The following is a 56,110-nucleotide window of genomic DNA, read 5'->3' as shown; positions in this document are numbered from 1 at the left end:
TCCGCGCACGAGTCGCGCATAGAACGGCCACCACACGATCGACACCGCGAACAGGGTGTGCAGGAACCCGGGCCCCAACGCGGCGACGACAGCGATCGCGAGCACCGGCGCGGGGATGGACAGGAACGCATCGGTGATGCGCATCAGCACGGTGTCCACCCAGCCACCCGCGGTCCCCGCGACGAGCCCGACGAAACCGCCGATCGCAACGCCGATCGCGACGACGGCCAGGGCGGCGAACCAGCTCGATCGTGCTCCGTAGAGCACGCGCGAGAGGATGTCGCGGCCGATGCTGTCGGTGCCGAGCAGGAAACCGTCGGTGCCCGGTGGTTGCAGCGGCATCCCAGCGGGGGTGAGCGGGTCGTACGGCGCGAGCACAGGAACCGCGACGCAGACCAGAGTCACGACGATCACCAGCGAGAAACCGACCCAGTTGATCACCGTCGAGCGCGACTGCGGCAGCGCCAACAGGCGGCGTTCGCGGCCGCGGACGGCCGGAGCGGCAGGAAGGGCGACAGCCATCAGACCGCCTTCCGCTCGATGCAGGCGACCTGATGCGGGTGGCCGGGGAAGCCCTCGAGCCGGACGTCGAGTTCGATTCCACTGCAGGCGTCGACGGAGATCGGGCACCTCGGATGGAAGGCGCATCCGTCGGGCGGCGACAGCGGGCTTGCGGGTTCGCCTGCCAGAACGTGGGATTCGCGACCGAGGTCGGGGATGGAGTCGACCAGCGCACGGGTGTACGGGTGGGTCGGGTCACCGATCACCTGGTCGGCCGGGCCGAGCTCGACGATGCGCCCGAGGTACATGACGGCGATGCGGTCGGCGATCACCCGCGCCACCGAGAGGTCGTGGGTGACGAAAACGACCGACATGTCCAGGGTTCGGCGCAGGTCACTGATCAGGTTCAGCACCGACGCCGCCAGTGACACGTCGAGCGCGCTGGTCGGTTCGTCGCACAGCAGCACCGACGGCGGTACGACGGTCGCCCTCGCGAGCGCCACCCGCTGTCGCTGCCCGCCTGAGAGCTGACCCGCACGCGATTTCGCGACCTCGCCGGACAAGCCCACGCGTTCCAGCACGGCTGCGACGGCGTCGGCCCGCGCGACGCGGGACATCCCGCTGCCCCGTAGGCGTTCGCCGATCAGCTCTCCGACGGACAGCCACGGCGTCAGTGACGCGCCCGCATCCTGAAACACCATCTGCGGCCGCGTGTCACCCGCGAGGGCGACCTCCCCCGAGGTCGCCTTCTCAAGCCCCGCGATGACCCGCAACAGCGTGGACTTGCCGGATCCGCTCTCGCCGACGAGCGCGACGGACTCGCCATGTTCGACGCGCAGCGAGACGCCGCGCAACGCGTGCAGCTTGCCGTGGTTGTCGGCGGAGCGGTCGAGCCAGCGCCGCGACACCGAGAACGTCTTCATCACGTCCCGCAGTTCCACCGACGGCGGATGCGCCGCGTCGTCACCGCACGGCTGGGACGGGACGGGCTCGTCGGTGGTGGTCGACGCAGCTCCCAACCGTGCGGTGACCTGCGCCATCGGCAGCACACATGCGCTGACCCGATCGGCGCCGACCGCAATCGGGTCCGGCGGAGCCTTGGTGCATTCGTCAGTGGCCAGCTCGCACCGAGGTTCGAACGCACATCCCGGTAGCGGCGTCACCGGACTCGGTACCGACCCCGGTAGCGCGGCAAGGCGACGGTCACGGGCGGTCTCCAGCGTCAGCCTGGATCGCAGCAGCCCGTGGGTGTACGGGTGCGCCGGATGTCCGAGAAGCTCTGCAGTCGGCCCGATTTCAGCGATGCGGCCGGCATAGAGCACCGCGATCCGATCCGCGATCTTTGCCGCGACACCGAGGTCGTGAGTGATCAGCACGATGCTGCAGCCGATTTCGTCCCGCAGGCGTTGCAGGAGGCGCAGCACCTGCGCCTGCACGGTGACGTCGAGTGCGGTGGTCGGTTCGTCGGCGACGATCAGTTCGGGATCGCCGGCGATGGCGATGGCGATCATGACACGCTGCCTCAGCCCGCCGGAGAGCTCGTGAGGGTAGGACCGCATCCGCCGCTCGGGGTCGGGAATCCCGACGGCGCCGAGCAGGCGAAGCGCTTCCTCTTCGCTGCCCGTGACCTCGGCAACCTGCCTGCCGATCCGCATCGTCGGGTTCAACGACGTCATCGGGTCCTGGAACACAGCGCCGAGATCCAGTCGACGCACTTTGCGCAGGGTCTTCGCCTCGAACTCGGGCATCCCCTTCAGCATGTCGGATCCGGCCACCCGCACACTGCCGTCAGTACGGGCCTGCTCGGGCAGCAACCCCAGCATGCTGAAGCCCAAAACGCTTTTACCGGAACCTGATTCGCCGACCAGACCCAGGATCTCCGAAGGCGCGATGGACAGCGAGACGCCTCGCAACGCGTGAATGTCGCGCCCGCTTCTGGAAAACGTGACGTGGAGGTCGCCGACCGTCGCCACCGGAGCGGTCGTCGGCATCCCAGGAGTCACCGCGCGCGGGTCGACCGCGGATACCGTGATTCCCATCAGAGCACTCCAGGGGGTAGAAGACACTCGTGCGACCCGCCACTGCGTCGCCTGCCTGTCGGTTGACAGTTTTGCCGAGAGGCGACACCGGTGGGTGTCGCTGGCGTAACCAATTGACGCCCGGGGTAACCGGCGCGTATCCGACGTTTCTATCGCGTGACAGATATCTGGGAGCCTGCCGTTGATCGATTCCGTGGGCGACGATGGGACCATGCCTCTCGCCCGCGCCGGCCGGCCGCGTCTGCACGCGCAACGCCGTCCGGGCACCACTGCGCGAGACGAAATCCTCGATGCCGCGGGCGAACTGTTCACCACCCTCGGGTACGCGGCGACCTCCACCCGCACCATCGCCGAATCCGTGGGCATCCGGCAGGCGTCGCTCTATCACTATTTCAAGACCAAAGACGACATCCTCTGCGCGCTCCTGAGCCAGACGGTCACACCCACGCTCGCGTTCCTCCCAACGCTTCGCGATGCTCGGCCGGCGCTCACCGAAGCCCAGCAATTGCATGCACTGGCGGCGTTCGACGGGCAGCAACTGCTCAGCGGTCGCTGGAACCTCGGCGCGCTGTACCTTCTACCGGAGCTTCGCGACGCGCGGCTGGAGCCGTTCTTCTCCGAGCGTGAGCGGCTCCGCCTTCACTACCTGCAGTTGAGCCTCACGATCGTGGGGCATACCGGTGTCGACGAGGCGGCCGCCGACCTGCCGTTCCGGCTGGTCGAGTCGCTGGTCAACATGTGGTCGACGGCCGACGGCGTCCAGCGCTCACAGCTTCCGGTGCACGTCGCGGACGCCTGCCTCCGTGTCCTGGGCTTCTCTGACATCGCGTCGGCGTGACGTTCGCAACTATCTTCGGCCTACAGGATCGGAATGAACCTGGACACTCTGTACGTTTTTTCGGATGAGACCGCAACGGCGCGGAACGTTTTGTCGCGCCTCGTAACGGGGTAGGCGAATACCACTGAAGATGACCGAAAGATTGAGATGAGCACCGTTACCGCTTATGCAGCCCCCTCGGCGACCGAGCCGCTGAGCAAAACCACGATCACCCGCCGCGACGTCGGCCCTCACGACGTCTCACTCGACATCCACTTCGCCGGCGTATGCCACTCGGACATCCACACGGTGCGCGGCGAATGGGGCGGCGTCGAGTACCCCATGGTTCCTGGCCATGAGATCGCGGGGATCGTCACCGAAGTCGGATCGGACGTGACCAAGTTCAAGGTCGGCGACCGCGTCGGTGTCGGATGCTTCGTCGACTCCTGTCGCGAGTGTGAGTACTGCCTCGCCGGCGAAGAGCAGTACTGCAACAACCCCGGCATGATCGGCACCTACAACGGCACCGGACGCGACGGCCAGCCGACGCAGGGTGGCTACAGCGGCGCGATCGTCGTCGACGAGAACTACGTCCTCAACATCCCGGACTCCATCCCGTTGGACAAGGCCGCTCCCCTGCTGTGCGCCGGCATCACCACGTATTCACCTCTGCGGCACTGGAATGCGGGCCCAGGCACCAAGGTGGCCGTCATCGGCCTCGGCGGTCTCGGGCACCTCGGCGTCAAGCTCGCCGCTGCGATGGGTGCTCACGTCACGGTTCTCAGCCAGTCGCTGAAGAAGATGGAAGACGGCCTGCGACTCGGCGCCTCCGAGTACTACGCGACCAGTGACCGGGACACGTTCAAGAGCCTGAAGGGTTCCTTCGACCTCATCCTGAACACGGTGTCGGCGAACCTCGACCTGCAGGACTACCTCGGCCTGCTCAAGCTCGACGGCACGTTGGTGGAGCTCGGCATGCCCGAACATCCGATGGAAGTGCCTGCGGCAGCGCTGATCTTCGGCCGCCGCCGGCTATCCGGGTCGCTGATCGGCGGCATCGCCGAAACCCAGGAGATGCTCGACTTCTGCGCCGAACACGACGTGACTCCCGAGATCGAAATCATCGCACCCGATTACGTCAACGAGGCGTACGAGCGCGTGCTGGCCAGCGACGTGCGCTACCGGTTCGTGATCGACACCGAATCCCTGCGCTGACGCAGCACGCGGCCCGCGCCACCTCCGCGTGGTGCGGGCCGAGCTGTGTTCTGTTGGCGTCAGCCCTCTTTCGAGGATGTGTCGGTGTCGACACCGGCGAGCGGCCAGCCCGCCGCCGCGAGCCGTGACGCGACCCGCGCAACGTTCTCCGGCCCCGCGTCGTGGTGTGTGACGTCTTTGATGAAGGCGGCGATCTCATCGGTGTCGATGGGGCCGTCCGCAGTGGCCGCCGGGCCACCGCCCGTCAGATTTCCGATGACCTCTTTGACCTGCTCTTCGGTCAGTGGGGTGGCGCGCAACAGCGACAACAGCGGTACCCGGTCCGGGCCCGGAACGCCCTCCGGGTAGCCGGCGCGGAGCCAGTTCAGAATCGACTGCAGCAAGGACATGGCGCTCACGCAACCAGTGTCGCCTCCTGTCTTCGTGAGCGCCATGAGCGCGGCGCAACACCAATCTGAAAGGTCGCTGGGAACTCTGTTAAGAGTGAGTGACCACGGTTGTTGCATGGTCTATACAGTGCAAGGCTCTCTTCGGTCTGCAGCGCGGCAGGCGCTCGATTCACCGCAATTCGAAGCAGGAGACCTAGATGGCGACTGATTCCGCAGCCGTCGAGCCCGCCGCACCGGCGGGCTTGAAGAAAGGCGCGATCGGCATGGTGGCGGTCATCTTCATGGCCGTCGCGAACGCGGCGCCCATCACCGCGATGACCGGCAACACACCGATCGCGGTGGGCTACGGCAACGGGCTCGGCGCGCCCGCCGGGTTCCTCTTCGCGACGATCATCCTGACGCTGTTCGCTCTCGGCTACGTCGCGATGGCCAAACACATCACCACCACGGGAGCCTTCTACGGCTTCATCTCCCACGGCCTCGGTCAGGTGTGGGGCATGGCCAGCGGCTTCCTCGCCACCTTCGCCTACGTGGTCTTCGAGGGATCGCTCATCGGCGGGTGTGCCTACTTCGCCAACGACGCGCTCAACACGATTGTCGGAGTGGACATTCCGTGGCTCGTCTTCGCTGTCGGAGCGATCCTGATCATCGCCGCGCTGTGCTACTTCCACATCAGTTTCACCGCCGCCATCCTCGGCGTGACGCTCGTGGCCGAGGTGCTGATCCTGTTCGCCTTGGCGTTCTCCGTGATCTTCTCCGGCGGTGGTCCCGACGGGTTCATGCTCGACAAGACCGTGCTGCTGAACAGGGCGTTTGAAGGCCTGCCCGGCGGCGCGTTTGGAACGGCCGCGGCGGCCGGATCGATGGCGATCGGCCTGTTCTTCGCCTTCTGGTCCTGGGTGGGGTTCGAGACCACCGCGGTGTACGGCGAGGAGTCGCGCAACCCGAAGAAGATCATCCCGCGGGCCACGCTGATCGCGGTGATCGGACTCGGACTGTTCTACACGTTCATCTCGGCGATGGTGTTGGCGGGCAACGGCGCCAAGGCGTCGGTGGAGGCGTCGATCAGCGCCTCACCGCTCGACCTGTTCTTCGGACTGGTGGAGACCAACCTGGGCGGGTTCCTGCTGGACGTCTACAAGATCCTGCTCGTCATCGGCTCATTCGCCTGCGCGCTGGCCTTCCACAACGCGGCGTCGCGCTACCTGTTCGCTCTCGGGCGCGAAATCCCTTCTCTCACAGCGCAGAAGACTATCGGCGCCGCGCACCCCAAGCACGGATCGCCGTACATCGCGTCCACGCTGCAGAGCGTCATCACGTTGGTGATCGTGTTGTTGTTCGCCGGCTTCACCGCGGTGCAGGTCCCCGACGCCGACGGCATCCCCGTGGACACTCCGGCGCTGGTCCCGTATGTGAACATCTACGGCCTGCTCGCGCTGATCGGCACCGCCGCGATCCTGCTCGTACAGGCGATCTGCTCAGCCGCCGTGATCTCGTACTTCTGGGCCCGCAAGACGCACTCCGGCAACGTCATCACCACGCTGATCTGCCCCGCGATCGGCGGTGTGGCGATGCTGTATGTCGTGTGGCTGTTGTGGGACAACCGCGCTTTCGCCGCCGGGCTTGCCGCGAACTCGCAGGTGTTCAAAGTCGGCCCGTACATGATCCTCGCGGTGTTCGTCGTCGGTCTGGTCTACGCGCTGTGGCTTCGGTATTCGCGTCCGCAGGCGTACGCCGAGATCGGGCGAACCGTCATGGAGGACAGCCACGAGCGCGCCTAGACTTCCGCGGCCCGGGTCAGTGCACGCACCACACTGTTCTTCGCCAGTGTGACCTTGAAACCGTTCTGGCTCAACGGTGTTGCCCCGGCGAGGGCCGCCTCGGCGACCGCCAGAAAGGTCTCTCGCCGCGGCGGCTTGCCGATCACCACGGATTCGGCCGCAGGCACTCGCCACGGCATTGCGGCGACGCCACCGAGAGCCACCGCCGCTGATCGGATCTCGCCGCCGTCGATGTGCAGCGCGGCGGCGACGGACACCAGCGCGAACGCATAGCTGTGCCGGTCGCGAACCTTCAGATACCAGGTTCTCGGTCCGAACGGAGACGGTGGCAATTCCACGGACAGGATCATCTCGCCTGTGCGGAGACCGTTGTCCCGATGAGGTTCGGCGCCTGGTGTCAGGAAGAACTCGCCGATCGGAAGTGCTCGTGCCCCGTCCGGCCCGGACACGTGGAGCACGGCGTCCAGCGCAGTGAGGGCCACGGCCATGTCCGAGGGGTGGACTGCGACGCACGGCGACTCGGTGCCGAAAAGGGCATGTTCGCGGTTGAATCCGTCGCGGGCACCGCAACCCGACCCGGGCGTCCGTTTGTTGCATTGCGCGAATGAAGGGTTCATGAAGTACGGGCATCGGGTGCGCTGCATGAGATTTCCGCCGATGGTCGCCATGTTGCGGATCTGTGTGGTGGCGCCCGACAGAATGGCCTGCGAGAGCATCGGATACCGGGTGCGCACCAGTGTGTGGTTCGCGACAGCGCTGTTCGTGGCGCCCGCGCCGAGCAGGACGCCACCGGTAGGGGTTTCGGCGATCGTGTCGAGGCCGAGTCGGCGGACGTCGACGAGCACGTCGGGATTCTCGACGCCCGACTTCATCAGATCGAGCAGGTTCGTCCCGCCGGCGTAGTAGCGGGCGCCGGGCACCGATCCGCTCGCGATCGCCTCGGACAGCGTCTGTGGGCGCCGGTAGTCGAAGACCTTCATGATGGAAGGCACACCGAGGCGATCGCGGCGACGATGTTGGCGTAGGCACCGCAACGGCAGATGTTGCCTGCCATCCGTTCCCGAATCTCATTCTCCGACAGGGCTTCGGGACCGCTGACGACGTCACTGGACGGGCCGTCGAAGGACGCCGCGGACAGGTCGCCGCGCGCGTGTTCCCGTAGCATCGCGCGCGCCGAACAGAGCTGACCAGGCGTGCAGTAACCGCACTGGAAACCGTCGTGCTCGATGAACGCCTCCTGCAGCGGGTCGAGACGGTCGCCGGCGAGACCTTCGACGGTACCGACGTCCGCACCGTCGATCGACACCGCCAGCGTCAGGCAGCTCAGCACCCGCTCGCCGTCCACCTCCACGGTGCACGCACCACAGAGACCGTGATCGCAGCCCTTCTTCGTGCCCGTGTGAGCCAGTCGCTCCCGCAGCAGATCGAGCAATGTGGACCTGACATCGACATCGGCTTCTCTGCCGACCCCGTTGACGGTCAGCCGGACATGGCGGGACGGTGTCACAACCACTGCTCCTCGAATGGTTCCAATAGGGCTTCCAGGGTTATCGGCAGTTCCCGCAACCTCTTTCCGGTTGCGTGGTGAATCGCGTTGGCGATCGCTGCGGGTACGCCGCAGGCCCCGATCTCCCCGATCCCGCGCACGCCGATCGGATCGAGCCCGTAGTCCGCGCCGTCGACGAACGTGATGTCGAACGCCGGCCGGTCGGCATGCGTGGGGACGTAGTACTCGCCGATCATCTGCCCGGTGGCGGGATCGGAGGGCAGCCGCTCCAACAGCGCCATTCCCACGCCGAACGTGATGCCGCCCATGATCTGGTTGGTGGCCAGCTTCGGGTTGAGCACGCGCCCACAGTCCATCACCGCGACCCAGCGGGTGACCGTGGCCCGACCGATGTGTTCGTCGACCTCGATTTCGCAGAAGTGGGCGCCGAACGACTGCGACACCACGCGGTCGTCGGGCACATCGTCGGTGTGATGTGTAAAGCTCAGCAGCGCAGCCAGTTCGGGGCCTCCTCGGGAAATCGCCGCTGCCAGGTCTGGTCCGCTGACCGGACTGTGCGCCCCGGGACGGGAGGCCGCCAGCCACTTCTCGAATCGCCGCCGCCACTCCTGAGCAGCGCCGTGGACGGCCGTGCCGACGGTCGCGGTGGTTTGGGAGGCGCCGCTGTACGGGGCGTCCGGGAACGCTGAGTCGCCCGAGTCGAACGTCACGTGGGACAACGGCAGACCGGTGCCGTCGGCGGCCAACTGAGCCATCACAGTCCGCACGCCCGTGCCGATCTCATGCGTCGCGGCACTGAACCGGATCCGCCCGTCGTCGCCAGTCTCGACACGGCAGCCGGCCGGCATCCTGCGGCCCGGGTAGGTGGCGGTCGCCATCCCCCAGCCCACACGAACACCGTTGCGCTGCATGGCCCTCGCTTCGGCGGGACGCCCGGCCCAGCCGAATCGCTCCGCCCCGGCCGTGTAGCACTCGGCCAGGTGCGCGGCAGACCACGGACGGCCGTTGGTCTGATCGCGATCGGCCAGGTTCGCCAGACGAAGCGCCACGGGATCCCGTCCGGTCGCAAACGCCAATTCGTCCATCGCGACTTCCAACGCGAACAGGCCGGGTGCTTCCCCCGGTCCCCGCATGAAACACGGTGTGGGCGCGTTGATCCGCGCGACCGTATGCGTCACCTGCAGCCGCGGCGAGTGGTATAGGAATCGTGACGAGAGCCCGGCCGGCTCGCAGAAGTGCGCGACGGTCGATGTTTCGGTCACCGTGTGATGCTCGGTGCTCGCGATCGATCCGTCGGTGCCGCAGACGAGCGCGACGCGCTGCTCGGTCCGCGGCCGGTGTCCGGTCGAGGTGAACATCTGGTCGCGGGTCAGCACCAGCTTGACCGGGCGATCCACCGCGCGGGCGGCCACCGCGCACAGCACCACATGCATCCACAGGAAGCTCTTCGAACCGAATGCCCCTCCGACCAACGGCGACAGCACCCGGATGTGGTCTTCGCGCATGCCGAGATAGGCGGCCAGGACGCGACGCTCGCCGGCGATCCACCGTGTGGTGTCGTGAATTGTCAGGTGGTCGCCGTCCCAGTGCGCGATCGTCGCCGACAGTTCGATCGGATAGTGCGCATTGAGGGGCGTCCGGTACGTCGCCTCGACGGTGGTCCCGGCAGGCGCGGCGTCCGGCCCGCGGCGATCCTGCAGTTTCTCCTCGACGAGCTTGACGAAATGGTCTGGGCGATAGGCGCCGTGGCGGATCATCGCACCTGGCGTGTCATCCGCCGGCGGCCCGGCCCACACGTCGGCAGCACTCAACTGGGCGGGTGATTCGACGTAATCGAAGGCCATCGTGGCTGCGGCCTCGGTCGCGTTCTCCGGTGAATCCGCGACCACAAGCGCCATGTGCTGGCCGGCGTACTGCACGGTCAGGTCGGACAGCGGCGGCCGGCGCTCGAGAGGAAAATCCCACGTCAGCGCCTCCGGAAGTGCCTGCAGCCGTGGACAATTCAGCGGCGTCAGCACATGCTGCACCCCAGCCCGGGCGGCGGTCCGTCGCTCCGCCTCAGACACGGACTCGGCAGTGACGCGACCGTGCGCGATCGGGGACTGCACCAGCGCCGCGTAGAGCACCCCGTCGATTCGGGTGTCGGCGGTGTAGCGCGCGGCGCCGGTGACCTTGTCGACTCCGTCGACGCGGTTGACGGATCGCCCGACGGAATGTGCCATGGCTCCAGCTTCGCGGATGAGCAGCCTCCGCGTCGTCACTACTGCCGGGACTCTGTGGTTACCGCTAGCCCCCATTCCGCGCGGTAGCACTGCCGTTTCGGCTCGCGGTGCGAGAATGTGGCGCTATGGGTGCCCTGAAAGTGGTCGTCGCCGACGATGATGTGCTGCTGCGCGAGGGGCTGGCCAGCCTGCTGGATCGTTCCGGATTCGAGATCACCGGGCAGGCGGGCGACGGCGAGGCGCTGCTGGCCGCGGTCCGCGCGCAGAAACCGGATGTCGTGATCACCGATATCCGCATGCCACCGACGCACACGAACGAGGGGCTCGACGCCGCGCGGGTGATCCGCGAGGAGTCTCCTGAGATCGGCATCGTCGTGCTGTCGGCCCACGTCGAGGTGGACCACGCGATGGAGCTTCTGGCCGGCGGGCACGCGATCGGCTATCTGCTGAAGACCCGGGTCACCGACGTCACCGATTTCGTCGAGACGTTGCAGCGGATCGCCAACGGTGCATCCGTGATCGACCCGGCCCTGGTGGCGGAGCTGGTGTCCGCGCGCAAGCGCGACGATCCGCTGGCGGCGCTGTCGACGCGCGAGCACGAGGTGCTGACGCTGATGGCGGAGGGCTTGTCGAATGCCGGGATCGGCCGTCGGCTGTGGGTGACCGAGGGCACCGTGGAAAAGCACGTGCGCAGCATCCTGACCAAACTGAATCTGCCCGAGACGGGTGACAATCACCGCCGCGTGCGCGCCGTGATCATGTATCTGGAATCGCGCTAGGGCTGCTTGTCGAGCAGTTCCCGCACGGCCCCGGGCGACAGCGCAAATTTCGGCAGGAAACCCAGCGCCGGGCTTGCCGCGATCAGGTCGGCGAAGTCTTGTTCGTCGTGGGTCGAGGTCAGGATCACCGCGACGTCCTTCAGGCGCGCGGCGACGTCGAAGCCGCTCTCGGCGCCCAGGTCGACGTCGACGAGGGCCACGTCGGGCCGCAGTTCTTCGGCCTGCAGCATCGCCTCGGCACCGTCGCAGGCCATGCCGACCACCTCGATTCCGCCGCGTTCGAGCATGGCGCGGGCGGCATCGCGGAAGGCGGCACTGTCATCGACGATCAGGCAGCGCGGACTCATGCTTCGAGCTTGTCAGCCGCAAGCGCCGATGGCATTCCCGTTAACGGGAATCTTCTCCGATTACCATCTGTCGGTGACCTGGCAATCAAAGCCGGCCCGCTTCCTCGAGCAGGTCGTGCGCTCCCCGGCTCGGCCTCTGGGCCTCGGCATCGCCGTCGCGATGGTCCTACTCACCGCCGAGGTGCTCACGGTCTTCGCGCTCAAGAAGATCGCCCCCGAGAACGCGTTCGGCGCCCTGCTGCTGCTCGGCGTGCTGGTGGTGTCTGCCGGGTGGGGCATCGGGTTGTCGATCGCCACCTCGCTGGCCAGCGCCGCGGTCTATGCGTATCTGCATCTGGAGGGGCAGGACAGCCTCGCCCCCGCCCTGGCGATCTTTCTCACGCTGGCGTTCCTCACCAATGGGCTTGTCGGCCAGGCTCGATTACGTGCCGCGGAGGCCGAGCAGCGGCGCCGCGAGGCCGACCTCTCTGCCGACCTGGCCCGGGTCATGTTGCGAGCGCCCGCGTTGGGCCCGGCGCTCGACGACGCAGGCCGGCGTCTGGCCGACGTGCTCGGAATTCCGTACGCGCAGTTGTCCGTCGGGTCCGCCGAACCGGGCGCTGACCAGATCGTCATCGAGCTCCGTGACGAAACAGAGCTCACCGGAACACTTCTCGTCCCGAAAGGTCTGCGCCCGGCCTCGGTGCGGCGGGTGCACCGCATGGTGCCGGCATTGCAGGCGCTTCTGGCTGCCGCGTGCGACCGCGAGGGAATGACCGCGGAGCTGGAAGTCAGCCGCCGCGAGTTGGAGCGCTTCTTCGCGGTCGCGACGGATCTGCTGTTTCTCGGTGTCTCGCCTGCCGGAACCGAAGCCGAGGACGGCGCCGCGCGGCTCACCCGCGTCAATCCGGCATTCGAGCGGACGCTGGGGTATTCGGCGGCTGAACTCGTCGCCCGTCCGCTCGTCGATTTCATCCACCCCGACGATCGGGACACCACACGCGTCGCGCTGGCGACGGTGCCCGGGGCAGACGGCGCCATCCAGTTCGAGAATCGGTGCCGGCAACGCGACGGAACCGTGCGCTGGCTGGAATGGAATGTCGTCTTCGATCACGGTGTGCTGCTGGGCGGGGCGCGCGATGTGACGGAGCGCAGGCAGGAACAGGACCGCCTTCGGGCGACGCGGGCTCAGCAGGCGGCTCTGCGGCGGGTCGCCACGCTGGTGGCCCGGGGTGCCGCGTTGGAGGATGTCTACGAGGTCGCCGTGGCGGAGCTGGCGGACAGCCTCGGGGTCGAGCACGTCACGCTGGCCGCCTTCGAACCCGACGATGTCGGCGTCGTCCTGGCCGGCCTGAATCGTGGTGGCGAGTCGGGATGGGATGTCGGAGAGCGTTTCTCGATCGAGGACGGCACCGTCAGCGATCAGGTCCGCCGCACCGGAAACCCGGCTCGCATCGACGACTATGACACGACGTCGGCTCGGATCGCGCCCCGGCTGCGGGGGTTCGGGGTGCGCGCGGGCGCAGGGGCCCCGCTGATCGTGGACGGCCGAACCCGCGGCGTGTTGCTCGTCGGATCGTATGTCCCGCACGGCATTCCCGATACCGCCGAGGCACACATCCGCGACTTCGCCGATCTCATCTCGACGGCCATCACCAATGCCGAGACGCGGGCGGAGCTCACCGCATCCCGAGCACGCATCGTGGCGGCGGCTGACGAGGCCCGGCGTGGGTTCGAACGCGATCTCCACGACGGCGCCCAGCAGCGCATCGTGTCGCTGAGCCTGCAGCTGCGCGCTGCCGAAGCGGCGGCCGAAGGCGACGAGGAGTTGCGGTCGCAGCTGTCCACGGTGGTCGACGGTCTTGCCGGGCTGCATTCCGATCTGCAGGAGTTGTCACGGGGTCTGCACCCTGCGGTGCTGTCACGCGGTGGGTTGCGGCCGGCGATGCGGAATCTGGCGCGCCGGTCGCCGGTGCCCGTCGACCTCGATGTCGACGTCGAGCAACGCCTGCCCGAACCCGTCGAGGTGGCGGCGTATTACGTTGCCGCAGAAGCATTGACGAATGCGGCCAAGCATGCGAATGCCGAGTCGGTCACCGTCCGGGTCGAGCTCACAGAGGATTCCGACGGCGGCAGTCTGCTGCACCTCTCGGTCTCCGACGACGGGGCGGGCGGCGCTTCCGCCGGCGGCGGGTCGGGATTGGTCGGTTTGCGCGACCGGGTGGAGGCGTTGTCGGGAGAGCTGACGGTGACGAGCCGTCCCGGCGACGGCACCCAGATCAGCGCGATCATCCCGGTGAACGGATCAGCCTGACGGCGCCAACCCGTTCATCAACAGCTCGACGACGCCGTCGGCGACCGTTTTCTCGGACGTTTCGGAGTCGATGACGTTGTGCAGCATGGCCGTCAGGATCACGGCCCCGAAGATGCTGACGGCGTCACTTCCCGGATCCCGCACGGCCCGCAGCGAACCGTCTTCGGCACCGGCCCGAAGCACTCTGGTGATGGGGTCGTAGAAAACTTCCTGGACCGCTGTCGCGAGTTCGGGCAGCCGGATCGCGCGGCCGAGGTCGCCGACGAGCGCCCGGCTGGAGCCGGGCCTGCGCATGGTGTGCTGGACGTGCACGCGGATCACCGCCGCGAGGCGGTCCCGGCCCGAGCCCGCGGAGTCGGCGGCGTCGGCCACTTCTGCTGCCATCACTGCCAGCGAGTCTTTGAGCAGGAAGGCGAGGATCTCGTCCTTTCCGGCGAAGTGGTAGTACAGCGTGGCCTTGGGCACTCCGGACGCCTTGGCGATGTCCTCGATCTTCGTGTTCTCGAGCCCCTTGGCCGCGATGACGTCGGACGCGGCGTACAGCTTCGTCGCGACCGAGGCCGGAACCTGCCGCCGGGATTGCTCGCTCACACACGCAGTGTACGAGGCGCTAGACTCCGACTTTGTACTTTGAGTACAAACTAGGAGTTTAGGAATTGGGTATGGACGCTTTTCACGCTGATGTCGTGGTGGTCGGATACGGCGCGGCCGGGGTATGCGCCGCCTTGGAGGCCAGGTCGCGCGGTGCCGATGTACTCGCCGTGGACCGGTTCGACGGCGGTGGCACAACCCAGGTGTCCGGGGGCATCATCTACGCCGGCGGCGGGACGTGGGTGCAACATGACGCGGGAATCTCCGACAGCCCCGAGGCGATGTATGCCTACCTGGAAGCCGAGATCGGCGACGCGGTCCGACCCGAGACTCTGCGCCGGTTCGTGGACTCCAGCCCGGCGATGATCGATTGGCTCAGCGGGCACGGCGTGCCGTTCGAGGCGTCTCTGTGCCCGTACAAGACGTCCTACCCGAACAACAAGTACTACCTGTACTTTTCGGGTAGCGAGAACTCCGGCCGGTTCCGCGCCGTCACCCCACCGGTCCAGCGGGGCCACCGCGCCAGAGGGGCGGGTGCGTCGGGCAAGAAGATCTACCAGCCACTCGCCGCATCAGCGCAGCGCCTCGGTGTCCGCACGCAGTTCCATACTCGCGCAACATCTTTGCTCACCGATGCGGACGGGCGGGTGGTGGGAGTCCGCGTCCGAACCCTCGTCGAAGCTCCGCGCGGCGTCCGGTCCCGATACCGTCGCTACGCCGCGCTGGCGATCAAGCCGGGCATCTACTACCCGCCGCTGCGGGCTGCGATGGACAGGCTCATGCACGGGCTGGAGCGAAAGTATGGGCGCGAGGTCGTCATCCACGCCCGTCAAGCGGTGATCCTCTCGACCGGCGGATACATCGCCAATCGGGAGTTGATCGCCGAGCACGCGCCCGAGTATCTCGACGGACTGCAGCTCGGCACCTCCGCCGACGACGGAGCGGGAATGCGCTTGGCGACCGACATCGGCGCGGCCGTCGACCGTCTCGATAACGTCTCGGCGTGGCGCTTCATCACTCCCCCGAGCGCCTTCCTCGGTGCACTCATCGTCGATGAGCAGGGACAGCGATTCATCGACGAAACCCGATACGGCGCCGCGGTCGGACACGCGATGATCCAGGAACACGGTGGCCGCGGCTGGATCCTGGCAGATGACGAACTCCTGCGGCGGGCGCGCAAAGACCTTGCCCGTCAGGCGATCTGGTTTCAGCGTCTTCAGATGGAAGCCATGCTGCGCGTCGACCGCGTCGAAGCCGACACTCTCGCCGAGGTCGCACGCAAAGCCGGCGTCGACCCCGAGGGTCTGCGTCGAACGGTGGACGCGCACAACGTCGCGGCCACCATGGGCGACCCGGACCCGATGGGCAAACCCGCCGAGTTCGTCCGCCCCGTGGGTCGCGGACCGTTCTCGCTGATCTCGATTTCGGTGAAACCGAGCCTGATCAACCCGTGCCCGATGTTCACCCTCGGTGGTCTCGTCGTCGACGAAGACACCGGCGCGGTGAAAACACCGTCGGGAGAACCCATCCCGGGCTTGTTCGCCGCAGGCCGCACCGCGGTCGGCATCTGCGCCAACTCGTATGTCAGCGGACTGTCGTTGTCCGACTGCGTATTCTCCGGGCGCAGGGCCGCCGAGCACGCGCTCCGGTAGCGCTACTTCTTGCGCTGACTCTCGGCGTATTCCTCAGGCCGGTTCTTCTTCATCCACGCCCGCATCGGCCAGAACAGCACCCACAGCACCGGATACACCGTGATGTAGAACAGACCGTAGACCGCCAGGCAGCCGAGGATTCCGAGTACCCAGCCGGGGTAGACGACGATCAGGCAGAACTGGACAAACTGTTTGAGCACCACGGGTTGGCCATCGGCCATGTGCCACACCGTCTTCGGGCTCAGCGCGCTGACGAGCACCCGCCAGGTGGATGGCTTCGGCTCGGGGGCAGGTTCCTCCACCGCGTCGCTCACAGGCTCGGTCATCGCCAGCTCCCCCAGGCCACGAAGCCGCCGACGGCAGCACCGATCATGGGTGCTTGTCTAGCACACAGATTGGACGCCAGCCAGCAGAAGCGCCTCACCGCCCGGGCAACCCTTAGAAGTCCCAGTCCTCGTCTTCGGTGTTGACGGCCTTGCCGATCACGTACGACGAGCCCGACCCGGAGAAGAAGTCGTGGTTCTCGTCGGCGTTCGGCGACAGCGCCGACAGGATCGCCGGGTTGACGTCGGTCTCGTCGCGCGGGAACAGCGCCTCGTAGCCGAGGTTCATCAACGCCTTGTTCGCGTTGTAGCGCAGGAACTTCTTGACGTCCTCGGTCAGCCCGACCTCGTCGTACAGATCCTGCGTGTACTCGACCTCGTTGTCGTAGAGCTCGAAGAGCAGCTCGTAGGTGTAATCCTTGAGTTCCTGGCGGGTGGACTCGTCGGCCAGCGCCAACCCCTTCTGGAACTTGTAGCCGATGTAGTAGCCATGCACGGCCTCGTCGCGGATGATCAGCCGGATCATGTCGGCGGTGTTGGTCAGCTTGGCCCGGCTGCTCCAGTACATCGGCAGGTAGAAGCCGGAGTAGAACAGGAAGCTCTCCAGCAGGGTCGAAGCCACCTTGCGCTTGAGCGGCTCGTCGCCCTTGTAGTACTGCATGACGATCTCGGCCTTGCGCTGCAGGTTGGGGTTCTCCTCGGACCAGCGGAACGCGTCGTCGATCTCGTTCGTCGAGCACAGCGTCGAGAAGATGTTGGAGTAGCTGCGCGCGTGCACCGACTCCATGAACGCGATGTTGGTGTACACCGCCTCTTCGTGCGGGGTCAGCGCGTCGGGGATCAGGCTCACGGCGCCGACGGTGCCCTGGATGGTGTCCAGGAGCGTCAGGCCGGTGAAGACCCGCATCGTCAGCTGCTTCTCGTGCGCGGTCAGCGTGTTCCAGGACGGGATGTCGTTGGACACCGGCACCTTCTCGGGGAGCCAGAAGTTACCCGTGAGGCGATCCCAGACTTCAGCGTCTTTGTCGTCCTGCAGGCGGTTCCAGTTGATGGCCGAGACACGGTCGATCAGTTTCATGCCATCGCTCACAAGAACCCCATTTCACCTGCGAAAAGTAGTCGTGCCCGTCTGATCCGACCGGCTCCGTTGACACTACCCCTGGTGCCTGACGTCGCGCGGCAACACGAGATGTTGTGCCTGGCGTGTCGCGCCGGTCGCGCCGAACGCCAGGTCAGCGGAAGGTGTACTCAGCCTTCTTGAACCGTCGGGTCGCCAGCCAGTACTGCCACGTCATGCCGCTCCACAGCGTCCGGTTGACGCCGTGGTCGTCCAAGTACCAGCTGCGGCAGCCGCCGGTGTTCCACACGGTGCCCGTCAGGTCGTCCTGCAACTCGTCGTTGTAGTCGTTCTGGGCGGCACGGGTCGGTGCCAGCACCTGGGCGCCCGCTTTCTCGACCGCGGCGATGGCCTTACCCGCATAGCGGATCTGCGACTCGATCATGAACACCACCGAGTTGTGGCCCAGCGCGGTGTTCGGCCCGAGCAGGAAGAACAGGTTCGGCATGTCGGCGACGGTGATGCCCCGTAGCGCCGAGATGCCCTCACGGTTCCAGCGGTCGACGAGGTCCTCGCCCTTGAGGCCCTTGATGTCGACGTAGGTGTAGGAGTCGGTGACGTGGAACCCGGTCGCGAAGACCACCACATCGACCTCGCGCTCCACCCCGTCGGACGTCACGATGCCCCGAGGCGTGAACCGGGCGATCCCTTCGGTGACGACCTCGGTCTTCGGGTCGGCGATGCCTCGATAGTAGGTGTCGGAGTTGAGGATTCGCTTGCAGCCGGCACGGTAGTCGGGGGTCAGCTTGCGCCGCAGCTCGCGGTCTTTGACCGAGCGGCGGATGTTCCACTTGCCTGCCATCTCACCGAGCTTGAGCAACCGGGGCTGCTTGGTCATCGCGAAGCCGACGACCTCGTGCAACCAGTAGATGCCTGCGCGCATCGCCGCCCGGGTGCCGGGCACGTTGGTGAACGCACGCTGCATCGCGTCCGGAATCGGATTGTTCGGTCGCGGCATCACCCAGGCCGGGGTGCGCTGGTAGAGCTGGAGTTCGCCGACGTCGTTGACGATCTCAGGGACGATCTGGATGGCGCTGGCGCCGGTGCCGATGACGGCGACCTTCTTGCCGGCGATGTCGACCCCGTGATCCCACTGCGCGGAGTGGAAGGCCGACCCTCCCGCGGCGAGGTATTCGTCGAGGCCGTCGAAGTCGGGCACCAGCGGGATGTGGAGGCCGCCGGCGCCGGAGATCAGGAACTGTGCGATGAATTCGCGACCGTCCTTGGTGAAGACGTGCCAGCGCAGCTCGTCGTCGTCCCAGATCGCCCGGTCGACCTCGGCCCCGAACTCGATGGAGCGTCGCAGCCCGTACTTGGCGGTGACGCCGAGCAGGTACTCCTGGATCTCGGGCTGGAACGACCACATGTGCGTCCAGTCCGGTTTGGGCTCGAACGAGAACGAGTACATGTGCGACGGGATGTCGCAGGCGCAGCCGGGGTAGGTGTTGTCCCGCCACGTGCCGCCGATCTCGCCGGCCTTCTCCAGGATCAGGAAGTCGACGCCACGCTTCTGCAGTTCGATGGCCATGCCGAGGCCGGAGAACCCGGAGCCGATGATCAGCGCGCGGGTACGCACCGGCGTGGTCTCGGTCGTCGCGTCAGCGTGTTCCGCCAAGGTCATGACGGCGATGGTACCTGGGAACGCCGGTACCGGATACGTGCGTCATGCGCCGAAATTGCATTCCGGCAGATCTGTTCTCGCACTTTTGCTGCGTGGACGCAGTCTCGGCGATGAAAGTCAGGCGACCTGTTCGCGGCGCTTGACACCCTCGTGGAGCGGCACATCGGGGTCGACCTTGATACCGAGTACCTCGCAAGTGCCGTTGATCGACCCCATCATGATCGTCGTCAGGTACTCCACGAATTTCTCCGACGGCAGCCGGCGTGGGCTGTCCCGGTCTGACCCGAGCCACCAGTCGGTGGCCGACGCGGCGGCACCGAACGTCGCGAACCCGGCGAGTTCGAATGCGGCGTAATCCAATTCCATCTCGGCCAGTTCTTTGTTGAACATGTCGGCCATCGCCAGCGTGATGTGGCGACCCTCGTTGAGCGCGCGCATCGCCGACTCGCTCTGCTGGGCGAACCGGCCCTGCATCAGGAACCGCACCACATTGGGGTGCTCGTCGACGAGCCGCACGTACTGCTCGACGGCGCGCAGGATCACGGTGCGCGCCGGATCTTTGGCGATGTCGATCGTGGGGAAGATGGCCGACCACAACATGTCGCGCATCCGCTGCCCGATTGCCTGGAACAGATCCGACTTGTCGGTGAAGTGGCGGTAGATCTTGGGCTTGGCGGTGCCGGCCTCCTCGGCGATCTCTCGCAGCGACACCTCGGGACCCAACTGGTCGATGGCGCGAAAGGCGGCGTCGACGATTTCGGAGCGCACCTTCTTGCGGTGCTCGCGCCAGCGCTCGCTGCGGGCGTCCACTTTGACACCCGGTTCCTCGCCAACGCGCGCTCTCGACCCTCGTCGCACGCGCTCACTGTACCCGCTCGGTGCCGCTGACCAGCCCAGACCTCGCCGTGCACGTTCAGTCTCGGCGGGTACTATCTCCTGCGACAGCCGCTCAACGAGAGAGATCTATGACGCAGCGATACGACCTGGTCATCGCAGGTGGTGGACCGTCCGGCGCCGCCGCAGCGTGGCAGGCCGCGCAGTCAGGCGCCAATGTGCTGGTCTGCGACAAGGCACAGTTCCCCCGGTCCAAGCCCTGCGGCGACGGCCTGACGGCCCGCGCGGTCAGCTACCTCCAGAAGATGGGCCTGGCCGATGAGGTGGCCACCTACCACCGGGTGAACCGGGTGACGGTGTTCAGCCCGAGCCGTTGGGAGCTGTCGTTCCCGAAGCGCCCCGGCATGCCCGATCATGGGCACACGGTCAGCCGCGAACACCTCGACACCGTGCTGCTCAAGCACGCCGAGTCCGCCGGCGCCCAGATCCGCCAGGGCGCTGAGGTGTCCGGCCCGGAGTTCGACGCCAACGGCCGCGTCATCGGAGTCGTGCTCAAGGGCGGCGAGAAGGTGTACGGCGATGCGGTGATCGCCGCCGACGGCGCGTACTCCCCCATCAAGCGCGCGCTGAAGATCGACTCCGAGTACAACGGCTACTCCGCGATCGCGATCCGCTCGGAGATGCCCGCCAACCGGGCCGATTCCGATTCGCTCGACATTTATCTCAAGCTGATGTTCGAAGGCGATCAGCTGCCCGGCTACGGCTGGGTGTTCCCGATGGGCGACGGCATCTTCAACATCGGGCTGGGCTATGTGAACAGCTACAAGAACTGGCAGTCGATCAATGCGACCCAGTTCCTCGGCGACTTCCTGCGCACCCTGCCGCGCGAATGGGAGCTGCCGCCGATCGAAGAGCTGAAGAAGAACAAGAGCGTGCGCGCGTGGCGACTGCCGATGGGCTTCACGGCGTGGCCGCCGTGGCGACCTGGCGTGCTGTTCACCGGCGACTCGCTGGGTGCAGGCAAGCCGGCTTCGGGTGCGGGTATCTCCAAGGCGCTCGAATCTGGTTTGGCCGCAGGTGAATGCGCGGTGGCCGCGCTGACCAACGGCGGGCCGGACGACTTCACGAACTACGCGCAGCGGATGGAAGCGGCGTGGGGCCGGGAGTACAAGCGTGGCCGCTACATGCACAAGCTGATCGGGCAGCCGAAGCTGGCGAACGCCGGCGTGAAGCTGATCGACAACGCCGCGTTCCGCGATCGCATGCTCAAGGCGCTGTACAAAAAGGCCCAGGGCCCGCAGCACAGCTTCTGATCGGCGATGGTCGAGCCTGGGCTGACCGACGACGAGATCGCACGTATCGAGGACACGTTCGGCTTCGAGTTCGCCGACGACCACCGGGCGTTCCTGGCTGCGGGGCTGCCTGTCGGTGCCGCATGGCCGCATTGGCGTGACGAGGGACGCAGGAGCCTGGCCAAGCGGATGCAGCTGCCGGTCGAAGGCGTTCTGTTCGCGGTCGAATGGAGTCGGTTCTGGCACGAACCGTGGGGGCCGCGACCTGCGCAGATGAAGCACGCGCTGCGTACCGCGAAATATGAATTGGAGCGCGCCCCGCAACTCGTTCCGGTGCACGCCCACCACTACCTGCCGGCGGGTCGGGGTTCAACCGGTCATCCGGTGTTGTCGGTGGTCCGCACCGAGGTTGTCGTGTCGGCGGCCACCCTGGCCGACTACGTCGACGGGCCGACGGCAACGACGGCGACGCCGACCGTCGGATTCTGGTCGGACCTGGTCAGCCGCTGAACAGCCGCTCAGGCGCTGCGGTAAGACAGAGGGCATGACTTCGGTGCACCTGTCGGCGTTCGTCTGCTATCGCGACCCTGATGCGGCGGTGCGCTGGATCACCGACGTGCTGGGGTTCGAGCTGGTCCGCGAGTTCCGCCACGAAGGCGCGCTCAGCCACGCCGAATTGAAGCGGGATGACGCCGTAGTGTGCGTGCAACGCGACGACCGCGGGTACGACGTCCCAGCTCCCCGGGGTGACTGTGTCGGCTCAGGTCTGTATGTCGTTGTCGACCGTGCGGGCATCGTCGAGATTCACGACCGCGCCGTCGCCTACGGGTCGACGGTGCTCATCGCACCCGAAACCACGGCGTGGGGCAATTTCCGCACCGAGCTGCTCGACCCCGAAGGTCGCCAGTGGTCGATCGGCGCCTATCGGCCGGGCCAGCCGGGAGACTGGTGACCATGGAGCAGCGGATCAGTTTGATCACCCTCGGTGTCGACGACCTCGCGCGGGCGCGTCGCTTCTACGAGGAGGGCCTGGGCTGGGTTCCGAAGGCGGCGCCCGACGGCGTCGTGTTCTATCAGCTGCCGGGCGTCGCGTTGGCCTTGTTCGGCCGCGATGATCTGGCCGAGGACGCCCATCACCCTGTCGATGGCCGGTTCAGCGGCATCACCATCGCGATCAATCAGCGCTCCGAGACCGACGTCGACGCGGTGCTGGCGCAGGCCGAAGCCGCAGGCGCGATGATCCTGAAGCCGGCCGAAAGGGTGTTCTGGGGCGGGTATTCGGGATATTTCGCCGACCTCGACGGCCACGTGTGGGAGGTCGCACTGAACCCGGAGTGGACCATCAACGATGACGGCACGCTGACCATCTGACTCCCCCAGACGGAAACCACGCAGCGAAAGTGCGAGAAGACCCCTGCACAGGTTCAGTTTCGACGGCGCCCCGGCTTGCGGGCGACCTTGCCGGCAGCGGCACGGGCAGCCTGCTTGGCCAGGGTCTTCTCCCGCGCGGTCCGTTTGGGCGCGGGCTGGCTCTGCGCCCGCGACGACCCGGCCTTGCGGCCCCGCACGATGCCGATGAACTCTTCGACCAACGGCGCCTGCGGCCCTTCCGGGACGGCAAGCGCGACCGCGCAGGTGGGCGCGCCGACGATCGGCCGGTACGTCAGGTCCTTGCGGTGATACAGCCGCGCGAGTGACTGTGGGACGACCAGCGTGCCCATCCCGGCGGCCACGAGTTCTGTTGCGCCCTCGGTGGTTTCGGGCCGGTGATCGACGGGATCCCCCGGAAGATCGGCCCAGTCGACTACGTCGTCGAGGGGCAGCAGAATCGGCTCACCGGCCAGGTCAGCAGCGGTGATCTCGTCGGCGGCAGCGAGAAGGTGATCGGTCGGCACGACGGCCACCGTCGTCTCCTCGTACAGCGGGATGACCGCGAGCCCCGTGGTGTCTGCAGGCAGGCGGAGCAGCGCCACGTCGACGGCGCCGGTACGGACCTCTGCGGCTGCGTCCGCCGCGGTCACCGCGCACAACTGCAACCGCACGTCGGGCTGACGCTCGGCCCAGATCCTGGCCCACTTCGCCGGCGTCCCGCCGGGGACGTACCCGACGGTCAGCGACGGCCGCGAGGATGAAGCCACGGCATCAGGCTACCGATACGCTGATCCCATGAGCAGGCCGAACGCGCAGTCCATGAAGCCGGCCACGGCGGCCAAGAAGCTCGACGTGTATCTGCCGGCGACACCCGCGGAGTTCCAGGAGAACGCGATCACCCGCGATGAACTGGCCGCGCTGCAGGCGGACCCGCCGGAATGGCTCAAGGACCTTCGCAGGAACGGGCCGCACCCGAAGAACTTGGTCGCCGCGAAGTTAGGGGTCTCGATCGCAGGCCTCGGGCGCGGCGGCGTCGTGGACGCGTTGACGACCGAGCAGATCGATGCCCTGCTCGAGGACAAGCCGGATTGGCTGGTCGCCGAACGCGAGAGCTATCAGAACGTTCTTCGCGAGGAGCGACGTCTCAAGGCGCTGCGGGCCGACGAGGCTCGCGGCTAATCCTGACGCCCGCGGCCTGAAATTGGCGTCAAGGGGTGCACGCCGGCGGCTCTACGGTGGGATATGCCCGGCATCGGGTGAATCACCACGAGAAAGCGAGACCGGCATGACTTCGAAGAGGATCGGTTTCCTGACCACCGCGGCTGCGGCACTGGCCGCTGGGGCGGCGCTGACCGTGAGTATCGCCCCGGCATCGGCGTGGCCGATGCCTTTCACCGCTGAACAGCAGCGGTTCATCGACCAGTCCCGAGCCGCAGGCTTCCCCGGCAACGACGACGCGATCATGACGGCTGGGCTGCAGGCATGCCGGTTGCTCTATACCGGCCAAGGACATGACGCTGCGGTGGCCGCGGTGACCGCTCCGTACGGCGCGAGCCCCCAGCAGGCCAGCGCTCTGGTGGGCGCCGCGCGCGGCACCATGTGCACGCAGGCCCCTGGCTGATCTCGCAGAGGAGCCGCGAGCTCTGAGCCAAACGCGCAGCGCCGCCGGGGAAATCACCGGCGGCGCTGGACATTTCAGCTCACAACATGCAGGAGACGCAACCCTCCACCTCAGTGCCCTCGAGAGCCATCTGACGTAGGCGGATGTAGTAGAGCGTCTTGATTCCCTTGCGCCAGGCGTAGATCTGCGCCTTGTTCACGTCACGCGTGGTGGCGGTGTCCTTGAAGAACAGCGTCAGGCTCAGGCCCTGGTCCACGTGCTGGGTGGCCGCGGCATAGGTGTCGATGACCTTCTCGTAGCCGATCTCGTAGGCGTCCTGGTAGTACTCCAGGTTGTCGTTGGTCATATAGGGCGCCGGGTAGTAGACGCGACCGATCTTGCCTTCCTTGCGAATCTCCACCTTCGAGGCGATCGGGTGGATCGAGCTCGTCGAGTGGTTGATGTAGGAGATCGACCCGGTCGGCGGAACCGCCTGCAGGTTTTGGTTGTAGATGCCGTGCTGTTGCACCGACTCCTTCAACCGCTTCCAGTCGTCCTGGTTGGGGATCCGAATGCCGGCGTCGGCAAACAGCCCACGCACCTTGTCGGTCTTGGGCTCCCACACCTGATCGGTGTACTTGTCGAAGAACTCACCCGACTTGTACTTCGACTTCTCGAACCCGCCGAACGCCGTACCCCGTTCGATCGCAATGCGATTCGAGGCGCGCAGCGCGTGGTAGAGCACGCAGTAGAAGTAGATGTTGGTGAAGTCCACACCCTCTTCGGAGCCGTAGTAGATCTGCTCACGGGCCAGGTAGCCGTGCAGGTTCATCTGCCCGAGACCGATGGCGTGAGAGCTGTTGTTGCCCTGCTCGATCGAGGGCACCGACCAGATGTGGGTCTGGTCGCTCACCGCGGTCAGCGCACGGATCGACACCTCGATGGTCTGCGCGAAGTCCGGCGAATCCATCGCCTTGGCGATGTTGAGCGAGCCGAGGTTGCACGAGATGTCCTTGCCGACTTTCGCATACGACAGATCCTCGTTGAACACGGACGGCGTCGACACCTGCAGGATCTCCGAGCACAGGTTCGAGTGGGTGATCTTGCCCTCGACCGGGTTGGCCCGGTTCACCGTGTCCTCGTACATGATGTACGGGTAGCCGGACTCGAACTGCAGCTCGGCCAGCGTCTGGAAGAACTCGCGCGCCTTGATCTTCGTCTTGCGGATCCTCGCGTCGTCGACCATCTCGTAGTACTTCTCGGTGACCGAGATGTCGGCGAACGGGACGCCGTAGACCCGCTCGACGTCATACGGCGAGAACAGGTACATGTCCTCGTTGTTCTTCGCCAACTCGAACGTGATGTCCGGGATCACGACACCCAGGCTCAGGGTCTTGATGCGGATCTTCTCGTCGGCGTTCTCCCGCTTGGTGTCGAGGAAGCGGTAGATGTCGGGATGGTGCGCGTGCAGGTAGACCGCCCCCGCACCTTGGCGGGCACCGAGCTGATTGGCGTAGGAGAACGAGTCCTCCAGCAGCTTCATGATCGGGATGACACCGGAGCTCTGGTTCTCGATGTTCTTGATCGGCGCACCGTGCTCACGAATGTTGGAGAGCAGCAACGCAACTCCGCCACCGCGCTTCGACAGCTGCAGTGCCGAGTTGATGGAGCGCCCGATGGACTCCATGTTGTCCTCGATGCGCAGCAGGAAGCAGGACACCGGCTCGCCGCGCTGCTTCTTACCCGAGTTGAGGAATGTCGGGGTGGCCGGCTGGAACCGGCCGTCCATGATCTCGTCGACCAGCTGCTCGGCCAGCGTGGTGTCACCCGAGGCCAGCGTCAGCGCCACCATGACAACGCGGTCCTCGAAGCGCTCCAGGTAGCGCTTACCGTCGAACGTCTTCAACGTGTAGGACGTGTAGTACTTGAACGCGCCGACGAACGTCGGGAAGCGGAACTTCTTGGCGTACGCACGATCCAGCAGCGTCTTGACGAAGTTGCGCGAGTACTGGTCGAGCACCTCGCGCTCGTAGTAGTTCTTCTGCACCAGGTAGTCGAGCTTCTCGTCCTGGTTGTGGAAGAACACCGTGTTTTGGTTGACATGCTGCAAGAAGTATTCGCGGGCGGCCTGCACGTCGCGCTCGAACTGAATCTTGCCGTCTGCGTCATACAGATTGAGCATCGCGTTGAGCGCGTGGTAGTCCATCTCGCCCGGAAGCGCGTGCGCGCCGGTGGTTAACGGTTCTGCAGCTGTGACGGTTGGTGGCACGTCTGGTCCTTCCAGAAGTCGGCGAGTCCGGCGCGGACGGCGAAGACGTCGTCGGTCGTTCCCATGAGTTCGAATCGGTAGAGAAACGGGACGCCGCACTTGCGGGAGACGACGACCCCCGCGTAGCCGAATTCGGCGCCGAAGTTGGTGTTGCCCGCGGCGATGACGCCGCGGATCAACGACCGGTTGTGTTCGTTGTTGAGGAAGGCGATCACCTGCTTGGGGACGTAGCCCCCGCGATCGGGATCGGGACCGTTGGCGTGCCCGCCGCCGTAGGTGGGCAATACCAGAACGTAGGGCTCGTCAACCTGAATCCGTTCCTTCAGCGGGATCCGGATGGCAGGTATCTCGAGCTTCTCGACAAAGCGGTGGGTGTTCTCCGAGACGCTGGAGAAGTAGACGAGATTGCTCACGATCACCTCTCCGATTGCCCTGTCGACGTAGTGCTACTTCAGTGAGGACGGCCTGAGAGCCGTCCGAGCTACGCGGATGCGACGGCCGCGCCGGCCAGCGCCTTGATGCGGTCCGGACGGAAGCCCGACCAGTGATCGTTGCCGACCACCACGACGGGCGCCTGCAGGTAGCCGAGTGCCATGACGTAGTCGCGGGCCTCGGTATCGACGCTGATGTCGACGATGTCGTACGCGATGCCCGCCTTGTCGAGGGCCTTGTAGGTGGCATTGCACTGAACGCAGGCCGGCTTGGTGTACACGGTGACGGTTGCGGGCTGAGTCATCTGCGGTACGGCTCCTATCGAGAAGGCTGGCAACTGCTGAGGTGGTGTCTCTCGCTCTATTTCAGCGGCCCGGAGACCCCCAAAATTCCAGGCTGCCCCGGCGGCGAGGCGAGGGATGGAAAACCCGACTCTGCTGGAACTTCTGGCTCCGGCTGACCCCTAGATCTTGGGGGTCCGTCGGTGTTCGAAACACTACACCTAGTGTCCGACAATCCGTAGAGATACAAGATGTTCTGAATAACATTTTTGAAATTCCCAGGTCGTAACCACTTCAGAGCATTTCAAACCGGCGTGTCGCGCGTCACATCGGCGTGTCGCCTCGGCACGGCGTCGGACCGCGTCCGGTCTACCAGAACCCACCGACAAAACACGCCGTCGACCCCGCAGGCGCCCGGGCGGTCAGCAAACACAGCACGCCCACCGCAGCGATGCCAGCAAAGCGCCCTCCGCAGACTGACCGGCCAGCCTTGATCCGGGGAGGCGGATCCGCAAACATCGGGCGCACGAAAAGGCCGGCGCGGCAAGTGCCGCGCCGGCCGTCGTGGTCGGGGAATCAGCTGATCTCGGCGGCCAGCTTGCCGACGATGTTGCGCAGCCGGGCCGCGATCTCCGCGTTCTCCCGTGGGTGCTTGTCGCCGAGCGTCTTCGCCGGGATCGACAGGTCCAGGTCGTCGACGACCCTCGGGCCCGCGATGCCGAACGACTTGCGCGTCTCGTCGTGGGCCCACACCCCGCCGTACTGGCCGAGCGCTGCACCGACGACCGCGAAGGGCTTGCCCTTGAGCGCACCGTTGCCGAACGGCCGGGACAGCCAGTCGATGGCATTCTTCAGCACGGCGGGAATGCTGCCGTTGTATTCGGGAGTGACCACCAACGCAGCGCCGGCACGCGCCGCGGCGTCGCGCAATGCCACTACCGGCTCAGGGGCGTCATCGGTGTCGATGTCCTCGTTGTAGAACGGCAATTCGCCCAACCGGTCGAACAATTCCAGCGTGACGCCGTCCGGCGCGGACTCGACGGCCAGTTCCGCCAGCCGGCGGTTCACCGACGCGGCGCGCAGACTGCCGACAAGGACAAGTACCGTGCTGTTCACGGTGTCCGACATCGCTCTTCCTCCATGGGTCGTTGTGCGTTGATCCTCGCACGGCTCAACCGGACCGCGGTCCGTTCTATTCCTCCTGAGTTAAAGTTGCCAGGTGAGCGTCGTGGGAAGCCGGAAGGAGCTGCCGGTGCTGCCGGCGAGCGATCCGGGCCCGGTTGAACGCGGTGACGCGGCACGCAATCGAGCTTTGCTGCTGGACGCGGCACGCCGGTTGGTCGACGAGCGAGGTGCCGAGTCGGTGACGACCGACGACATCGCCGTCGCCGCCGGAGTCGGGAAAGGCACGTTGTTCCGGCGATTCGGAAGCCGTGCCGGACTGATGATCGTGCTCCTCGACGAAGACGAGAAGATCCAACAGCAGGCCTTCCTGTTCGGCCCCCCACCGCTGGGCCCCGGCGCCCCGCCCCTCGACAGGCTCCTCGCCTACGGACGGGAACGGTTGAAGTTCGTCGAGGCCCACCACGCCCTGCTCTCCGACGTCGGCCGCGACCTGCAGATGCGCTTCAACGCACCGATGATGTTGCACCACAGCCACATCCGCCTCCTTCTCGACTCCGCAGGGACCACCGGGGATCTCGACACCCAGGCCGCGGCGCTGCTGGCCCTCCTCGACGCGGACTACGTGCATCACCAGCTCACCGACCGCGGCCGCACGTTGGCCGACCTCGGTGACGCGTGGGAAACGGTGGCGCGCAAGCTCTGTGGCTCATGACCGACTCCGGGACCGCGGCCCGGCCTCAGTGGGTCCTGCACGTCGACCTCGACCAGTTCCTCGCATCCGTGGAACTGCAGCGCCATCCCGAACTCGTCGGCCTCCCGGTCATCGTGGGCGGGAACGGCGATCCGACCGAACCGCGCAAGGTCGTCACCTGCGCCTCCTACGAGGCGAGGGAGTTCGGAGTGCATGCCGGCATGCCGCTACGAACAGCGGCGCGCCGCTGCCCCGACGCGACGTTCCTGCCGTCGGATTCCGAGGCCTACGACGCCGCGTCCGAGCGCGTGATGGGCGCGCTGCGTGACCTCGGCCACCCCGTCGAGGTGTGGGGCTGGGACGAGGCCTACGTCGGCGCGCACGTCGCCGATCCGTTCGCGCTGGCCCGCCGGATCCAGGACGTCGTCACATCCGAGACGGGGTTGTCCTGCTCGGTCGGCATCAGTGACAACAAGCAGCGCGCGAAGGTGGCCACCGGGTTCGGCAAACCCGCGGGCATCTACGCGCTCACCGACGACACCTGGATGACGACGATGGGCGACCGACCCGTCGACGCGTTGTGGGGCGTGGGACCCAAGACCTCGAAAAAGCTTGCCGCCATGGGCATCACGACTGTCGCCGACCTTGCCTCCACCGACTCTGCGGTGCTCACGGCAGCGTTCGGTCCGACAACCGGATTGTGGATTCTTCTGCTCGCCAAGGGCGGCGGCGACACCACCGTCAGCGCGGAGCCGTGGATACCGCGGTCGCGCAGCCATGTCGTCACGTTCGCCCAGGACCTGACCGACCGCGCCGACATGGACGCCGCCGTCGTCGACCTCGCCCGACGCACCCTCGTCGAGGTCGTCGAGCAGCGACGGCACGTCACCCGTGTCGCGGTCACGGTGCGCACCAAGACGTTCTACACCAGGACCAAGATCCGCAAGCTGACCTCGCCGACCACCGACGCGGGCCCCGTTGTCGAGACCGCGCTCGAACTGCTCGGCCAATTCGAGCTCGATCGCCCGATCCGCCTGCTCGGCGTGCGCCTGGAGCTGGCGATGGACGGTGCGACGGCCCCGGTTGTCGCCGGGGGCGGCTAGCGTCGCAGCCATGCTGGAGACGGTCGCGATCCGCGGGTACCGCTCGCTTCGGGAGTTGGTGCTTCCGCTGCGCAGGCTCACCGTCGTCACCGGCGCCAACGGAACCGGCAAGTCGTCGTTGTACCGGGCGTTGCGTCTGCTGGCCGACTGCGGCCGCGGCGAGGTCATCGCGTCGTTCGCCCGCGAGGGCGGCGTCGAATCCGCGATGTGGGCGGGGCCAGAACACCTCACCGGGGCGCGGCGCACCGGTACCGCCCAGGGCGGCGCGCGAAGCCGCCCGGTGTCCATCGAACTCGGCTATGCAGCAGACGATTTCGGGTACCTGATCGATCTCGGCCTGCCGCAGGCGCGCGAGACCGCTTTCGAGCGCGACCCGGAAGTCAAACGCGAGTCGGTGTTCGCGGGTCAGGTACCTCGTCCGACGACCACCCTGGTGCGCCGGGTCCGCGGGCTCGTCGAGGTCGCCTCAGAATCCGGCCGCGGTTTCGATGAGCTGGCCCGCGCCCTACCCGCGCACCGCAGCGTGCTGTCGGACTGGGCCGGCGCCACCCCGGAATTGATCATGGTCCGGGAACGGTTGCGGGACTGGCGGTTCTACGACGGCTTCCGTGCCGACAGCCATGCTCCGGCGCGTCTGCCCCAGGTGGGCACCAGGACGCCGGTGCTCGCCAACGACGGAGCCGATCTGGCCGCCGCCGTGCAGACGATTCTGGAGACCGGCACCGACGATCTGGCCCGCGCTGTGGCCACCGCATTCGACGGTGCGACGGTGTCGGTGTCGATCACCGACGGCCTTTTCGATCTGTTGCTGCATCAGCGCGGCATGCTGCGTCCGCTGCGCAGCGCCGAGATCTCCGACGGCACACTGCGTTTCCTGCTGTGGACGGCTGCCCTGCTGAGCCCACAACCGCCGTCGCTGATGGTCCTCAACGAGCCGGAGACGTCGCTGCATCCCGACCTGGTTCCGCCGCTGGCCGAGCTGATCGGCGCCGCAGCCAACCGTACGCAGGTCGTCGTCGTGACGCACTCCAAGATCCTGCGGGAACGCCTGGGCACAGAGCCGATCGGGTCCGACGGCGACGCCTGGGAGATCGAGTTGTACAAAGACTGGGGCGAGACGAAGATCGCCGAGCAGGGGCTGCTGACCACGCCGCCGTGGGACTGGGGAAAGCGCTGACCGTCAGCGCAGCTTGGATTTCGGGCGAAGCACGCGAGTGAAGATCGGGTTCACCTGCTTCATCGCCACGCTGTAGGGAACCCACGCCGTCCGCTTGAACAGATACAACGCCCGGATGTCGGTCGAGGTGTAGATCAGGTACCGGTTCTTGGCGACACCGTCGAGGATCTTGTCGGCGGCGAACTCCGGCGACACGGCGTGGCCCGAGAACCGGTCGATCCATTTCTTCACGCCTGGGTCGTCGCGGTCGACACCGGCGATGTGCACGGTGTCCACCAGCGGCGTCTTCACAGCGCCGGGCACCACCACCGACACCCCGATCCGGTAGCGGGCCAGGTCGAACCGGAGCACCTCCGAAAGGCCGCGCAGCCCATACTTGCTCGCGCTGTAGGCCGCGTGCCACGGCAGGGCCACGATGCCTGCGGCCGAGGACACGTTCACGAGGTGGCCGCCGCGGCGCGCCTTCATCATCGGCGGCACGAACGCCTCGATGACGTGGATGGGGCCCATCAAGTTGATGTCGATCAACGACTTCCAGTCCTGGTGGGTCAGCGTGTCCACAGTGCCCCACGCCGAGATCCCGGCGATGTTCATCACCAGGTCCATCGCCGGGTGGTCCGCATGGATGTCGTCGGCGAACGCGGTCACCGCATCGTGATCGGAGATGTCGAGTACCCGGTGTTCGGCGACCACCCCACCCATCGCGCGGGCGTCGGCGACCGTCAGCGCCAGGCCGTCGGCGTCCCTGTCGGTCAGGTAGAGCTCCGCGCCCTGGGCGGCCAGCTTGAGCGCGGTCGCGCGTCCGATGCCGCTGGCGGCGCCGGTGAGAAAGCATCGCTTACCGGAAAATCGGTCAGATCCGTTCGGCTGCGCCATATGACGTGACACTACCGGCGCACCGAATACCATCTGCTGATGATCAAGAACGGCACCAGGTTGCAGAGCCAGGTCTGCGATACGCAGGTCATCGTTGTCCGCAGCGCCGACAGCCTCGACGATCTCCGTGCCGGCGGCGCTCTGATGGTCCCGCTGGACGCCGAGAAGGACGGTTCGCTGTCACTGGATCCGGAGCGCTCCGGCGGCAACGCGATGGGTAAGCGCTACGTCGACGACGGCGGTGCCGAGGTGCTCGTGACGAAGGCAGGAGCCGGGACGCTGTCGGTCGGGACGACGCCACTGGCGCTCAAAGAAGCGAAACCGCTGCCTGCCAGCGACTAAGTCGAATGGGGACGCAGGTTGTCGCCGCCCCACAGAGCGCTCAGCCACAGCCGCTCCACGATCTCGATCGCCTGAGTGGGATCGTCGCGGCCGACGAAGGCACTGTCGTGCGACAGCGTCATCGACGTGACCGCGGTCAGGGTCCGCACGAGTCCCGTGAGGTCTGAGGTGACCGGGCGGGCGCCGGAGTCCTGCTGCACGAGACCCACGATCTTCTCGACGACGGAATCCTGAAAGTCGTCCATGATCTCGCGAATCTGCGCGTCGGTGCTGCGCGCCAGATTGCAGGCGCCCATGATCGGGTCGTTCAGCGCGAACACTGTCGCTGCGTACCCGACCATGCGCTTGGCGAAGTCGGACGGCGACTCACCCTCTTCGCGCGGCGTGTAGTGGTGGGTCAGCTGGTCGAGGTCGGCCATCGCGTCGGCGACGATGACGGCGAGCACGGCGTACTTCGAATCGAAATAGAAGTAGAAGCCTGAGCGGGCCACCCCGGCGCGCTCGCTGATGGTGCTCACCGACAGATCGGCGAACGAACGTTCCTGCAGCAATTCACGGACCGCGGTGACGATGGCGTCCCGCTGCCGGTCGCCCCTGCTGCGGCGAAGGTCAGTCGGTTCGGCCGTCATGGCTGTCAACCTTGGCATCGCGACACCTCCGACACAAACTCTTCCAAACTTGACAGGCGTCAAGTTCGTCTACCAGGATAAGGGCAAAGTGACATCGACCACAGCCCCGGAATTCAAGGAGTGCTCAGATGCCGACGATCTCTACGCCGGATTACCTGCTTGACCAGGCGAAAAGGCGTCTCAAGCCCACGCCGGTGACCATCCCGGGGATGGGCGCGATCGAGAAGCGACTGCTCGACCGTGAGTGGGACGAGATCACCCTCGCCGAGCCGCCCGCCGGCAGTGGCCTCAAAGCCGTCAAAGGCGACAACGGCCTGCCGATCTTGGCGCACATGATCGAGATGTTCCGGGGTGGTCCGGACTTCATCCTGCACCAGTACCGCAAGTACGGACCCGTGTTCTACTCGGGCTCGCAGGTGCTGCCCGCGGTGGGCGCGCTCGGCCCCGACGCCACGCAGGCCGTGTTCTCCAACCGCAACAAGGACTTCTCGCAGCGCGCGTGGGATCCGGTGATCGGACCGTTCTTCGAAGGCGGCCTGATGCTGCGCGATTTCGAGGACCACATGTATCACCGGCGGATCATGCAGGAGGCGTTCACCCGCAGCCGGCTCACCGGATACGTCGAGCACATCGACTCGGTGGCCTCCGCGGTCATCGCCAACGACTGGGTCGCCAACGACCGCCGGTTCCTGTTCCACCCCGCCGTCAAGGAGCTGACGCTCGACATCGCGTCCGTCGTGTTCATGGGCCACAAGGCCGGCACCGACAAGCAGTTGGTGACGACCGTCAACGAGGCGTTCACAACCACCACGCGCGCGGGCAACGCCATCGTGCGCAAGCCGGTGCCGCCGCTGAGCTGGTGGCGAGGCATCAAGGCCCGCAAGGTCCTTGAGGACTACTTCAACGCAGGCATCGCCGAGAAGCGCCGCTCGGAGAGCTGGGACATGTTCAGCGTGCTCTGTCATGCGCAGGACGAGGACGGCCAGAGCTTCACCGACGAGGACATCGTCAGCCACATGATCTTCCTGATGATGGCGGCGCACGACACGTCGACGTCGACGCTGACGACGATGGCCTATCACCTGGCCGCCAACCCGGAGTGGCAGGACCGCTGCCGCGAAGAGTCGGAGCGGATCGGCGACGGCCCGCTCGATATCGAGGCGTTGGAGAAGCTCGAGACCTACGACCTGGTGATCAACGAGGCGCTGCGGATGGTGACGCCGCTGCCGTTCAACTTCCGTGAGGCGGTGCGCGACACGGAACTGCTGGGCTTCTTCATCCCGGCCGGCACCGCGATCATGACGTGGCCGGCGCTGAACCACCGCCTCCCAGAGCTGTGGACCGACCCGGAGAAGTTCGACCCGTCGCGCTTCGCCGAGCCTCGTAACGAGCACAAGAAGCACCGGTACGCATTCGCGCCGTTCGGCGGCGGCGCGCACAAGTGCATCGGCATGGTGTTCGGCCAGCTGGAGATCAAGACGGTCATGCACCGGCTGCTGCGCAAGTACCGTCTGGAGCTTCCGCACGCCGGCTACACCCCTCTCTACGATCACGGCGGCATGGCCGTGCCCGTTGACGGGATGCCGATCGTCCTGCGTCCGCTGCACTGAACCCATGACCGAACAAGGCAGCCGGGTGGCCGACACGGGAATCGTCGCGCTGGCGGCGATGCGGATCGGAATCGGAGCTCTGGCGTGGGCACGGCCGGATGTCACGGCCACGTTGTTCGGCTTCTCGCAGCCTGATGGGCAGGCGCGTTACGTGTGGCGGCTGTTCGGCGTGCGCGACGTGCTGATCGGCCTGGGCACCGTGACGTCGTCGGGTCCGCGGCGGCGCACCTGGGCGGGCGTCGGACTGGCGTGCGACGTCGCCGATGGCGCGGCGGGCGCGTTGGGCCGCAACGAGGTCAACGCGGTCAGCGCTGCCGCGATGACCGGGGTGCCCGCGGCTGCCGTCGCGTTCGGTGCGTGGGCTTTATCGCGTCGAAACCCGTAGACCTGCACGTCGTGATCAGCAGGCCAGCAGTCGGTTGGCGCATGCGATGACGGCGCGCAGCGCCGAGTCCGTCGGGTCGTCCGACCACCCCATCGCCCACTGATCGCTGCCGTCGCGGCTGCCACGGATGAACGTCGCGGTGTGGTCGCCGGCCGGCAACTGGTGGAACGCGGTCATCTCGAGGGCGACCCCACGTTCGTGGAGCATCTCCGTCAGAGCGGCCACAGGCCCGCACGCCGCCGCACGGGAGGTCCCGATGCGGTCCCCCAGCGCGAGCGTCGCCTGATAGTTGCGGGCCTGCGGACCGAGGCGGCCCGACGGGCGCTCTCCGTCGGTGCAGGCCCACTGGCCCAGCCGGAGGGGGCCGGCGGCGGGGGCGTATTCGTCGACGAACTCGTCGAACGTCTTCGCTTCCGCCGTTTCACGCAGTGCGCGCGGCATCCGACCGTTGACGTAGGTGGCAAAAGACATCAGAGACTCAGCAGACTGGGCTGCTGGGGTGGCGACTGGGGAATTCATGTGCCGGCCTTCTGATCCGAAGAGAAGCGACCGACAACGTAGCGACGACCCACAGCGAGGGGTCGGTCAGGATCAGACCCCGCTGCGGGTTGCTACTACGAGTCGCCTCGGCACGTCAGCGATGCTAGACCTCCCGCTGCGATTCGTGCAAACACATATCGCCGGACAAGAATGTGCCGAGTGTCCTGGTCGCATGCGGTACTGCTCTTTGCGGCCGGAATCCTCGGGGGGCTGTGCGGCAGCGTCGCGGGTCTTGCGTCCGTCGCGACCTATCCGGCGCTGCTGCTGACCGGACTTCCCCCGGTGACGGCCAACGTCACCAACACCGTGGCCCTCGTGTTCACCGGCGTCGGTTCGGTGTGGGGCTCGCGGCCCGAACTCGTGGGCCAGGGCCCGCTGCTCAAACGGATCCTGCCGTTCTCGCTCGTCGGCGGTGTGGTCGGCGCGGTGCTGCTGCTGTCCACTCCGGCCGAGGGCTTCGAGATGGTCGTCCCGGCTCTGCTCGGGTTCGCATCCCTGGCGATCCTGCTGCCTACACGGCAGCGCCGAGACGCAATGGTGTCGACCCACCGTCGGCACATGACGACCTTGATTCTGCAAGCCGTCGCCGCGTTCGCGATCTGCATCTACGGCGGCTATTTCGGTGCCGCTGCGGGGGTTCTGCTGCTCGCCCTGTATCTGCGGATCGGTGGCGAGACGCTGGCGCACGCCAACGCCGCCAAGAACGTCACCCTGGGAGTGGCCAACGGTGTCGCGGCGCTCATCTTCGTCGTCGTGGCGCCCGTGCAATGGCCCGCGGTCGTGGCACTCGGTCTCGGGTGTCTGGTCGGTGGCCGCCTCGGCCCCGTGGTGGTGCGGCACACGCCGGAGAAGCCGATGCGGTTCGTCATCGGCATCGCGGGTCTCGCCCTGGCCGTCAAGCTCGGCGTCGACACCTATCTTTCGTGACGATGATCAGACAAATGGGTTGTCGCCCTTCGACACCCGCGTGCCGAGCGCGATGAGGTTCTCCGCCGACGTGTGCAGCCGCTCACCGGCTTCGGCGCTGGCCTGCCCGGCGAGGTAGCGCGACCAGGTGCCCTCGATGACGATCGCCAGCTTGAAGCAGGCCATCGCGACGTACCAGTCCAGTCGCGCCGTCGCGCGCCCTCCCGTGGCGAGGTAGGCGTCGATCAGCTCTGCGCGTGACGCGAGCCCGCCGAGTGCGGCCAGGGCGGAACCGGCGTCGATCGGGTTCGGTCCGTCGGGCCAGCAGACCAGCATCCAGCCGAGGTCGAGCAGCGGATCGCCGACCGTGCACATCTCCCAGTCGATGAACGCCGCCAACTCGGGGACGTCACGGCGGAGCAACACGTTGTTGAGGTGGCAGTCCCCGTGCATGATCGCGGGCTCGGCGTCGTCGGGGCGGTTCGCGTCGAGCCATTCGGCCAGCACGTGGACCGACGGGAACGACTCGGGCGCGTAGTTGCTGTGCCGGTAACTCTCCAGCAGCCGCATGAACTGCGGAACCTGGCGTGCCAGAAAGGATCCCGGCCGTTTGAGCGCTGCGAGCGGACTGCCCTCCCACGCGACCCTGCCGAGCTTGGCCAGGCTGGCCGCATAGGACAACCCGACCTGCTTTCGCATCGCGGCGTCGCGTTCGTAGGCCTCGTCGGTCTCGGTGCCCGGGTTGAATCCGTCCACTGCCTCCATCAGGTAGAACACGACGCCGAGCACGTCGAGGTCGTCACACCCGGCGATCAGGCCGGGGTGCGGCACGTCGCTGCCCTTCAGTGTCTCGAGCACCGCGATCTCGCGTCGCATGGTGTTGTCGCTTGTGGGCCTCGGGTGTGGCGGCGGGCGGCGCAGCACCACGGTCCGGCCGTCGATGTCGAGGCGCACGACGATGTTCTGCGAGCCGCCGGTCAGCGGCTGGACGTCGGAGACCGTCGACCCGATCCCGGCCCGACGGACCCAGCCCCGCAACGCATTGGTGTCGGTGTCGCTCAGTGTCACGTCGACGGGCATGCCGCCATCGTGTCAGGTTCTGCGACGCTGCGTTCGCAAATTACGGCTCCAACGTCACGCAGGGTTCTGCGCCTTCGAGCACACCCTCACGGAAGGCGCGCACCCGCGCGTCGCCTGCACCCTGACGATCGACGTCGCCCTCCCCTCGGAACACCAGCAGCGCCTTGATGCCCTCGTCGAGGTCACCGGGCGAGATGCCGAATGTGCTCGTCTCGGGACGGTTCTGGAGGATGACGCTCGCGGTGTAGGCGCCGGCGAAGCAGTCGCCGCGCAGAGTCGAGGTCTTCTCATCGGATGAGTCGCCCAGCCGGCTGAGCACCGCGAGGCCATATTGCGTGGCCAACAGCGTCGCGACGGCGTAGTCGCCGCCCTTGCGCGCGATCTCGGGCATCGCTTCCGTGTTGTCCCAGCCGACGTAATCCTCTGGCACGCAATAGAACAACGCATAGCCTTCTGCCGACTGGTTGCCGCACATGGGCGGATTCGACGGGTCGAACGGCTCCAGCCCTTTCACCGGCACCCACGGCTGTCCGTTGGACACCAACGGGTACACGTTGTTCCAGTAGTCCTCGAGGTCGTACGGCACGGTGTTGACGACGTAGTCGTAGTCCATGTCCCCGCCGCGGGCTTCGTCCTCGGCACTGGCGAACGGCAGGGCGAGCACCATCGGCTCGTTGTCGCGGTACTCCTTGCAACGTTCCGGCCCGTTGGCGAAGCCGTCCTGGAACGCGCCGACGCGATCGAATCCGCTGCCGTGGGCGTTCGGGTCCTCCGCGCTGGTGCCGGGGCTGTCGCGCAGGTCGAGGATGCCGGCCAGGGCGGTGTCGAGCTGAGCGGCGTTGACGTCGAAGACGTTGTCGTCGAAGACGTGCTTGGACCATGCGCCGGCGAAGCAGTCCGCCTGCAGCTCCCTGGTGACGGTCATGCCCTCGACGTCGGCGCGGAACTGCACGGCATGCCCGAATTCGTGCGCCATCACGACCGGGATGACGAAGTCGCCGAACTTGGACTGCAGTTCCGGCAGCAGCCCTTCTGCATCCCAGGCCACGACGTCCTCGGTGAAGCAGTAAAACGCGTTGCCCGCGACGTCGTTGGGGCTGGTGGCGCACGGCGGCACATCGCCCCGGGACGGATAGGCCGCGTAGTAGCCACCCTCGATCGGCTTGAACTCGGTGCCGTAAAGCTCGGGATATTCTTTCTCCCAATACTTTTCAAGGTCGGCGATCGCCTGCATCACCAGCTGGTTGACGTCGTCGCTCTCGTCGCCGTGGATCTTGACGTTGCTGGTGTCGGGAGCCGCGACGGCCGAGGTCGCGGGTGCGTCACTCGAAGGCGACTTCGCGGCCTGCGGGGCAGAACCACCGCAGGCCGTCAGGAGAAGAGCGACGGCGGCGAGCGCCGAACACGCTGGGATTCGCATGGGCAAACATTAGCGACGCGTCGCCAAATCAGAGTGATTTCGGCGTGCCGGGTTGCGCCCACCGCTACCCAGCACGCCGAAATCGCGGCTACTTCGGGGCGAATCGCTGCCCGGCGTCCAGGCGCAGGCACTGGCCGTTGAGCATCGGGTTCTCGACGATGGCCAGCGCGAGCTTCGCGTACTCCTCGGGCTTGCCGAGACGCTTCGGGAACGCGGCGTCCTTGGTGAGCACGGACGCGAACTCGTCCGGAATGCCCTCGGTCAGGCCGGTGGCGAACAGGCTCGGCGCGATGGCGAGCGCCCGAATTCCCAAGCTGCCCAGGTCTCGTGCCATCGTCAGGCACATCCCGGCGACGGCGGCCTTGGTCGCGGTGTAGGCCACCTGGCCGATCTGTCCTTCGAACGCGGCGATCGAGGAGGTGTTGATGATGACGCCACGCTCTTCGGCTTCGTCGTCGACCGGATCGTTCTTCGACATGTGCCACGCCGCCAACCTGCTGACGTTGAACGTGCCGATCAGGTTGAGGTCCACCGTCTTACGGAAGCTGTCCAGCGCGTGTGGGCCGTCCTTCTTGATGGTCCGCTCACCGACGCCGCCACCGGCAGTCGTGACGGCGATGTGCAGTCCGCCCAGACCTTCGACGGCCGCATTGATGACCGACTCGGTGCCGTCGAAATCGGTGACGTCGATTTCGTGGAACGCGCCGCCGATCTGGTCGGCGACTTCCTTGCCCTTGGATTGGGGGCGGTCCAGGATCGCCACGCTCGCGCCGCGCTTGGCCAGCGCTTCCGCGGTTGCCCGCCCGAAGCCCGATGCCCCACCGACGACGATGGCCTTCTTGCCCTCGATCTCCATCTGCCTGCCTTTCGCAAACTTTCCAATAAGTGGTCGATGTGTAAAGCCCACCTGCAACCTAGCCGATGACATATTTCGGTAAGGCTTTCGGGTTCGCTCCGGCGGTACTTTGGCTGCATGACCTCGATGAGCGCCAAAGCGCTGGCCGGCATCGCCGCGGCCACCGTGGCCGTCGGCGTCGCGCAGCTCGTCGGTGCAGCGTTCGGCCCCGAAGCTGATGTGCGCACCGCCGTCGGATCGTCGGTGATCGAGCTGACACCGGGGCCCGTCAAGGAATGGGCCATCCAGACGTTCGGCACCGCCGACAAACTCTTCCTGAGCGTCATGGTGCTGCTCACGATCGCCGCCGTCGCGGCGGTGGCGGGAATACTGGAGACCCGGCGCAGACCGTTGGGCAGCCTGCTGGTCGTGGCGGCAGGAGGGCTGGGCTGCGCCGCGGTGCTGTCGCGGGCGGGGGCGACTCTCGTCGACGTCGTACCCACGGTGGTCGGTGCCGCGTGCGGCGTGGCGGTGCTGCGGCTGCTGGTGTCCGGCCGCTTGTCCGACCCCACGAGCAGCGACACCGACACCGATCAGGGCAGGCGGCGGTCGCTGGTGACGCTGGGCCTGCTCGGGGCCGGCGTGGCGAGCGGCGTGGCCGGGGTCGTGATCAGCCGTTTGACGTCGTCGGTGTCGGGCGACCGGCAGCAGTTCGCGCTGCCCCGGGCGGATGTGACCGCTCCCCCGATCCCGGACGCGGTGCAACCCAAAGGTGTTGCGCTGCCGTCATTTGTCACCGGCAACGACGCCTTCTACCGCATCGACACTGCGCTGACCGTGCCGCAGGTGAGCCGAACCGACTGGGCGCTGCGGATTCACGGGTTGGTCGACCGCGAAGTGACGTTCCGCTACGAGGACCTGGATCGGTTCGAGGTCGTCGAGAAGGTGGTCACGCTGACGTGTGTGTCCAATCCCGTTGGCGGCGACCTCATTTCGAATGCCGTGTGGACCGGCTACCGCGTCAAGGATCTGCTCGCCGAGGCCGGCGTGCAGGCCGATGCCGACATGGTGCTGTCGATGTCGGTCGACGGCTGGACGGCAGGTACGCCGGTCGAGGCGCTCACCGGCGAGGACGCGATTCTCGCGATCGGCATGAACGGCGAGCCACTTCCCATCGAGCACGGCTACCCGGCCCGGCTTGTCGTGCCCGGCCTGTACGGCTACGTGTCGGCGACGAAGTGGGTGACGGATCTGGAGCTGACCCGGTTCGATCGCGCCCAGGCCTACTGGACGCGACTGGGCTGGTCGGCCCGCGGCCCGATCAAGACCGAGTCGCGCATCGATGTGCCACGCAGCGGCGCGGATGTCGCCGTCGGTCCGGTCACGTTCGGCGGCGTGGCGTGGGCGCAGAACCGCGGGGTGCGCAGCGTCGAGGTGCAGATCGACGACGGTGAGTGGCAGCAGGCGTCGCTGGGCGACAGCTATTCCGGCGACACCTGGCGGCTGTGGAGCATCCCGTGGGAGGCGCGGGACCCCGGCCTGCACAAGATCACCGTGCGCGCGACGGACAACTCCGGCTACACGCAGACACCCGACCGGGCCGACCCGGTCCCCGACGGCGCCACCGGATGGCATTCGATCACTTTCGCCGTCAGGTGATGTCGGTGGCTCGTGCCAGGGTGATGTCGTGCTGTTGACGGAGGTCGCCCAGGCATCGCGGGACGTGGCGGCGTCGTCGTCGAGGTTGGCGAAGATCGCCCGTATCGCCGAGCTTCTGCGGCTGGCAGGTTTCGACGACATCCCGGTCGTGGTGACGTGGCTGTCCGGCGAGCTGACGCAACGCCAGATCGGGGTGGGCTATGCGTCGCTGCGCTCCGTCCCGGACGCCGCCGCGTCCGCCACGCTGACCGTCGACGGTGTCGACGCTCTCTTCAGCGAGATCGGGGCGACGTCGGGGAGGGGATCCCAGGCGCGCCGCGCAGAGCTGCTGTCCGGGCTCTTCAGCGCGGCGACCGCCGTCGAGCAGACGTTCCTGCGCCGCCTGCTCACCGGCGAGCTGCGCCAGGGTGCCCTGGTCGGCGTCATGGCCGACGCGGTTGCGAAGGCGGTGGGTCTGCCTGCCGCCGCTGTCCGGCGGGCCGCGATGCTCGGTGGCGACCTGCCCGCCGTGGCGGCGGCCGCACTCGCGGACGGTGAATCGGCGCTCTCGCAGTTCACGCTTCGGGCGGGCCAGCCGGTCGGTCCGATGCTCGCCCAGACCGCGACGAGCGTCACGGATGCGCTCGAACGACTCGGCGGCACAGCGATGTTCGAGGCGAAGCTCGACGGGGCGCGCGTTCAGATTCACCGCCGCGGCGATGAGGTGTCGATCTTCACCCGTAGCCTCGACGACGTCACCGCCCGCCTGCCCGAGGTGGTCGACGCGACGCTGGCCCTTCCTGTCACCGAGCTCATCGCCGACGCCGAGGCGATCGCGCTGAAGCCCGACGGGCGTCCGCACCGTTTCCAGATCACCGCGTCGCGCTTCGGCCGTCGCGGCGGAAACACAAGCGAGCAAACACAGAGGTTGTCGGTGTTCTTCTTCGATCTGCTCCACGTGGACGGCGTCGACCTGCTTGATCTCCCCGCAGACGAACGCATCGCGAAGCTCGACGCGATCGTGCCCGAGGCGCAGCGGGTGGATCGCCTCGTGACCTCCGATGGTGCTGCCGCCCAAGCGTTTCTCGGTGACACGCTGGCCGCCGGGCACGAGGGCGTGATGGCCAAGTCGACGACAGCGCCGTACGAGGCGGGCCGCCGTGGCGCCGGCTGGCTGAAAGTCAAGCCCGTCCACACCCTCGACCTTGTCGTGCTCGCCGTCGAGTGGGGGTCGGGACGGCGCACCGGGAAGCTGTCGAACATCCACCTCGGTGCTCGCGATCCCGACAGCGGCGGCTTGGTGATGCTGGGCAAGACGTTCAAGGGCATGACCGACGAGATGCTGGCGTGGCAGACGGAACGGTTCCTGGAACTGGCGGACTCGGCGACCGACGGTTACGTCGTCACGGTACGGCCCGAGCAGGTCGTCGAGATCGCGTTCGACGGTTTGCAGACGTCGACGCGGTACCCGGGCGGCATGGCGCTGCGCTTCGCCCGGGTGCTGCGCTACCGCGACGACAAGAGCGCCGCTGACGCCGACACGATCGACACCGTGCGCGCCCTGTACCAACGCGCCGACTGACGCGATCTGGGCGCGCCGCCACGACGACGGGGCCAACGCTGTCATGATGGCCGTTTACCGAAAACGGGAGGTGCATCATCAGCAGCGAAGTGACGAACGGTGATCTCGTCGCGGGTGTCCCCCGTCGGCGCATCGTCACCGCCTCGATGGTCGGAACCACCATCGAGTTCTACGACTTCTACATCTATGCGACGGCGGCCGTATCGGTCTTCCCCCATCTGTTCTTTCCGAAGAGCGACTCGACCACCGCGCTGCTGGCGTCGCTGGCCACCTTCGGACTCGCGTTCGTCGCCCGTCCGCTGGGCTCGATCCTGTTCGGCCATTTCGGTGATCGCGCCGGGCGCAAGACCACGCTCGTCGCCTCGCTGCTGCTGATGGGGATCGCGACGTTCGCGATCGGTCTACTGCCGACGTATTCGCAGGTGGGCATCCTCGCCCCGGCCCTGCTCGCGTTGATGCGGTTCTGCCAGGGCCTCGCGCTCGGCGGCGAATGGAGCGGCGCGGCGCTGCTGGCCACCGAGACCGCCAAACCGGGCCGCCGCGGGTGGGCGGCGATGTGGCCGCAGCTCGGCGCACCGTTCGGATTCCTTCTCGCCAACGGCCTCTTCATCACCCTCATCCTGCTGCTGGGCCACAGCAACGTGAAGCCCGACCTGGACGGCACGTTCCTGACGTGGGGCTGGCGTGTTCCGTTCCTGCTGAGCGCCGTGATGGTCGCGATCGGCCTCTACGTGCGACTACGGATCATGGAGACACCGGTGTTCACCCGCGCAGTGGAGCGGGGCGAGAAGGTGAAAACGCCTGTGACCGAAGTCTTCCGGACCAGCTGGCGGCAGCTGATCATCGGCACGTTCGTGATGCTCGCGACGTACACGCTGTTCTACATCGTCACGACATGGGCCCTGAGCTTCGGCACCGCTAAGTTGCCGCCGGAAGGCAAGGGCCTCGGGTTCGCGTATGTCGACTTCCTCCAGATGCAGCTCATCGCGGTGCTGTTCTTCGCGGGCGCCCTTCCGCTGTCGGGTCTTCTCGCCGACAAGTTCGGACGGCGACGTCTGCTCCTGGTCGTGACGGCTGGGATCATGGTGTACGGCGGGCTGTTCGCGCCGCTGCTCGGTGACGGCGACACCTCCTACGGCACCATGCTGGTGTTCCTCATCATCGGAATGACGTTGATGGGCTTCACTTTCGCCCCGATGAGCGCCGTACTGCCCGAACTGTTCCCGACCAATGTGCGCTACACGGGATCCGGCATCTCCTACAACGCGTCGAGCATTCTCGGCGCAGCCGTCGCTCCGTTCATCGCGACGTGGCTGGCGACCACCTACGGCGTCTCGTGGGTCGGCGTCTACCTGCTCGCCGCGGCGTCGCTGACATTCATCGCGGTGCTGATCATGCGCGAGACCAGGGATGAGTCGTTGGACACCGTCGTTCATTAAGGCTGTCGTCACGTCCACGCTAAACTGTCGGCCATACGGTAAGCATCCACAGGACGGGACTGCGATGAACAAAGACGACATGATCCTGATCAGCGTTGACGACCACGTGGTCGAGCCGCCCGACATGTTCAAGAACCACCTGCCGAAGAAGTATCTCGACGAGGCGCCGCGCCTGGTGCACAACGAGGATGGTTCCGACACTTGGCAGTTCCGCGACGTCGTGATCCCGAACGTGGCCCTCAACGCGGTCGCGGGCAGGCCCAAAGAGGAATACGGGCTGGAGCCGCAGGGCCTCGACGAGATCCGGCCGGGCTGCTGGAAGGTCGACGAGCGGGTCAAGGACATGAACGCCGGCGGCATCCTCGGTTCGGTGTGCTTCCCGTCGTTCCCCGGTTTCGCCGGTCGCCTGTTCGCCACCGAGGATCCCGAGTTCTCCCTGGCGCTGCTGCAGGCCTACAACGACTGGCACGTCGAGGAGTGGTGCGGGGCCTACCCGGCGCGCTTCATCCCGATGACGCTGCCCGTCATCTGGGACGCCGAGGCCTGCGCCAAGGAGATCCGCCGTAACGCCGAACGCGGCGTGCACGCGCTGACCTTCTCCGAGAACCCTGCCGCGATGGGTTACCCGAGCTTCCACGACGAGTACTGGGACCCGGTCTGGAAGGCGCTCGTCGACACCGACACCGTGATGAATGTGCATATCGGTTCCTCGGGCAAGTTGGCCATCACCGCCCCGGATGCCCCGATGGACGTGATGATCACGCTGCAGCCGATGAACATCGTGCAGGCTGCCGCGGATCTGTTGTGGTCCAAGCCCATCAAGAAATACAAGGACCTCAAGATCGCGCTGTCGGAGGGTGGCACGGGCTGGATCCCCTACTTCCTCGAGCGCGCCGACCGCACCTATGAGATGCATTCGACGTGGACGGGCCAGGACTTCGGCAAGCAGAAGCCGTCAGAGGTGTTCCGCGATCACTTCCTGACCTGTTTCATCTCCGACCCGGTCGGAGTGGCGCTGCGCAACGAGATCGGCATCGACAACATCTGCTGGGAAGCAGACTACCCGCACTCGGATTCGATGTGGCCCAACGCGCCCGAGGAACTCGACGCAGTTCTCAAGGCCCACAACGTGACCGATGACGAGACCAACAAGATGACCTACGAGAACGCGATGCGCTGGTACCACTGGGACCCGTTCACGCACATCCCGAAGGAGCAGGCGACGGTCGGGGCCCTACGCAAGGCTGCCGAAGGTCACGACGTCACCATCCAGGCGCTGTCGCACAACCCGAAAACCGGTGACGCGGCCAAGAATTGGCAGGAGCAGATGAGCGCTGCCACCGCGGCGCAGAAGTAGACCGGGGTCGTCAGGCCTTGAGCGAGTAGCGGATCGGCAGGTGCTTGAGCCCACCGACGAAGATCGTCGCGGTGTGCTCGGGCCTGCCGGCCAACTCCACCGACTTCAGCCGGGGCAGCAGTTCGGCGTAGAAGCTGTTGATCTCCATGCGTGCCAGCGCGGCACCGAGACAGAAGTGCACACCGTAGCCGAACGCGACATGCTTGTTGGGGTCGCGGCCGACGTCGAACCGGAACGGATCGGTGAAAATGTCCTCGTCGCGGTTGCCCGACGGGTAGGCCAGCAGCACCGACTCCCCCGCTGAGATCGGCACACCGCGAACCACGGTGTCCTGCTGGGCCGTTCGCATGAATTCCTTGACGGGCGTCACCCAGCGGATCATCTCCTCGACCGCCAGCGGGAGCAGGTCCGGGTTCTGCTGGAGGCGTTGCAGCTGATCGGGGTTCTCGGCGAGCGCCTGCAGTCCGCCCGAGATCGTCGCACTGGTGGTGTCGTGGCCTGCCGTGGCCACGATCAGGTAGTAGGACACGGTGTCGATGTCCGAGAGCGGTTCGCCGTCGATGCGCGCGTTCGCGATCGCCGACGCAAGGTCCTCGGTCGGTGTGGCCCGCCGCGAGGCGGTGATCTCGTTGAAGTACGTGAACATGTCGAACAGCGCCAGCCCGCGCTCTTCCATCGTGGCCCCGCGCTGAAGCTCGGCGTCGTCGTTGCCGAACAGTTCCTGGGTGTAGGTCAGCATGCGCGGGAAGTCGGATTCCGGGATGCCGAGCAGCGACATGATCACGAAGAGCGGGAAGTTGACAGCGACCTCCTGGACGAAGTCGCACTCGCCGCCCCGGTCGGCCATCTGGTCGACGAACGTCTTGGCCAGCTCGTCGACGCGAACCTTCAACGCCCGCATGGCCTTCGGGCGGAACCAGTCCGCGCCGATCGCCCTGACCTTGCGGTGCTGCGGATCGTCCATGTGGATCAGCGTGCTGATACCCATGGCTTCGTGCTGCGCGTCGCCTTCGGCCGTCGTGAGCACCGGACGCGGATAGTTGGTGAAGACGAGGTTGTCGCGTTCGATGGCCATGATGTCGGCGTGCTTGGTGATCGCCCAGAACGGGTTGTAGCCCTCGGCTTCCACCCAGGACACCGGAGCATGCGCCCGCAGGTGCGTCATCGCCGCATGCAGTCGCGCCTCGTCGGCGTAGGCCGTGGGGTCGGCGAAGACCTTGCCCGCTTCGTCGGCGATTCGGACGGTCATGTCAGCTCCTCAATTCGGATACCAGGTCGACAACCGTCGCCTCGTCGATCGATGACGGAAAGCCCACCAGCACACGGTCGATCAGTCCGTCGCAGCGGGTCCGGATCTTGTGCACGACTTCCTCGACGGGCGCGACGACGGCGAACTTACCGAGCATCGTGTCGTCGATCAGCGTCCCCATCGTGTCCCACTGACCCTCGCGGGAGAGCCGGTGCAGCTCGGTCTGCAGGTCACCCCAGCCGTGCAGTTCAAGCACGCTGCGATACGCGGGTGTGGATGCGTAGAACGCGATCTGCTTGCGGGTGGCCGTCGAGGCCTGCGCCAACTCCTGCTCGTCGCGGCCGGTCACGACGAACAGCGGGCTGGCCACCTCGACATCGGTTCGCTGACGCCCGGCACGCTCGATGCCGCGCGTCAGCGTCGGGATGGTGACTTCGCTGAAGTACCGCTGTGTCGAGAATGCATGGGCGAGAAGACCGTCGGCGACCTCGCCGCACATCTCGGTCATCTTGTCGCCGACGGCGGCGAGGAACACCTTCGGATCACCGTAGGGGTGTGGCTGCGGCACGAACATCGGCGTCATCAGGGTGTGGGTGTAGAACTCGCCGTCGAACTGCAGCCGCGTCCCGTCGCGCCAGCAACCCCAGATCTCGTGCAGCGCAGCCACGAACTCCCGCATCCGCGCGACCGGCTTGCCCCACGGCATGCTGAACCGTTTCTCGATGTGCGGCTTGATCTGCGAACCCAAACCCAACAGGAACCGGCCCTGCGAGTAGTCCTGCAGGTCCCACCCGATCTGGGCCACGGTCATCGGGTTGCGCGCGAAGGCGACCGCGATGCTGGTGCCCAGTTCGATGCGACTGGTGTGCTCGGCTGCCAGTGCCAACGGCAGGAACGGGTCATGGTTGATCTCCGCCGTCCAGCAACCGTCGTAGCCGCGGTCCTCGAGCCTTCTCGCGCCCTCGGGAACATGGGACAGTTGACTGACGACGGCAGCATCGACCTTGAGGCCGCCTCCCGCACCCATGTTGAATGAAGCTACAGTAAGCAATTCAGTAAGGTCAACGTTGCGACGCGCCGCACGCCAAAGACGACGTTGCGCGGCTTCGTACGTCGCCGAGGACAGGAGTCAGCGCATGGCCAAACCCGAGGACTGGGCCGAGACACTTGACGAACTCGCTCGCCGCCGCGGCGTTTCCCGGGCGATGGGCGGCGACGAGCGGCTCGCCAAGCACCACGGGAAGGGCAAGCTCGACGCTCGCGGACGCATCGCCCATCTGCTGGACAAGGGTTCGTTCCGGGAGTTCGGCACCCTCGTCGGCGGGGATATCGCCGCCGACGGGATCGTCGCCGGTTCGGGACTGGTCGACGGCAGGCCCGTGATGATCGGTGCCGAGGACTTCACGACGCTGGCCGGCAGCATCGGCCCCGGCGGCAACGCCAAGCGGTATCGCCTCGCCGAGCTCGCGCTGCGCGACCGGGTGCCGATGGTCATGCTGCTGGAGGGCGCGGGGTTCCGGCCCAGCGGCGAGCATTACGGCCGCACGCCCACCGACCTGCTGGCTCAGGCGCAGTGCTCCGGCAAGGTTCCGACCGTCGGCGGCTTGTTCGGGCCCTCAGCCGGGCACGGGGCCCTCGTCGCGCCGGTGTGCGACTGGACGATCATGACCAACCAGGGCGCCATCTTCACCGCCGGTCCCCCGGTCGTCAAAGAGTCCACCGGCGAGGAGATTTCGAAAGAAGACCTCGGCGGGCCGTCGGTCGCGCTGGCCAGCGGCGTCATCCACAACTTCGGCCAGGACGACGTCGCGGTCCTCGACGACATCCGGCGCTACCTGTCGTACTTCCCGTCCAGTGCATGGTCGTATCCGGCGTCGGCACCGGCGAGCGAAGCCACCGCACGCCGATCCACGCCCGAGCTGCTGGAGATCGTGCCCCGGGGTAACCGCCAGGTCTACGACATGCGCGCCGTGCTCGACGTCGTCTTCGACGACACCGACTGGTTCGAGGTGCAGCCGAAGTTCGGCAAGGCCATGATCACCGCGCTCGCCCATCTCGGCGGTCATCCGGTCGCGGTGGTGGCCAACCAGCCCAACGTGCTCGCCGGGTCCATCGACGCCGACGCCGCCGACAAGGCAGCCCATTTCATCCAGGTCGCCGACGCCTTCCATCTGCCGATCGTGTTCCTCGCCGACAACCCGGGCATGCTGCCGGGGAGCCGGTCGGAGAAGACGGGCGTGTTGCGCAGTGGCGCAAGGATGTTCGCGGCGCAGACCGCGGCGACCACGCTGAAACTGCATGTGACGATTCGCAAGGCGTACGGCTTCGGGTCGATGGTCATGTCGCTGCTCGGCTTCGACAACCAGAGCGCGACGTTCGCGTTCCCCGGGGCGACGATGGGTGCGATGAGCGCCGCCGCACTGAGCAAGGCGTCGCACGCCACCGAGGACATCGAGGCCAAGCTGCGCCAGGCCGAGGTGGATGCGTCGTTCCGCTCGGCGGGCCACCTTGGCTTCGATGATCTGATCCACCCGCAGGAGACCCGCGACGTGCTGATCGATGCGCTGGAGCGAGGGCTCTACAGCCGCCAGGCCGCCGCGGAACCGGTGACCCGAACGACCATCACGCCCTAGCCCCCTTGTGATTTCGGCGTGCCTGGTCGCGCTCAGCGCGACTCAGCACGCCGAAATCACTACTCGCTGGCGCGGTAGGCGGCGATGATCGGTTCGAGTTCGTCGGGCGTCGCGCCGTGCATGATGACGGCATCGGCCCCGTAGTCGAATTCCTTGCGCACGCGGTCGACGCACTGCTGCGCCGAACCGGTGGCCGATGGCTCCAGCCACTCGTCGGGGATCAGCGTGGCGATGTGCTCGATCTGCTCGGCAGTCGCCTTGTGGTCGATGCCGCCGGGGACCGACTGCACGACCTTGTCGTCACGGAAGCGCTGCAGCACAGCGGGATCCCAGCCGTTCGTGTTGACCAGGAGCTCGCCGTAGCCCTGCAGATAGGTCGCCAGCCGGGCCACGGTCTTCTTCAGCCGCAGTTCCTCGGGCAGGTGATCGCCGACGGTGGCGAAGCACGACCACACCCGCACGCTGGCGGGGTCGCGGCCGGCCTGCTCGGCGGCGTCCTTGACCGTCTTGACCGCACGCTGCAACGTCTCCGGCGTGAAATAGGTGTGCAGGATGACGTCGTCGAACTCGCGGCCGCCGAGCGCGAGCGTCTGCGGGCCGAACGCGACGATCGCCAGCCGGATGTCCTCACGGAACTCGGGGTCGAGGAAGAGCACCTGGTACTTGCCGATCGGACCGTCGTGGTTGAAGATCAGCTCGCCGTGCCAGAGCTTGCGCATGACCTGCGCGAAGTCTTCCATCTGCGCCGTCGTCACCGCGGGCACGCCAAAAGCGTTGTACATGGCGGCAATACCGCGGCCGAGTCCCAGGGTGAAGCGTCCGCCCGAGAGCCGGTGCATGGTGGTGGCCCACGATCCGGTGATCAGCGGATGGCGCGTGTTGTGGTTGGTCGCGGCCGTCGCGATCTGCATGCGGCTGGTGACCGCGAGTGCCGCCCCGGTCAGCGAGGACGCCTCTTTGACGTTCCACCGCTCGGAGATGAAACCGGTGCCGAAGCCGAGTTCCTCGCCCCGGCGTGCTTCGTCCATCAAGGTGGCGGGCCCCTCGCCGCCGGCCCCGGCCAGCAGGTAGTAACCCAGCTCGTCCAATGTGCGTGTCACGCCCAGACTCCTTGCTTGTAGCCGCAATTCCAGACTTCGGTGATTCTGCCGTCGACGACGCGGAAGATCTCCATGCTCCCGACGGTGGTCTCGGTGCCGTCCTTGAGCTTCATCGGTGATTGATACACGATCGCCACGTGTTCGTCGTCGTCACCGGCGACGACGAGGTTCAGGTCGAACCGGATCGTCTCGAACAGGTCCCAGTGATCGACCACGCGCGCGACGGCCTCGTCGTGGGTGAGCGTGGTCGACTCCCCCACGTCGTGGCGAATGACGCTGTCGCCGAGCAGTTCTTCGGCCAGGGCGAAGTCGCGCTCGTTCCAGACGACGAGGTTGTACAGCTCCACCACCTCGCGCGCACTGCGGGTCACGCGAACACCTCCATCGCATCGATGTCGTCGGCCGCGGCGATCGCGCGGGACGTGAGCTCAGGCACAGGGCTCGCGCACCACCGGCCTCCAGAAGTTATTTGACGATGCGCAACTAAGTTAGTTGTCGTCCGGCTAATATGCAAGGGTGCCTTCCCCCGCCAGGGGGCTGACCCAGCCCCAGCGCCTGGAGATCTCAGGCCGCAAACTTCTCGAGGCGGCTGTGGCGCTGATCGGCGAAAAAGGCTGGGAGGCAACGACTGCCGCAGAGATCGGTCGCCGGGCCGGCTACAGCCGGGCCATGGTGCACGCCCGGTACGGCAGCAAGGACGCGATCCTCGAGGCGCTGTTCGCCGCCGAGTACGAGAAGAAGTTGACCCCGGCACCGGATCCCGATTCCACGGGAATCGGCCAGGCCCTCGCCCACCTGGATCGGATCGCATTGCTCTACGCCGAGGACCGCGAGCTGTTGCGGGCGATCTTCGTGCTGACGTTCGAAGCCGCCAAGGCCACGTCGCAGGCGCATCCGTACATCCAGATGTGGCTGCGTCGCGCGGCCGACACCGTCGAGTCCGGACTGCGGGCCGGTGTGGCCGACGGATCCGTGCGACCCGACGTCGACGTCGAGCGCGCGGTCAACGACTTCGGGGCCGCCGTCCTCGGTATCGCATACCAGTGGGTCATGCAGGCGTTCCCGTACGACATGGCCGCCGAGCTGGCAGGGGTGCGCGCGAGGCTCATCCGGGACTACGGGTCGATGTCTGGCTGACAGCCCTGAGGTGTTTCTCCGAGGCCGCCTGCACCGATGGCGCGAACAGATGCCCGACATGGCTGCCGTGATGCCAATGCAGCTCACCGCCCCAGCGTTCGTGGAGCACGTCTGCGGGCTCACGCCCGGCCATCTGGTCGTGCGTCGCGCCGACGATGAGACGCCGGTCCGGCGGCGCCGTCGGCGCGACGGACTGATAGTCGACGACTGACATCACCTGTTCGACGGCGTCGGACCGCAGGAGTTCGACGGTCTCGTCCACCGACGGCCCCCAGCGGCCGAGGTGCGCGGCGATCATCGCGTTCAAGCCGAAGATCGGTGTATAGACGGCGACCGCGTCGACGGGCTCCAGATGCGAAACCATTCCGGCCACAGGGCTTCCCATCGACACCCCGGCCACCGCGATCGCGCAGGCCTGCGGCCGCAACCACCGAACGACGGCACGCACCTCCGACACCACGCGCATCATGCCTGCGACATTGGCCAGCGGATCCATGTTCGGGTACTCGGGCCACGCGTTGGCGCGCACTCCGCACCCGGGCTGGACCGGCAACGCGACGTTGAACCCGAGTTCCTCCTGAAGCCATCGCGCGCGGGAGAACAACAGATCGATCGGCTGCCCCTGCCCTGCCCCGTGCACCCAGACCAGCCACGGTCTGTCCGCATCTTCGGTGCGGCACAGATGCATGACCGCGGTCGACGGACCGCCGAACCCTTCGGCCGCCAGCGATGCGGGCAGCCGGGGGTCGTGCTCGAACCGCACCTGCTCGTAGGAAGGCCGCCCGAATCGCCGGCGCCGCAAGGTCTCGACATGAAGCGGGTCCGGCTCGGTATGCGCGCCGCCCACACCGAGCGCACCGAGCTCCGACGCCGCCGCTGCACAGGAGGCCACCGACCGCTCGAGCTTGGGCGGCGGCGCCGTCAACGTCATCCCGGTCAGTGCCAGCTCGTCGAGCACGACTTCACCGAGTTGACGAAGGTCGTTCCACGACAATGGGTTCCACTCGCCGGCTGCGGTGACGGCACGGTGGGCCCGTGGTACCACCCCCGCGAAGTCGCTGCCGATCCGCCAGACCCGCTCGGCGGTCTTCACGCGAGCTTGAATCCGGTGTATCCGCCGGCGGCGATCTCGTCGCATCGCCTGCGGTACTCGGGAATGCCTGCCGTGTATCCCATGTACATCCGTTTCTTCCCGGGGACGTTTCCGCCGTTGTACCAGGAATTGCACGACGGGTGGACGAGCACGGTCGGCGCGACGATGGCCGTGGCCTGCTCGATCCATTCGTCCTGGGCTTCGGGAAGTGCCTCGATGGTCCGGTAGCCGTGCCCGCGCAGATGTGCGATGCAGGCACCGATCCATTCCACGTTCTGTTCCAGTGCGGCGACGAAGTTCGATGCCGCCGAGGGGCTTCCCGGCCCCTGGATCGTGAACAGGTTGGGGAAGGAGGCCACCGCGAGTCCGAGGTAACTCAACGGGCCTTCTTCGGCCCAGAACGCTCCGAGCGACACTCCGCCCCGTCCTCGGACGTCGATGCGACTCAACGCACCCGTCATCGCATCGAAACCCGTTGCGTAGACGATGGCGTCGAGCTCGTGCACACCGCTCTCGGTCTCGATGCCGGTGGGGCGGACCGAGACGATCGGGTCGCTGCGAAGGTCCACAAGCGTGACGTTGTCGCGGTTGTAGGTCTCGTAGTAGCCCTGGTCGATGATCGGCCGTTTGCACGCGAACGGGTGGCTCGGTGTCAGTGCCCGCGCCGTGTCGGGGTCGACGACGATACGGGCCACCGCCTCGCCGTAGAGTTCGGCCGCCATCTGGTTGGCCTCGATGTCGAAGAACAGGTCGCCCCAGTTGAGTGCGCCCATGATGCCGCCCTCGTCGATGGCGCGGGTCCGTTCCTCGCGGGACGCGGACTTCAGCGGCGGCTTGACGAGCATCTCGAGCAGGACCGAGAAGGCGCTGAGCCGGGCGGCTCCGACCGGATGCTCGCGCTGCGCGGCGCGAATCTCGGGGTACCGGGCCTTCAGCTCGTCGAGCTCCCCCGGCTCGAAGGCCCGCACCTCCCACGGCAACGTGTAAGCGGGAGAACGCTGAAACACCTTGAGCTGTCGCGCTTCCTGAGCCACCACGGGGATCAGCTGGACGCCGGTCGACCCGGTGCCGATCACCCCGACCCGCAGGCCGGTCAGGTCGACGCCGCCTTCGGGCCAGCGGCTGGTGAACAGCGACGTTCCGCCGAAGGTGTCCATGCCGGGGATCGTCGGTTCCAGCGGTACCGACAGGATCCCGGTGGCGGCGACGACGAACGGTGCGACGAACGACTCACCCGTCTCGGTGGTCAGCGTCCACACCGACGCGTCCTCGTCGAAGGTCATCGCGACGACGTTCGTGTTGAACGCGATGTCGCGGCGGAGGTCGAGTCGGTCGGCGACGAAGTTGAGGTACGCCTCGATCTCGGGCTGGGCCGGCATCGTCTCGGTCCACACCCACTCCTGCTGGATGTCGTCGGAGAAGCTGTACGAGTACTCGATGCTCTCGATGTCGCACCGCGCGCCCGGGTAGCGGTTGAACAACCACGTGCCGCCGACGTTGTGCGCCTTTTCCAGGACGCGGACCCGCAGGCCGCGTTCGCGCAGGTGATGAAGCATGTAGAGCCCGGAGAACCCGGCTCCGACAACGATCGCGTCGAAGGTCTGTTCGGCCATAGGCGAACGATACTGTAATGATTACAGTAGTAACGCCGAAAACGGTGCGTGCATTCGGCACCGAGTCCTCGCTTTCGCCGTCTGGAGCGCCGATGAAATTCACGTTGGAGTACCCGAGCGAGCTTCCCGCCGCGACCGACGAGTTCCTGCGCCCCGACGCGATCCGTGCCGTTGCCGTGGCCGCCGAGGCGGCGGGCTTCGATGCCGTCGCGCTCAGCGAGCACCCCGCGCCGTCGGTGAAATGGCGGAGCAACGGCGGGCACAACACGCTCGATCCGGTCGCGGCGTTGGGTTTCATGGCGGGCGTGACGTCGACGCTGCGGCTGATGACGAACCTGTATGTGCTGCCCTACCGCAATCCGTATCTGGCCGCCAAGGCGCTGACCAGTCTCGACCAGGTGTCCGGCGGCAGGCTCATCGCGGGGCTCGGCGCGGGCTACCTGCGGTCGGAGTTCGCCGCTCTTGGCGTCGATTTCGACCGTCGCGCAGCGTTGTTCGACGAGGCGCTCGCCGCCCTGTGGTCCATCTGGGTCGACCCCGAGGTTCCTGTCAGCGGGTCCGGGTACGCCGCCGTCGGGTCGGTCTGGACGCAACGACCGACTCAGCGCCCCCATCCGCCGATCTGGATCGGCGGCAACGGCGAGGCGGCCATGCGTCGCGTCGTCGACTACGGCTCGGGGTGGATGCCGATCATCGCGCCGGCACAGCTCGCTACCGTCATGCGCACAACGACCATCCAGAACGCGCGCGAGTTTGCCCGCTCGGTCCGCCGGCTGCGGACGTGGATGGAGGACGCGGGCCGAGATCCCGACACCCTCGACGTACAGGTCGTATGCCCGCCTTTTGCCTCCGACGACGCCGCGGCAGTGGCGGCCGCCCTGGAGACGCTTGCCGAACTCGCCGACTGCGGCGCGACGTGGGCCGTCATCCACGCCGACGGCAGGTGTCCGGCGGCAGCAGTCGAGTCCGTCCAGGCGTTCGGCGCGGAGGTCATCGGCGCCGGATCCATCATCTGAACCAACCGGCCGATTTCTCGAAACCTCTACTGTAACCTCATCCATATCTCCGCAGCCCATACAAGGAGTCGCCATGAAAGTGCCGTTCACGTGGAAGGTCACCGGGTGGTTCATGATCGGCTGGTCCGCCGAGTACGAAGTCGGAGACGTCAAGGCGCTCAAGTACTTCGGTGAAGACCTGGCCGCCTACCGGGACGACTCCGGAGCCCTGCACGTCCTGGAAGCGCACTGCAAACACCTGGGCGCGCACATCGGGCACGG

Annotated in this window: 56 protein-coding genes (2 of these 56 running past the window's edge); 27 read left to right on the top strand and 29 right to left on the bottom strand. The window is 66.7% G+C overall.

Translation table 11 applies throughout. The annotated features are described in order from the left end of the window. On the bottom strand, positions 1-522 hold the 5' portion of the coding sequence (locus P9A17_RS08790) for an ABC transporter permease (RefSeq protein ID WP_278038162.1). It extends 348 nt beyond the left edge of the window; 522 of the gene's 870 nt are visible here — the first part of the coding sequence; its start codon is at positions 520-522; its stop codon lies off the left edge, out of view. Continuing rightward, a complete protein-coding gene (locus P9A17_RS08785) occupies positions 522-2,492 on the bottom strand; it encodes an ABC transporter ATP-binding protein (RefSeq protein ID WP_347403836.1) in 1,971 nt (656 codons plus the stop codon). Before P9A17_RS08785 ends, P9A17_RS08790 begins: the two co-directional genes overlap by 1 nt. A gap of 259 nt (positions 2,493-2,751) precedes the next feature. On the opposite strand from P9A17_RS08785, the gene P9A17_RS08780 reads away from it, so the two are divergent. Beyond that, positions 2,752-3,378, top strand: coding sequence for a TetR/AcrR family transcriptional regulator (locus P9A17_RS08780; RefSeq protein ID WP_278038160.1), 627 nt, complete (start codon positions 2,752-2,754; stop codon positions 3,376-3,378). Positions 3,379-3,525: 147 nt separating this feature from the next. Beyond that, positions 3,526-4,572, top strand: a complete 1,047-nt coding sequence (locus P9A17_RS08775; RefSeq protein WP_278038159.1) for an NAD(P)-dependent alcohol dehydrogenase — start codon at positions 3,526-3,528, stop codon at positions 4,570-4,572. 59 nt (positions 4,573-4,631) lie between these two features. Here the strand turns inward: P9A17_RS08775 and P9A17_RS08770 are convergent, their stop codons facing one another. Then, positions 4,632-4,970: a DUF3349 domain-containing protein gene (locus P9A17_RS08770; RefSeq protein ID WP_278038158.1), complete on the bottom strand. Its 339-nt coding sequence runs from the start codon at positions 4,968-4,970 to the stop codon at positions 4,632-4,634. A gap of 188 nt (positions 4,971-5,158) precedes the next feature. On the opposite strand from P9A17_RS08770, the gene P9A17_RS08765 reads away from it, so the two are divergent. Continuing rightward, a complete protein-coding gene (locus tag P9A17_RS08765) occupies positions 5,159-6,742 on the top strand; it encodes an APC family permease (protein ID WP_278038157.1) in 1,584 nt (527 codons plus the stop codon). On the opposite strand, the gene P9A17_RS08760 is transcribed toward P9A17_RS08765, so the two are convergent. Genes P9A17_RS08760 through P9A17_RS08750 form a run of 3 tightly spaced genes read right to left on the bottom strand, consistent with a single transcriptional unit; the run spans position 6,739 to position 10,471 of the window. Continuing rightward, a complete protein-coding gene (locus tag P9A17_RS08760; protein ID WP_278038156.1) occupies positions 6,739-7,722 on the bottom strand; it encodes a xanthine dehydrogenase family protein subunit M in 984 nt (327 codons plus the stop codon). The genes P9A17_RS08765 and P9A17_RS08760 overlap by 4 nt on opposite strands. Beyond that, on the bottom strand, positions 7,719-8,249 hold the full coding sequence (locus P9A17_RS08755; protein ID WP_278038155.1) for a 2Fe-2S iron-sulfur cluster-binding protein: 531 nt from the start codon (positions 8,247-8,249) through the stop codon (positions 7,719-7,721). Before P9A17_RS08755 ends, P9A17_RS08760 begins: the two co-directional genes overlap by 4 nt. Further along, entirely contained in the window at positions 8,246-10,471 is a 2,226-nt protein-coding gene (locus P9A17_RS08750; RefSeq protein ID WP_278038154.1) for a xanthine dehydrogenase family protein molybdopterin-binding subunit, read from the bottom strand. The genes P9A17_RS08755 and P9A17_RS08750 overlap by 4 nt, the downstream gene beginning before the upstream one ends. A 125-nt stretch (positions 10,472-10,596) precedes the next feature. Here P9A17_RS08750 and P9A17_RS08745 point away from each other — a divergent pair, with 125 nt between their 5' ends. Further along, positions 10,597-11,250, top strand: a complete 654-nt coding sequence (locus P9A17_RS08745; protein WP_278038153.1) for a response regulator transcription factor — start codon at positions 10,597-10,599, stop codon at positions 11,248-11,250. Here the strand turns inward: P9A17_RS08745 and P9A17_RS08740 are convergent. Then, on the bottom strand, positions 11,247-11,597 hold the full coding sequence (locus tag P9A17_RS08740; protein ID WP_278038152.1) for a response regulator transcription factor: 351 nt from the start codon (positions 11,595-11,597) through the stop codon (positions 11,247-11,249). The two genes, P9A17_RS08745 and P9A17_RS08740, sit on opposite strands and share 4 nt — an antisense overlap. A 160-nt stretch (positions 11,598-11,757) precedes the next feature. Here P9A17_RS08740 and P9A17_RS08735 point away from each other — a divergent pair, with 160 nt between their 5' ends. Further along, positions 11,758-13,890, top strand: coding sequence for a PAS domain-containing protein (locus P9A17_RS08735; RefSeq protein WP_278038661.1), 2,133 nt, complete (start codon positions 11,758-11,760; stop codon positions 13,888-13,890). On the opposite strand, the gene P9A17_RS08730 is transcribed toward P9A17_RS08735, so the two are convergent. After that, positions 13,882-14,481 carry a TetR/AcrR family transcriptional regulator gene (locus tag P9A17_RS08730; protein WP_278038151.1) on the bottom strand — a complete coding sequence of 200 codons (600 nt, stop codon included), beginning with the start codon at positions 14,479-14,481 and terminating at the stop codon, positions 13,882-13,884. The two genes, P9A17_RS08735 and P9A17_RS08730, sit on opposite strands and share 9 nt — an antisense overlap. Before the next feature lie 71 nt (positions 14,482-14,552). Here P9A17_RS08730 and P9A17_RS08725 point away from each other — a divergent pair, with 71 nt between their 5' ends. Beyond that, positions 14,553-16,133, top strand: a complete 1,581-nt coding sequence (locus P9A17_RS08725; protein ID WP_278038150.1) for an FAD-binding protein — start codon at positions 14,553-14,555, stop codon at positions 16,131-16,133. Between the two features lie 2 nt (positions 16,134-16,135). Here the strand turns inward: P9A17_RS08725 and P9A17_RS08720 are convergent, their stop codons facing one another. From P9A17_RS08720 to P9A17_RS08705, 4 genes are all read right to left on the bottom strand, one after another. Further along, positions 16,136-16,459 (bottom strand): hypothetical protein, encoded by a 324-nt coding sequence (locus P9A17_RS08720; protein WP_278038149.1) that lies wholly within the window; start codon positions 16,457-16,459, stop codon positions 16,136-16,138. 112 nt (positions 16,460-16,571) lie between these two features. Continuing rightward, entirely contained in the window at positions 16,572-17,546 is a 975-nt protein-coding gene (gene nrdF / locus P9A17_RS08715; protein ID WP_278038148.1) for a class 1b ribonucleoside-diphosphate reductase subunit beta, read from the bottom strand. 142 nt (positions 17,547-17,688) lie between these two features. Beyond that, positions 17,689-19,194: an NAD(P)/FAD-dependent oxidoreductase gene (locus P9A17_RS08710; protein ID WP_278038147.1), complete on the bottom strand. Its 1,506-nt coding sequence runs from the start codon at positions 19,192-19,194 to the stop codon at positions 17,689-17,691. A 117-nt stretch (positions 19,195-19,311) separates the two neighbouring features. Further along, a complete protein-coding gene (locus P9A17_RS08705; RefSeq protein ID WP_278038146.1) occupies positions 19,312-20,052 on the bottom strand; it encodes a TetR/AcrR family transcriptional regulator in 741 nt (246 codons plus the stop codon). Between the two features lie 107 nt (positions 20,053-20,159). Between P9A17_RS08705 and P9A17_RS08700 the strand changes: the two genes are divergently transcribed. From P9A17_RS08700 to P9A17_RS08685, 4 genes are read left to right on the top strand one after another with little or no spacing between them, the layout of a single operon-like run. Next, complete coding sequence (locus P9A17_RS08700; RefSeq protein ID WP_278038145.1) at positions 20,160-21,341, top strand: geranylgeranyl reductase family protein; 1,182 nt, start codon at positions 20,160-20,162, stop codon at positions 21,339-21,341. Between the two features lie 6 nt (positions 21,342-21,347). Next, on the top strand, positions 21,348-21,830 hold the full coding sequence (locus P9A17_RS08695; protein ID WP_278038144.1) for a hypothetical protein: 483 nt from the start codon (positions 21,348-21,350) through the stop codon (positions 21,828-21,830). 34 nt (positions 21,831-21,864) lie between these two features. Next, positions 21,865-22,272, top strand: a complete 408-nt coding sequence (locus P9A17_RS08690) for a VOC family protein (RefSeq protein WP_278038143.1) — start codon at positions 21,865-21,867, stop codon at positions 22,270-22,272. 2 nt (positions 22,273-22,274) lie between these two features. After that, complete coding sequence (locus P9A17_RS08685) at positions 22,275-22,691, top strand: VOC family protein (RefSeq protein WP_278038142.1); 417 nt, start codon at positions 22,275-22,277, stop codon at positions 22,689-22,691. A 53-nt stretch (positions 22,692-22,744) separates the two neighbouring features. Here P9A17_RS08685 and P9A17_RS08680 read toward each other — a convergent pair whose 3' ends face one another. Beyond that, entirely contained in the window at positions 22,745-23,458 is a 714-nt protein-coding gene (locus tag P9A17_RS08680; protein ID WP_278038141.1) for a LysR family substrate-binding domain-containing protein, read from the bottom strand. A 28-nt stretch (positions 23,459-23,486) separates the two neighbouring features. On the opposite strand from P9A17_RS08680, the gene P9A17_RS08675 reads away from it, so the two are divergent. Together P9A17_RS08675 and P9A17_RS08670 are read left to right on the top strand one after the other, a co-directional pair. Further along, a complete protein-coding gene (locus P9A17_RS08675; RefSeq protein WP_278038140.1) occupies positions 23,487-23,870 on the top strand; it encodes a DUF5997 family protein in 384 nt (127 codons plus the stop codon). Between the two features lie 106 nt (positions 23,871-23,976). Further along, the gene (locus tag P9A17_RS08670) at positions 23,977-24,312 is read left to right on the top strand and encodes a DUF732 domain-containing protein (RefSeq protein ID WP_278038139.1); all 336 of its coding nucleotides are present in this window, start codon (positions 23,977-23,979) and stop codon (positions 24,310-24,312) included. Positions 24,313-24,391: 79 nt separating this feature from the next. Here P9A17_RS08670 and nrdE read toward each other — a convergent pair whose 3' ends face one another. The 4 genes from nrdE to P9A17_RS08650 all read right to left on the bottom strand — a co-directional run bounded on the left by nrdE (position 24,392) and on the right by P9A17_RS08650 (position 28,401). Continuing rightward, complete coding sequence (nrdE, locus tag P9A17_RS08665; protein ID WP_278038138.1) at positions 24,392-26,560, bottom strand: class 1b ribonucleoside-diphosphate reductase subunit alpha; 2,169 nt, start codon at positions 26,558-26,560, stop codon at positions 24,392-24,394. After that, positions 26,527-26,973, bottom strand: a complete 447-nt coding sequence (gene nrdI / locus P9A17_RS08660) for a class Ib ribonucleoside-diphosphate reductase assembly flavoprotein NrdI (RefSeq protein ID WP_278038137.1) — start codon at positions 26,971-26,973, stop codon at positions 26,527-26,529. The genes nrdE and nrdI overlap by 34 nt, the downstream gene beginning before the upstream one ends. Before the next feature lie 68 nt (positions 26,974-27,041). After that, positions 27,042-27,296 carry a glutaredoxin-like protein NrdH gene (gene nrdH / locus P9A17_RS08655; RefSeq protein WP_278038136.1) on the bottom strand — a complete coding sequence of 85 codons (255 nt, stop codon included), beginning with the start codon at positions 27,294-27,296 and terminating at the stop codon, positions 27,042-27,044. 553 nt (positions 27,297-27,849) lie between these two features. Beyond that, entirely contained in the window at positions 27,850-28,401 is a 552-nt protein-coding gene (locus tag P9A17_RS08650; protein ID WP_278038135.1) for an NADPH-dependent FMN reductase, read from the bottom strand. 100 nt (positions 28,402-28,501) lie between these two features. Between P9A17_RS08650 and P9A17_RS08645 the strand changes: the two genes are divergently transcribed. The 3 genes from P9A17_RS08645 to P9A17_RS08635 are packed head-to-tail and all read left to right on the top strand — an operon-like array spanning position 28,502 to position 31,369. Beyond that, positions 28,502-29,110: a TetR/AcrR family transcriptional regulator gene (locus P9A17_RS08645; RefSeq protein WP_278038660.1), complete on the top strand. Its 609-nt coding sequence runs from the start codon at positions 28,502-28,504 to the stop codon at positions 29,108-29,110. Then, positions 29,107-30,192 (top strand): DNA polymerase IV, encoded by a 1,086-nt coding sequence (locus P9A17_RS08640; protein WP_278038134.1) that lies wholly within the window; start codon positions 29,107-29,109, stop codon positions 30,190-30,192. Before P9A17_RS08645 ends, P9A17_RS08640 begins: the two co-directional genes overlap by 4 nt. Before the next feature lie 10 nt (positions 30,193-30,202). Further along, a complete protein-coding gene (locus tag P9A17_RS08635; RefSeq protein ID WP_278038133.1) occupies positions 30,203-31,369 on the top strand; it encodes an AAA family ATPase in 1,167 nt (388 codons plus the stop codon). Between the two features lie 3 nt (positions 31,370-31,372). Here P9A17_RS08635 and P9A17_RS08630 read toward each other — a convergent pair whose 3' ends face one another. Next, complete coding sequence (locus P9A17_RS08630; protein ID WP_278038132.1) at positions 31,373-32,245, bottom strand: SDR family oxidoreductase; 873 nt, start codon at positions 32,243-32,245, stop codon at positions 31,373-31,375. Between the two features lie 39 nt (positions 32,246-32,284). Here P9A17_RS08630 and P9A17_RS08625 point away from each other — a divergent pair, with 39 nt between their 5' ends. Beyond that, a complete protein-coding gene (locus P9A17_RS08625) occupies positions 32,285-32,587 on the top strand; it encodes a hypothetical protein (RefSeq protein WP_278038131.1) in 303 nt (100 codons plus the stop codon). On the opposite strand, the gene P9A17_RS08620 is transcribed toward P9A17_RS08625, so the two are convergent. Further along, positions 32,584-33,216, bottom strand: a complete 633-nt coding sequence (locus P9A17_RS08620; RefSeq protein ID WP_278038130.1) for a TetR/AcrR family transcriptional regulator — start codon at positions 33,214-33,216, stop codon at positions 32,584-32,586. The genes P9A17_RS08625 and P9A17_RS08620 overlap by 4 nt on opposite strands. Before the next feature lie 128 nt (positions 33,217-33,344). Here P9A17_RS08620 and P9A17_RS08615 point away from each other — a divergent pair, with 128 nt between their 5' ends. Then, the gene (locus tag P9A17_RS08615; RefSeq protein WP_278038129.1) at positions 33,345-34,826 is read left to right on the top strand and encodes a cytochrome P450; all 1,482 of its coding nucleotides are present in this window, start codon (positions 33,345-33,347) and stop codon (positions 34,824-34,826) included. 4 nt (positions 34,827-34,830) lie between these two features. Continuing rightward, positions 34,831-35,211 (top strand): hypothetical protein, encoded by a 381-nt coding sequence (locus P9A17_RS08610; protein ID WP_278038128.1) that lies wholly within the window; start codon positions 34,831-34,833, stop codon positions 35,209-35,211. 15 nt (positions 35,212-35,226) lie between these two features. Here P9A17_RS08610 and P9A17_RS08605 read toward each other — a convergent pair whose 3' ends face one another. Beyond that, a complete protein-coding gene (locus P9A17_RS08605; RefSeq protein WP_278038127.1) occupies positions 35,227-35,682 on the bottom strand; it encodes a homocitrate synthase in 456 nt (151 codons plus the stop codon). A gap of 219 nt (positions 35,683-35,901) precedes the next feature. On the opposite strand from P9A17_RS08605, the gene P9A17_RS08600 reads away from it, so the two are divergent. After that, complete coding sequence (locus P9A17_RS08600; RefSeq protein ID WP_278038126.1) at positions 35,902-36,678, top strand: sulfite exporter TauE/SafE family protein; 777 nt, start codon at positions 35,902-35,904, stop codon at positions 36,676-36,678. A 6-nt stretch (positions 36,679-36,684) separates the two neighbouring features. Here the strand turns inward: P9A17_RS08600 and P9A17_RS08595 are convergent, their stop codons facing one another. The 3 genes from P9A17_RS08595 to P9A17_RS08585 all read right to left on the bottom strand — a co-directional run bounded on the left by P9A17_RS08595 (position 36,685) and on the right by P9A17_RS08585 (position 40,013). Continuing rightward, complete coding sequence (locus P9A17_RS08595) at positions 36,685-37,737, bottom strand: phosphotransferase family protein (protein WP_278038125.1); 1,053 nt, start codon at positions 37,735-37,737, stop codon at positions 36,685-36,687. A gap of 40 nt (positions 37,738-37,777) precedes the next feature. Continuing rightward, positions 37,778-39,157 (bottom strand): neutral zinc metallopeptidase, encoded by a 1,380-nt coding sequence (locus P9A17_RS08590; protein WP_278038124.1) that lies wholly within the window; start codon positions 39,155-39,157, stop codon positions 37,778-37,780. Positions 39,158-39,245: 88 nt separating this feature from the next. Beyond that, positions 39,246-40,013 carry an SDR family NAD(P)-dependent oxidoreductase gene (locus P9A17_RS08585; protein ID WP_278038123.1) on the bottom strand — a complete coding sequence of 256 codons (768 nt, stop codon included), beginning with the start codon at positions 40,011-40,013 and terminating at the stop codon, positions 39,246-39,248. 117 nt (positions 40,014-40,130) lie between these two features. Here P9A17_RS08585 and P9A17_RS08580 point away from each other — a divergent pair, with 117 nt between their 5' ends. The 4 genes from P9A17_RS08580 to P9A17_RS08565 all read left to right on the top strand — a co-directional run bounded on the left by P9A17_RS08580 (position 40,131) and on the right by P9A17_RS08565 (position 46,008). Then, positions 40,131-41,651, top strand: coding sequence for a molybdopterin-dependent oxidoreductase (locus tag P9A17_RS08580; RefSeq protein ID WP_278038122.1), 1,521 nt, complete (start codon positions 40,131-40,133; stop codon positions 41,649-41,651). 28 nt (positions 41,652-41,679) lie between these two features. Next, complete coding sequence (locus tag P9A17_RS08575) at positions 41,680-43,212, top strand: ATP-dependent DNA ligase (protein WP_278038121.1); 1,533 nt, start codon at positions 41,680-41,682, stop codon at positions 43,210-43,212. A 77-nt stretch (positions 43,213-43,289) separates the two neighbouring features. Further along, positions 43,290-44,651 carry an MFS transporter gene (locus P9A17_RS08570; protein ID WP_278038659.1) on the top strand — a complete coding sequence of 454 codons (1,362 nt, stop codon included), beginning with the start codon at positions 43,290-43,292 and terminating at the stop codon, positions 44,649-44,651. A 64-nt stretch (positions 44,652-44,715) separates the two neighbouring features. Continuing rightward, complete coding sequence (locus tag P9A17_RS08565) at positions 44,716-46,008, top strand: amidohydrolase family protein (protein WP_278038120.1); 1,293 nt, start codon at positions 44,716-44,718, stop codon at positions 46,006-46,008. 10 nt (positions 46,009-46,018) lie between these two features. Here P9A17_RS08565 and P9A17_RS08560 read toward each other — a convergent pair whose 3' ends face one another. Then, on the bottom strand, positions 46,019-47,257 hold the full coding sequence (locus P9A17_RS08560; protein ID WP_278038119.1) for a cytochrome P450: 1,239 nt from the start codon (positions 47,255-47,257) through the stop codon (positions 46,019-46,021). A gap of 1 nt (position 47,258) precedes the next feature. Beyond that, positions 47,259-48,284: an LLM class F420-dependent oxidoreductase gene (locus P9A17_RS08555; protein ID WP_278038118.1), complete on the bottom strand. Its 1,026-nt coding sequence runs from the start codon at positions 48,282-48,284 to the stop codon at positions 47,259-47,261. A 109-nt stretch (positions 48,285-48,393) separates the two neighbouring features. On the opposite strand from P9A17_RS08555, the gene P9A17_RS08550 reads away from it, so the two are divergent. After that, a complete protein-coding gene (locus P9A17_RS08550) occupies positions 48,394-49,890 on the top strand; it encodes a carboxyl transferase domain-containing protein (protein ID WP_278038117.1) in 1,497 nt (498 codons plus the stop codon). A 59-nt stretch (positions 49,891-49,949) separates the two neighbouring features. Here the strand turns inward: P9A17_RS08550 and P9A17_RS08545 are convergent, their stop codons facing one another. After that, complete coding sequence (locus P9A17_RS08545; protein WP_278038116.1) at positions 49,950-50,990, bottom strand: TIGR03857 family LLM class F420-dependent oxidoreductase; 1,041 nt, start codon at positions 50,988-50,990, stop codon at positions 49,950-49,952. After that, positions 50,987-51,361 (bottom strand): nuclear transport factor 2 family protein, encoded by a 375-nt coding sequence (locus P9A17_RS08540; RefSeq protein ID WP_278038115.1) that lies wholly within the window; start codon positions 51,359-51,361, stop codon positions 50,987-50,989. The genes P9A17_RS08545 and P9A17_RS08540 overlap by 4 nt, the downstream gene beginning before the upstream one ends. Before the next feature lie 145 nt (positions 51,362-51,506). Between P9A17_RS08540 and P9A17_RS08535 the strand changes: the two genes are divergently transcribed. Further along, the gene (locus P9A17_RS08535) at positions 51,507-52,127 is read left to right on the top strand and encodes a TetR/AcrR family transcriptional regulator (protein ID WP_278038114.1); all 621 of its coding nucleotides are present in this window, start codon (positions 51,507-51,509) and stop codon (positions 52,125-52,127) included. Here P9A17_RS08535 and P9A17_RS08530 read toward each other — a convergent pair. Further along, on the bottom strand, positions 52,096-53,220 hold the full coding sequence (locus P9A17_RS08530; protein WP_278038113.1) for an alpha/beta hydrolase: 1,125 nt from the start codon (positions 53,218-53,220) through the stop codon (positions 52,096-52,098). The genes P9A17_RS08535 and P9A17_RS08530 overlap by 32 nt on opposite strands. After that, complete coding sequence (locus tag P9A17_RS08525) at positions 53,217-54,833, bottom strand: NAD(P)/FAD-dependent oxidoreductase (RefSeq protein WP_278038112.1); 1,617 nt, start codon at positions 54,831-54,833, stop codon at positions 53,217-53,219. Before P9A17_RS08525 ends, P9A17_RS08530 begins: the two co-directional genes overlap by 4 nt. Positions 54,834-54,925: 92 nt before the next feature. Between P9A17_RS08525 and P9A17_RS08520 the strand changes: the two genes are divergently transcribed. Beyond that, a complete protein-coding gene (locus P9A17_RS08520) occupies positions 54,926-55,849 on the top strand; it encodes an LLM class F420-dependent oxidoreductase (protein ID WP_278038111.1) in 924 nt (307 codons plus the stop codon). Positions 55,850-55,922: 73 nt separating this feature from the next. Beyond that, positions 55,923-56,110, top strand: partial view of a Rieske 2Fe-2S domain-containing protein gene (locus P9A17_RS08515; protein WP_278038110.1) — the beginning only. It continues 826 nt past the right edge of the window; only the first 188 of its 1,014 coding nucleotides appear in the window; the start codon lies at positions 55,923-55,925; its stop codon lies beyond the right edge, outside the window.

The organism is Mycobacterium sp. 236(2023) (assembly GCF_029623955.1).
GTDB lineage: Bacteria > Actinomycetota > Actinomycetes > Mycobacteriales > Mycobacteriaceae > Mycobacterium.
This window is presented reverse-complemented; position numbering and strand designations above follow the sequence as displayed.

Coding starts and splice junctions, on each gene's coding strand:
- P9A17_RS08785 (WP_347403836.1), bottom strand. CDS start 2,492: ATGCCGACGACCGCTCCGGTGGCGACGGTCGGCGACCTCCACGTCACG.
- P9A17_RS08780 (WP_278038160.1), top strand. CDS start 2,752: ATGCCTCTCGCCCGCGCCGGCCGGCCGCGTCTGCACGCGCAACGCCGT.
- P9A17_RS08775 (WP_278038159.1), top strand. CDS start 3,526: ATGAGCACCGTTACCGCTTATGCAGCCCCCTCGGCGACCGAGCCGCTG.
- P9A17_RS08765 (WP_278038157.1), top strand. CDS start 5,159: ATGGCGACTGATTCCGCAGCCGTCGAGCCCGCCGCACCGGCGGGCTTG.
- P9A17_RS08760 (WP_278038156.1), bottom strand. CDS start 7,722: ATGAAGGTCTTCGACTACCGGCGCCCACAGACGCTGTCCGAGGCGATC.
- P9A17_RS08750 (WP_278038154.1), bottom strand. CDS start 10,471: ATGGCACATTCCGTCGGGCGATCCGTCAACCGCGTCGACGGAGTCGAC.
- P9A17_RS08745 (WP_278038153.1), top strand. CDS start 10,597: ATGGGTGCCCTGAAAGTGGTCGTCGCCGACGATGATGTGCTGCTGCGC.
- P9A17_RS08740 (WP_278038152.1), bottom strand. CDS start 11,597: ATGAGTCCGCGCTGCCTGATCGTCGATGACAGTGCCGCCTTCCGCGAT.
- P9A17_RS08735 (WP_278038661.1), top strand. CDS start 11,758: ATGGTCCTACTCACCGCCGAGGTGCTCACGGTCTTCGCGCTCAAGAAG.
- P9A17_RS08725 (WP_278038150.1), top strand. CDS start 14,553: ATGGACGCTTTTCACGCTGATGTCGTGGTGGTCGGATACGGCGCGGCC.
- P9A17_RS08720 (WP_278038149.1), bottom strand. CDS start 16,459: ATGACCGAGCCTGTGAGCGACGCGGTGGAGGAACCTGCCCCCGAGCCG.
- P9A17_RS08710 (WP_278038147.1), bottom strand. CDS start 19,194: ATGACCTTGGCGGAACACGCTGACGCGACGACCGAGACCACGCCGGTG.
- P9A17_RS08700 (WP_278038145.1), top strand. CDS start 20,160: ATGACGCAGCGATACGACCTGGTCATCGCAGGTGGTGGACCGTCCGGC.
- P9A17_RS08695 (WP_278038144.1), top strand. CDS start 21,348: ATGGTCGAGCCTGGGCTGACCGACGACGAGATCGCACGTATCGAGGAC.
- P9A17_RS08690 (WP_278038143.1), top strand. CDS start 21,865: ATGACTTCGGTGCACCTGTCGGCGTTCGTCTGCTATCGCGACCCTGAT.
- P9A17_RS08685 (WP_278038142.1), top strand. CDS start 22,275: ATGGAGCAGCGGATCAGTTTGATCACCCTCGGTGTCGACGACCTCGCG.
- P9A17_RS08675 (WP_278038140.1), top strand. CDS start 23,487: ATGAGCAGGCCGAACGCGCAGTCCATGAAGCCGGCCACGGCGGCCAAG.
- P9A17_RS08670 (WP_278038139.1), top strand. CDS start 23,977: ATGACTTCGAAGAGGATCGGTTTCCTGACCACCGCGGCTGCGGCACTG.
- nrdH (WP_278038136.1), bottom strand. CDS start 27,296: ATGACTCAGCCCGCAACCGTCACCGTGTACACCAAGCCGGCCTGCGTT.
- P9A17_RS08650 (WP_278038135.1), bottom strand. CDS start 28,401: ATGTCGGACACCGTGAACAGCACGGTACTTGTCCTTGTCGGCAGTCTG.
- P9A17_RS08640 (WP_278038134.1), top strand. CDS start 29,107: ATGACCGACTCCGGGACCGCGGCCCGGCCTCAGTGGGTCCTGCACGTC.
- P9A17_RS08635 (WP_278038133.1), top strand. CDS start 30,203: ATGCTGGAGACGGTCGCGATCCGCGGGTACCGCTCGCTTCGGGAGTTG.
- P9A17_RS08630 (WP_278038132.1), bottom strand. CDS start 32,245: ATGGCGCAGCCGAACGGATCTGACCGATTTTCCGGTAAGCGATGCTTT.
- P9A17_RS08625 (WP_278038131.1), top strand. CDS start 32,285: ATGATCAAGAACGGCACCAGGTTGCAGAGCCAGGTCTGCGATACGCAG.
- P9A17_RS08620 (WP_278038130.1), bottom strand. CDS start 33,216: ATGACGGCCGAACCGACTGACCTTCGCCGCAGCAGGGGCGACCGGCAG.
- P9A17_RS08615 (WP_278038129.1), top strand. CDS start 33,345: ATGCCGACGATCTCTACGCCGGATTACCTGCTTGACCAGGCGAAAAGG.
- P9A17_RS08610 (WP_278038128.1), top strand. CDS start 34,831: ATGACCGAACAAGGCAGCCGGGTGGCCGACACGGGAATCGTCGCGCTG.
- P9A17_RS08605 (WP_278038127.1), bottom strand. CDS start 35,682: ATGTCTTTTGCCACCTACGTCAACGGTCGGATGCCGCGCGCACTGCGT.
- P9A17_RS08600 (WP_278038126.1), top strand. CDS start 35,902: ATGTGCCGAGTGTCCTGGTCGCATGCGGTACTGCTCTTTGCGGCCGGA.
- P9A17_RS08595 (WP_278038125.1), bottom strand. CDS start 37,737: ATGCCCGTCGACGTGACACTGAGCGACACCGACACCAATGCGTTGCGG.
- P9A17_RS08590 (WP_278038124.1), bottom strand. CDS start 39,157: ATGCGAATCCCAGCGTGTTCGGCGCTCGCCGCCGTCGCTCTTCTCCTG.
- P9A17_RS08585 (WP_278038123.1), bottom strand. CDS start 40,013: ATGGAGATCGAGGGCAAGAAGGCCATCGTCGTCGGTGGGGCATCGGGC.
- P9A17_RS08580 (WP_278038122.1), top strand. CDS start 40,131: ATGACCTCGATGAGCGCCAAAGCGCTGGCCGGCATCGCCGCGGCCACC.
- P9A17_RS08565 (WP_278038120.1), top strand. CDS start 44,716: ATGAACAAAGACGACATGATCCTGATCAGCGTTGACGACCACGTGGTC.
- P9A17_RS08560 (WP_278038119.1), bottom strand. CDS start 47,257: ATGACCGTCCGAATCGCCGACGAAGCGGGCAAGGTCTTCGCCGACCCC.
- P9A17_RS08555 (WP_278038118.1), bottom strand. CDS start 48,284: ATGGGTGCGGGAGGCGGCCTCAAGGTCGATGCTGCCGTCGTCAGTCAA.
- P9A17_RS08550 (WP_278038117.1), top strand. CDS start 48,394: ATGGCCAAACCCGAGGACTGGGCCGAGACACTTGACGAACTCGCTCGC.
- P9A17_RS08525 (WP_278038112.1), bottom strand. CDS start 54,833: ATGGCCGAACAGACCTTCGACGCGATCGTTGTCGGAGCCGGGTTCTCC.
- P9A17_RS08520 (WP_278038111.1), top strand. CDS start 54,926: ATGAAATTCACGTTGGAGTACCCGAGCGAGCTTCCCGCCGCGACCGAC.